Annotated in this window: 56 protein-coding genes and 2 pseudogenes (2 of these 58 cut by a window edge); 23 read left to right on the top strand and 35 right to left on the bottom strand. The window is 38.1% G+C overall.

The features are described from left to right. The 4 genes from CHB66_RS09055 to CHB66_RS09040 all read right to left on the bottom strand — a co-directional run. A protein-coding gene (locus CHB66_RS09055; RefSeq protein ID WP_076497786.1) for a cytochrome c maturation protein CcmE domain-containing protein crosses the window boundary here: on the bottom strand, window positions 1–245 show its 5' portion. It extends 172 nt beyond the left edge of the window; only the first 245 of its 417 coding nucleotides appear in the window; the start codon lies at window positions 243–245; the stop codon falls past the left edge of the window. A gap of 54 nt (window positions 246–299) precedes the next feature. Beyond that, on the bottom strand, window positions 300–545 hold the full coding sequence (locus tag CHB66_RS09050) for a CcmD family protein (protein WP_089240156.1): 246 nt from the start codon (window positions 543–545) through the stop codon (window positions 300–302). Between the two features lie 73 nt (window positions 546–618). After that, the gene (gene ccsA, locus CHB66_RS09045) at window positions 619–1,299 is read right to left on the bottom strand and encodes a cytochrome c biogenesis protein CcsA (protein WP_089240154.1); all 681 of its coding nucleotides are present in this window, start codon (window positions 1,297–1,299) and stop codon (window positions 619–621) included. Between the two features lie 254 nt (window positions 1,300–1,553). Further along, window positions 1,554–2,219, bottom strand: coding sequence for a heme exporter protein CcmB (locus CHB66_RS09040; RefSeq protein ID WP_089240152.1), 666 nt, complete (start codon window positions 2,217–2,219; stop codon window positions 1,554–1,556). A 294-nt stretch (window positions 2,220–2,513) separates the two neighbouring features. Here CHB66_RS09040 and CHB66_RS09035 point away from each other — a divergent pair, with 294 nt between their 5' ends. Together CHB66_RS09035 and CHB66_RS09030 are read left to right on the top strand one after the other, a co-directional pair. Beyond that, window positions 2,514–2,873 carry a DUF2200 domain-containing protein gene (locus tag CHB66_RS09035; protein ID WP_089240150.1) on the top strand — a complete coding sequence of 120 codons (360 nt, stop codon included), beginning with the start codon at window positions 2,514–2,516 and terminating at the stop codon, window positions 2,871–2,873. A 320-nt stretch (window positions 2,874–3,193) separates the two neighbouring features. Continuing rightward, complete coding sequence (locus CHB66_RS09030) at window positions 3,194–3,496, top strand: hypothetical protein (RefSeq protein ID WP_212668451.1); 303 nt, start codon at window positions 3,194–3,196, stop codon at window positions 3,494–3,496. Window positions 3,497–3,575: 79 nt separating this feature from the next. Here the strand turns inward: CHB66_RS09030 and CHB66_RS09025 are convergent, their stop codons facing one another. Then, the gene (locus CHB66_RS09025; RefSeq protein WP_089240146.1) at window positions 3,576–6,776 is read right to left on the bottom strand and encodes a chemotaxis protein CheB; all 3,201 of its coding nucleotides are present in this window, start codon (window positions 6,774–6,776) and stop codon (window positions 3,576–3,578) included. A 426-nt stretch (window positions 6,777–7,202) separates the two neighbouring features. Here CHB66_RS09025 and htpG point away from each other — a divergent pair, with 426 nt between their 5' ends. The 5 genes from htpG (at window position 7,203) to CHB66_RS08995 (ending at window position 13,595) form a co-directional block, all read left to right on the top strand. Then, complete coding sequence (gene htpG, locus CHB66_RS09020; protein WP_089240144.1) at window positions 7,203–9,086, top strand: molecular chaperone HtpG; 1,884 nt, start codon at window positions 7,203–7,205, stop codon at window positions 9,084–9,086. An 870-nt stretch (window positions 9,087–9,956) separates the two neighbouring features. Then, window positions 9,957–11,117, top strand: a complete 1,161-nt coding sequence (locus CHB66_RS09015) for a 6-bladed beta-propeller (RefSeq protein WP_089240142.1) — start codon at window positions 9,957–9,959, stop codon at window positions 11,115–11,117. 797 nt (window positions 11,118–11,914) lie between these two features. Next, on the top strand, window positions 11,915–12,841 hold the full coding sequence (locus tag CHB66_RS09005) for a hypothetical protein (RefSeq protein ID WP_141107382.1): 927 nt from the start codon (window positions 11,915–11,917) through the stop codon (window positions 12,839–12,841). 231 nt (window positions 12,842–13,072) lie between these two features. Further along, entirely contained in the window at window positions 13,073–13,312 is a 240-nt protein-coding gene (locus tag CHB66_RS09000; RefSeq protein WP_089240136.1) for a ribbon-helix-helix domain-containing protein, read from the top strand. Continuing rightward, the gene (locus tag CHB66_RS08995) at window positions 13,305–13,595 is read left to right on the top strand and encodes a type II toxin-antitoxin system RelE/ParE family toxin (protein ID WP_089240134.1); all 291 of its coding nucleotides are present in this window, start codon (window positions 13,305–13,307) and stop codon (window positions 13,593–13,595) included. The genes CHB66_RS09000 and CHB66_RS08995 overlap by 8 nt, the downstream gene beginning before the upstream one ends. Before the next feature lie 84 nt (window positions 13,596–13,679). Here CHB66_RS08995 and CHB66_RS08990 read toward each other — a convergent pair whose 3' ends face one another. The 11 genes and pseudogenes from CHB66_RS08990 to CHB66_RS08940 all read right to left on the bottom strand — a co-directional run bounded on the left by CHB66_RS08990 (window position 13,680) and on the right by CHB66_RS08940 (window position 22,459). After that, entirely contained in the window at window positions 13,680–14,450 is a 771-nt protein-coding gene (locus tag CHB66_RS08990; protein ID WP_089240132.1) for a Spy/CpxP family protein refolding chaperone, read from the bottom strand. Window positions 14,451–14,462: 12 nt separating this feature from the next. Beyond that, entirely contained in the window at window positions 14,463–14,789 is a 327-nt protein-coding gene (locus CHB66_RS08985; protein ID WP_089240130.1) for a hypothetical protein, read from the bottom strand. Next, window positions 14,773–15,264 (bottom strand): RNA polymerase sigma factor, encoded by a 492-nt coding sequence (locus CHB66_RS08980; RefSeq protein ID WP_089240128.1) that lies wholly within the window; start codon window positions 15,262–15,264, stop codon window positions 14,773–14,775. The genes CHB66_RS08985 and CHB66_RS08980 overlap by 17 nt, the downstream gene beginning before the upstream one ends. 227 nt (window positions 15,265–15,491) lie before the next feature. Continuing rightward, window positions 15,492–16,238: pseudogene (locus tag CHB66_RS08975) on the bottom strand (ThuA domain-containing protein). A gap of 211 nt (window positions 16,239–16,449) precedes the next feature. Beyond that, the gene (locus CHB66_RS08970) at window positions 16,450–17,214 is read right to left on the bottom strand and encodes a M15 family metallopeptidase (RefSeq protein ID WP_089240126.1); all 765 of its coding nucleotides are present in this window, start codon (window positions 17,212–17,214) and stop codon (window positions 16,450–16,452) included. Continuing rightward, window positions 17,211–17,972: an SDR family NAD(P)-dependent oxidoreductase gene (locus CHB66_RS08965; protein WP_089240124.1), complete on the bottom strand. Its 762-nt coding sequence runs from the start codon at window positions 17,970–17,972 to the stop codon at window positions 17,211–17,213. Before CHB66_RS08965 ends, CHB66_RS08970 begins: the two co-directional genes overlap by 4 nt. Window positions 17,973–18,022: 50 nt before the next feature. After that, window positions 18,023–19,252: a metallophosphoesterase gene (locus tag CHB66_RS08960; RefSeq protein ID WP_089240122.1), complete on the bottom strand. Its 1,230-nt coding sequence runs from the start codon at window positions 19,250–19,252 to the stop codon at window positions 18,023–18,025. After that, window positions 19,249–19,434, bottom strand: a pseudogene (locus CHB66_RS17280) (TonB family protein); the annotation flags it as partial. The gene CHB66_RS08960 and the pseudogene CHB66_RS17280, both read right to left, overlap by 4 nt. A 12-nt stretch (window positions 19,435–19,446) precedes the next feature. Continuing rightward, complete coding sequence (locus CHB66_RS08950; RefSeq protein ID WP_089240120.1) at window positions 19,447–19,695, bottom strand: hypothetical protein; 249 nt, start codon at window positions 19,693–19,695, stop codon at window positions 19,447–19,449. An 8-nt stretch (window positions 19,696–19,703) separates the two neighbouring features. Next, on the bottom strand, window positions 19,704–21,224 hold the full coding sequence (gene treF, locus CHB66_RS08945) for an alpha,alpha-trehalase TreF (RefSeq protein WP_089240118.1): 1,521 nt from the start codon (window positions 21,222–21,224) through the stop codon (window positions 19,704–19,706). Beyond that, window positions 21,221–22,459: an MFS transporter gene (locus CHB66_RS08940; protein WP_089240116.1), complete on the bottom strand. Its 1,239-nt coding sequence runs from the start codon at window positions 22,457–22,459 to the stop codon at window positions 21,221–21,223. Before CHB66_RS08940 ends, treF begins: the two co-directional genes overlap by 4 nt. 90 nt (window positions 22,460–22,549) lie before the next feature. Here CHB66_RS08940 and CHB66_RS08935 point away from each other — a divergent pair, with 90 nt between their 5' ends. Next, window positions 22,550–23,209, top strand: a complete 660-nt coding sequence (locus tag CHB66_RS08935; protein ID WP_089240114.1) for a SprT family zinc-dependent metalloprotease — start codon at window positions 22,550–22,552, stop codon at window positions 23,207–23,209. Here CHB66_RS08935 and scpB read toward each other — a convergent pair. From scpB to CHB66_RS08920, 4 genes are all read right to left on the bottom strand, one after another. After that, a complete protein-coding gene (gene scpB, locus CHB66_RS08930; RefSeq protein ID WP_089240112.1) occupies window positions 23,206–23,766 on the bottom strand; it encodes an SMC-Scp complex subunit ScpB in 561 nt (186 codons plus the stop codon). The two genes, CHB66_RS08935 and scpB, sit on opposite strands and share 4 nt — an antisense overlap. 1 nt (window position 23,767) lies before the next feature. Continuing rightward, entirely contained in the window at window positions 23,768–24,151 is a 384-nt protein-coding gene (locus tag CHB66_RS08925) for a TraR/DksA family transcriptional regulator (protein ID WP_089240110.1), read from the bottom strand. A gap of 116 nt (window positions 24,152–24,267) precedes the next feature. Then, on the bottom strand, window positions 24,268–24,423 hold the full coding sequence (locus CHB66_RS16965) for a hypothetical protein (protein WP_170932460.1): 156 nt from the start codon (window positions 24,421–24,423) through the stop codon (window positions 24,268–24,270). 63 nt (window positions 24,424–24,486) lie between these two features. Further along, window positions 24,487–27,828 carry a lamin tail domain-containing protein gene (locus CHB66_RS08920; protein ID WP_089240108.1) on the bottom strand — a complete coding sequence of 1,114 codons (3,342 nt, stop codon included), beginning with the start codon at window positions 27,826–27,828 and terminating at the stop codon, window positions 24,487–24,489. Between the two features lie 193 nt (window positions 27,829–28,021). Between CHB66_RS08920 and CHB66_RS08915 the strand changes: the two genes are divergently transcribed. The 3 genes from CHB66_RS08915 (at window position 28,022) to CHB66_RS08905 (ending at window position 30,826) form a co-directional block, all read left to right on the top strand. Further along, entirely contained in the window at window positions 28,022–29,011 is a 990-nt protein-coding gene (locus CHB66_RS08915) for an aspartate-semialdehyde dehydrogenase (RefSeq protein ID WP_089240106.1), read from the top strand. Window position 29,012: 1 nt separating this feature from the next. Further along, complete coding sequence (locus CHB66_RS08910; protein ID WP_089240104.1) at window positions 29,013–30,206, top strand: class I SAM-dependent methyltransferase; 1,194 nt, start codon at window positions 29,013–29,015, stop codon at window positions 30,204–30,206. 158 nt (window positions 30,207–30,364) lie between these two features. Continuing rightward, a complete protein-coding gene (locus CHB66_RS08905) occupies window positions 30,365–30,826 on the top strand; it encodes a virulence RhuM family protein (RefSeq protein ID WP_089240102.1) in 462 nt (153 codons plus the stop codon). 47 nt (window positions 30,827–30,873) lie between these two features. Here the strand turns inward: CHB66_RS08905 and pheS are convergent, their stop codons facing one another. Both pheS and CHB66_RS08895 read right to left on the bottom strand, forming a co-directional pair. Next, window positions 30,874–31,902 (bottom strand): phenylalanine--tRNA ligase subunit alpha, encoded by a 1,029-nt coding sequence (pheS, locus tag CHB66_RS08900; protein ID WP_089240100.1) that lies wholly within the window; start codon window positions 31,900–31,902, stop codon window positions 30,874–30,876. 77 nt (window positions 31,903–31,979) lie between these two features. Next, window positions 31,980–33,170, bottom strand: coding sequence for an RsmB/NOP family class I SAM-dependent RNA methyltransferase (locus CHB66_RS08895; protein ID WP_089240098.1), 1,191 nt, complete (start codon window positions 33,168–33,170; stop codon window positions 31,980–31,982). A 154-nt stretch (window positions 33,171–33,324) separates the two neighbouring features. Between CHB66_RS08895 and CHB66_RS08890 the strand changes: the two genes are divergently transcribed. The 7 genes from CHB66_RS08890 (at window position 33,325) to CHB66_RS08860 (ending at window position 38,330) form a co-directional block, all read left to right on the top strand. Further along, the gene (locus CHB66_RS08890; protein WP_089240096.1) at window positions 33,325–33,609 is read left to right on the top strand and encodes a hypothetical protein; all 285 of its coding nucleotides are present in this window, start codon (window positions 33,325–33,327) and stop codon (window positions 33,607–33,609) included. Then, on the top strand, window positions 33,610–33,978 hold the full coding sequence (locus CHB66_RS08885; RefSeq protein ID WP_089240094.1) for a magnesium citrate secondary transporter: 369 nt from the start codon (window positions 33,610–33,612) through the stop codon (window positions 33,976–33,978). Next, window positions 33,975–34,817, top strand: coding sequence for a peptide chain release factor N(5)-glutamine methyltransferase (gene prmC / locus CHB66_RS08880; protein WP_089240092.1), 843 nt, complete (start codon window positions 33,975–33,977; stop codon window positions 34,815–34,817). Before CHB66_RS08885 ends, prmC begins: the two co-directional genes overlap by 4 nt. Before the next feature lie 82 nt (window positions 34,818–34,899). Then, the gene (locus CHB66_RS08875; protein ID WP_089240090.1) at window positions 34,900–35,388 is read left to right on the top strand and encodes a hypothetical protein; all 489 of its coding nucleotides are present in this window, start codon (window positions 34,900–34,902) and stop codon (window positions 35,386–35,388) included. A gap of 110 nt (window positions 35,389–35,498) precedes the next feature. Next, on the top strand, window positions 35,499–36,329 hold the full coding sequence (locus CHB66_RS08870) for a hypothetical protein (protein ID WP_089240088.1): 831 nt from the start codon (window positions 35,499–35,501) through the stop codon (window positions 36,327–36,329). Further along, complete coding sequence (locus CHB66_RS08865; protein ID WP_089240086.1) at window positions 36,326–37,000, top strand: response regulator transcription factor; 675 nt, start codon at window positions 36,326–36,328, stop codon at window positions 36,998–37,000. The genes CHB66_RS08870 and CHB66_RS08865 overlap by 4 nt, the downstream gene beginning before the upstream one ends. Window positions 37,001–37,004: 4 nt before the next feature. After that, entirely contained in the window at window positions 37,005–38,330 is a 1,326-nt protein-coding gene (locus CHB66_RS08860; RefSeq protein WP_089240084.1) for a sensor histidine kinase, read from the top strand. Here the strand turns inward: CHB66_RS08860 and CHB66_RS08855 are convergent. Both CHB66_RS08855 and CHB66_RS08850 read right to left on the bottom strand, forming a co-directional pair. Next, entirely contained in the window at window positions 38,327–38,944 is a 618-nt protein-coding gene (locus tag CHB66_RS08855; RefSeq protein WP_089240082.1) for a thiamine pyrophosphokinase, read from the bottom strand. The two genes, CHB66_RS08860 and CHB66_RS08855, sit on opposite strands and share 4 nt — an antisense overlap. Before the next feature lie 21 nt (window positions 38,945–38,965). Continuing rightward, window positions 38,966–39,955 (bottom strand): dipeptidase, encoded by a 990-nt coding sequence (locus CHB66_RS08850; protein ID WP_089240080.1) that lies wholly within the window; start codon window positions 39,953–39,955, stop codon window positions 38,966–38,968. 115 nt (window positions 39,956–40,070) lie between these two features. Here CHB66_RS08850 and CHB66_RS08845 point away from each other — a divergent pair, with 115 nt between their 5' ends. The 3 genes from CHB66_RS08845 to CHB66_RS08835 are packed head-to-tail and all read left to right on the top strand — an operon-like array spanning window position 40,071 to window position 43,285. Continuing rightward, window positions 40,071–40,583 carry a 3-hydroxyanthranilate 3,4-dioxygenase gene (locus CHB66_RS08845; RefSeq protein WP_089240078.1) on the top strand — a complete coding sequence of 171 codons (513 nt, stop codon included), beginning with the start codon at window positions 40,071–40,073 and terminating at the stop codon, window positions 40,581–40,583. Between the two features lie 31 nt (window positions 40,584–40,614). Then, window positions 40,615–41,904 (top strand): kynureninase, encoded by a 1,290-nt coding sequence (kynU, locus tag CHB66_RS08840; RefSeq protein ID WP_089240076.1) that lies wholly within the window; start codon window positions 40,615–40,617, stop codon window positions 41,902–41,904. Window positions 41,905–41,932: 28 nt separating this feature from the next. Continuing rightward, on the top strand, window positions 41,933–43,285 hold the full coding sequence (locus CHB66_RS08835) for an FAD-dependent oxidoreductase (RefSeq protein WP_089240074.1): 1,353 nt from the start codon (window positions 41,933–41,935) through the stop codon (window positions 43,283–43,285). A gap of 56 nt (window positions 43,286–43,341) precedes the next feature. Here CHB66_RS08835 and CHB66_RS08830 read toward each other — a convergent pair whose 3' ends face one another. The 3 genes from CHB66_RS08830 to CHB66_RS08820 form a co-directional block, all read right to left on the bottom strand. After that, window positions 43,342–43,965 (bottom strand): thioredoxin family protein, encoded by a 624-nt coding sequence (locus CHB66_RS08830; protein ID WP_089240073.1) that lies wholly within the window; start codon window positions 43,963–43,965, stop codon window positions 43,342–43,344. A gap of 24 nt (window positions 43,966–43,989) precedes the next feature. Then, window positions 43,990–44,502 carry a TlpA family protein disulfide reductase gene (locus CHB66_RS08825; RefSeq protein WP_089240071.1) on the bottom strand — a complete coding sequence of 171 codons (513 nt, stop codon included), beginning with the start codon at window positions 44,500–44,502 and terminating at the stop codon, window positions 43,990–43,992. Window positions 44,503–44,954: 452 nt separating this feature from the next. Continuing rightward, window positions 44,955–46,358, bottom strand: a complete 1,404-nt coding sequence (locus CHB66_RS08820) for a hypothetical protein (protein WP_089240068.1) — start codon at window positions 46,356–46,358, stop codon at window positions 44,955–44,957. A gap of 92 nt (window positions 46,359–46,450) precedes the next feature. Here CHB66_RS08820 and rbfA point away from each other — a divergent pair, with 92 nt between their 5' ends. Both rbfA and CHB66_RS08810 read left to right on the top strand, forming a co-directional pair. Next, window positions 46,451–46,831, top strand: coding sequence for a 30S ribosome-binding factor RbfA (rbfA, locus tag CHB66_RS08815; RefSeq protein ID WP_089240066.1), 381 nt, complete (start codon window positions 46,451–46,453; stop codon window positions 46,829–46,831). Between the two features lie 11 nt (window positions 46,832–46,842). Next, window positions 46,843–48,066 (top strand): ABC transporter permease, encoded by a 1,224-nt coding sequence (locus CHB66_RS08810; RefSeq protein WP_089240064.1) that lies wholly within the window; start codon window positions 46,843–46,845, stop codon window positions 48,064–48,066. 7 nt (window positions 48,067–48,073) lie between these two features. On the opposite strand, the gene CHB66_RS08805 is transcribed toward CHB66_RS08810, so the two are convergent. From CHB66_RS08805 to CHB66_RS08770, 8 genes are all read right to left on the bottom strand, one after another. Beyond that, on the bottom strand, window positions 48,074–49,591 hold the full coding sequence (locus CHB66_RS08805; RefSeq protein WP_089240062.1) for a GH3 auxin-responsive promoter family protein: 1,518 nt from the start codon (window positions 49,589–49,591) through the stop codon (window positions 48,074–48,076). Further along, window positions 49,591–50,331 (bottom strand): LPS export ABC transporter ATP-binding protein, encoded by a 741-nt coding sequence (gene lptB, locus CHB66_RS08800; RefSeq protein ID WP_089240060.1) that lies wholly within the window; start codon window positions 50,329–50,331, stop codon window positions 49,591–49,593. The genes CHB66_RS08805 and lptB overlap by 1 nt, the downstream gene beginning before the upstream one ends. Window position 50,332: 1 nt before the next feature. After that, window positions 50,333–52,057 (bottom strand): single-stranded-DNA-specific exonuclease RecJ, encoded by a 1,725-nt coding sequence (gene recJ, locus CHB66_RS08795; protein WP_089240058.1) that lies wholly within the window; start codon window positions 52,055–52,057, stop codon window positions 50,333–50,335. 201 nt (window positions 52,058–52,258) lie between these two features. After that, on the bottom strand, window positions 52,259–52,867 hold the full coding sequence (locus CHB66_RS08790) for an HmuY family protein (protein WP_089240056.1): 609 nt from the start codon (window positions 52,865–52,867) through the stop codon (window positions 52,259–52,261). 5 nt (window positions 52,868–52,872) lie between these two features. Beyond that, window positions 52,873–55,176, bottom strand: coding sequence for a TonB-dependent receptor plug domain-containing protein (locus CHB66_RS08785; protein WP_089240054.1), 2,304 nt, complete (start codon window positions 55,174–55,176; stop codon window positions 52,873–52,875). 47 nt (window positions 55,177–55,223) lie between these two features. After that, a complete protein-coding gene (locus CHB66_RS08780; protein ID WP_089240052.1) occupies window positions 55,224–56,267 on the bottom strand; it encodes a hemin-degrading factor in 1,044 nt (347 codons plus the stop codon). A gap of 6 nt (window positions 56,268–56,273) precedes the next feature. Next, window positions 56,274–57,077, bottom strand: a complete 804-nt coding sequence (locus CHB66_RS08775) for a heme ABC transporter ATP-binding protein (RefSeq protein ID WP_089240050.1) — start codon at window positions 57,075–57,077, stop codon at window positions 56,274–56,276. 1 nt (window position 57,078) lies between these two features. Further along, a protein-coding gene (locus tag CHB66_RS08770) for a FecCD family ABC transporter permease (protein WP_089240220.1) crosses the window boundary here: on the bottom strand, window positions 57,079–57,671 show its 3' portion. The gene runs 481 nt beyond the window's last position; the window shows 593 of its 1,074 coding nt (coding positions 482–1,074); its start codon lies beyond the right edge, outside the window — the gene reads right to left on this strand; its stop codon occupies window positions 57,079–57,081.

Raw genomic sequence — 57,671 nt, 5'->3', positions numbered from 1 at the left:
CCATCATTATCTACCATCATAAAATAAAAAGAGGTCTTATCTTCATTGACTTCTATGCCCACCACTTGGCCTGAATCTGTCTTTTTCAACTGACCTACTACGTGAATAGCCTTGTCCTCTCCTCTTTCCTTCATCGCTTTGGCTGTAGCAAAGCTTTCATACGTACTCGCATCTCCCAACATGGAAACGATGATGACGATCGCAATGGCGATGATCCCCAAGCCTAGAATATGTCCTTTTTTCATTTTCTATTTATTTATTACTAGCATTTGCTTACGCAAATTTCAAGTTATTGGATACTATTTTTCTTTGATCAATTGCTCCAATCGAGCAGCTTTGCGATCTGTACTGATTACATAAACCAAGATTCCTGCAAAAACAATCCCGATCACACCTACCAACACATAAATTTTACCTTCAGACCGCATCAAGTCGGCCATCTCTATTTTTGAATTTTGATAATCCTCTTTCGTAATGGCAATTTTCTCTTGTGCGATTCCTTGTAAACTCACAAGAAGAAATAAAATGACAAACCACTTTTTCATAATATTTTCAGTTGATGATGACGCGCCTATCACCGCCAGGCTTGATGCGCTATGATATTATTTGTAATGCTAGTTAAGAGATCTGATTGATCAATTTGTCTTCGATTTTTCGTTCTACTCGTTTCAATCTTACCCTGACTACACTGAGCCAAGTCCCAAGTAGGGTCCAAGCGATGATTGCCGGATAAAATACTTTTCTCAGATTACTATCCAAATCGTAAGCATTGAACCCAGGGTTTCCACCATTACCTGGATGTAAGCTGTCTGTAAGTCTAGGCAATACAAATATCAAAGGGATAAATGCAGCAAAAGCAAAGATGTTGTAAACAGCGCCAATTCGCGCTCTTTGATGCACGTCTGTGAGTGAGTTTCTTAAAATCAAATATGCAAAATACATCAATAGGCCAATGGCAGAGGCATTTTGCTTGGGATCTCCAGACCAATAATCCCCCCAAGTATATCTCGCCCACAGCATCCCTGTTACAATTCCTAATACACCAAAGAGAATAGCAGCATTGGTGAACTCTATGGCGATGTCATCATGTCGAAGGTCGTTGCTCTTGAGGTACTTGATGCTGTAGATCACTGCTACTATCAGCATGATGATCATCCCAAACCACATAGTGACATGAAAATATAATGCCCTGATCGTCTCGTTAAGGATGGGAAGTCTTGGTACGTCTAGCAGGAGACCTGCGATGATGGTATAAGCCAGCAATGCAATAGTGAGAATTTTCCACCAGCTTGATTTCATCTTGATTTCGTTTGTGTTGATGATGGTTAATTACCGAATCCCAAACATGCTACGGCTTCTTACTACCGTAGTTTTAGGAGAATGCTTAGATTGACTGTATGCGATATTTATGATACAATTGACTTGGGCAGTTCATCGGTAAGAATTTTACATTTCAGGGGCAAAAATAAGGCATAAGTTCCTGATTCCTGTGCTTTTTGTTACTTATTTGAACAGTGCCAAAGGAATGTGGATGAAAAGATAATTTCACGATATCAACTCCTCCACAAATAAGGAAACAGAATATAAGCTGTGGCAGAAATAATGGCATTGATAGCCAATAAGGTGATGATTTTGTCTACGCTGACACTCCAATCCAATCCATCTATGGCGTTCTTGGATACCCGAATGGCCATCAGTAAAATCGGGATGATCACTGGGAAGCTTAATATAGCCATCAAAGTGGCATTGTTGCTGGCTTTGGAAGCGATACCAGACACCATGGTCAGACAAGCTGAAAAACCCAAACCACCTAGCACCAAGTTCAATACAAACAGCCCTTGATTCTGTACAGGATTCCCCAAGATGACACTAAATACCAAGTATCCCAAAAGTGCCAAAACCAATGTCAAAATCGAATTATATATGATCTTGGAAACAATGATGGCTTCAGGAGAAGCAATCATATAATAGTACAACTGCCGACCCTGATGCTCTTGTACGAAGCTTTTGGCCACTGCATTCACAGCTGAAAAAAGGATAATAATCCAATACAAAGCATTCCAAGTGGGCACTCCAATATTACCCTGCTTAGCACCTACGCTCAGATAAGTGATAAATACTGCCGAAACCACATACAACAAAATCCCATTGAGGGCATACTTCTGCCTCCACTCTAGTGTGAGTTCTTTGAGGATAAGGGTACGGATTTGTTGGAGCATATTCTTACTTTTCAAGGTCAAAGTTATGAAAATGATAGATACAAGGTGGATTTAGATAGGAAATAAGTTGGATATAAAGTTGAAATATGATGGAAATAAAGTAGACACAGCTCCAAAACTTGTTTCTTGATAAGCAATACATAATTTTCCGTACAATCATATCACCATGTAAATATCTATTTCAAGAGTTTTCTCAAAGCATATTTCACGAACCTGCCTGCTTTTTTGGAGGTTATATTTCCACTTTATTTCAAAGAATCATAAATTTAAACTTCGTGAAAAACAATGTAGATTATGATCCCTACCCCAGAACACAACGAAAGAATGGCAAAAATGACCTTCGCTTCGGTCTATCCACACTATGTCACTAAAGTAGAACGCAAAGGAAGAACGAAAGAAGAACTGCATGAAGTGATCAAATGGCTCACTGGTTTTGACGATGTAAAGATTCAGGCTTTGATAGATGAAAAAGTAACTTTCGAAGTGTTTTTTGCGCAGGCAAAGCTCCATCCCAAGGCCGAATTGATCACCGGTACCATCTGTGGTTACAAAATCCAAGAAATCGATAATCCACTCACCAAGCAAGTTAGATATCTGGATAAATTGGTCGATGAATTAGCGAAAGGAAAGAAAATGGAGAAGATATTGAGGTAATAATTAATTGATATTGATGGCTATTGGGATATTTTTCAAGAATATGATATTCATAGAGATATGGTGGAAACAAATAGAAATAAGATAGATATATAATTGAAATATATTGGGGATATTATTGGATATAAGTGGATATTGGGATATTTCTTCGGTGGTTTGAAATAAATAGAAATAGGTTGAAAATACTTTGAAATATTTGAGGCAGTCAATTCTTTTGAATTTAGTTTAAATCTATTACCTTAAAGGCTTTATTTAGTTGATCCACGAAAAGTATATTTATGGATTTCTTTAAAAAACACATTATACAAATTTACAGAGTAGTGTTATTTTTAGTTTTAGTGGCTATAGTTCTTGGCTATTTCATTGATTTTGGAGATGAAATAGATGCATTGATCAGAACCATCATGTTTTGCTTGATTGGGATTGCCTATTTGACTTTTGCTTGGGCTTATGATAATCCTGTGCTGAAACTCACCTTTCTAAGCTGTGGGGTTTACGTGATCATCATGAACTTTCTTCCTAGTTTTGAAATCAAAACCATCATAGGCATCATCTGTATTGTAATACCATTTATTCTTTTAAGGATTCTACCTAAAGAAGCTGATTCTGAACATGCAGAATAAAAGTTCATTCAAAAAAATAATCCTGATCAATTCGATGATCAGGATTTATAAAGGAAACTGTTAGTGTTTTGCAAAAAATTTAGGCTGCATCAATGCATTTGAAATAGACTTTGAAAGTCGATCCTTTACCCAATTCGCTTTCTACTTCAATATCGCCACCAGCCAGATTGATTATTTTCTTAATCAGAAATAAACCCACCCCACTGCCTTCTACATGGTCGTGAGCTCTTTTGAATCTAGCGAAAATCTCCTGTTTTTTACTTTCAGGGATTCCGAGACCGTTATCTTTGACTGACAAGACAATACATCCATCTACCAACTGTGTACTAAAACTTACCTCAGGTGCTCTGTTAGGAGAGCAATATTTTATAGCATTACTCAGGATATTTGTCAGAATACTCCTTAAATTTTTCTTGGAAAAGGGAATTTCAGAAACCTTCAAATCTAAATTAATTTTTGCATTTGAAATCACAAGCTTATCTTTCATGCTAGCCTCTATTTCCTTAAGCATAGCCTCTACATCAATATTTTCAAGAATATCTATCTCGTTCTCAATGTTGACGATATCAGTCAACTCATGGATAATAGCACCAAGATTAGTGGTAGATAGCATGATCATGTCAAGCACTTCTTTGTCCTCTTCGCAGGTGATGACTATAGACTCTTCTAGGATGGTGATCAAAGATCTCAGATTATTCAGTGGTCCTTTTAGATCATGAGAAACGGAATAAATGAAAGTATCATGATCCTGATTGATTCTTGATAATTTATCTTGTACCTTTTTCAATTCAGTGATATCATTGAAAGTGATGATCGCACCATCTTTTTGATTGTCTTGTTGCTTGATATAGGGAACTCCAGCCATTTGGTACCATTTGCCATCCAAGGTTTGAACCTCTTTTTTGATTGTCTCAGATGTAGATACCACCTTTGCTATGTCATCCATCAATGTGGAAAACCTAATATTGGTAGATATATCACTGATAAGCCTACCCAAATCGGATTCTTTGAGATTGATTTGTAAGATTGCCGAAGGAGTGAATTTGCGAAGAATAAGATCTTTGTCTACATAAAGTTGAGCATTGATGGTAGACTTAAAATAATTATTTAAGTCATCATTCAATTCGGCCAGCTCTTTGATTTTCAATTGATATTCATTGTTAACTGTTTGTAATTCCTCATTCACAGACTGAAGTTCTTCATTAGTACTTTGCATCTCTTCATTTCCAGAGATCAACTCTTCATTGTAGGACGAAATATTATCATTTGATACTTCTAACTCCTCAAATGCATCCTTTAACCTTGATTTTGTATCTGCCAACTCTAGTTTCATATCCTCAAAAAACTGAGCTGTATGCCGCTCTAATTGAAATGATTCAATATCTATGGTTCTGCCCTGATCCTCTTCATTGTCAAGATACATGACCAAGAATACATCTTGAATAGACTCCTTCCCCGAAAGAAATGGCTTAACAAGTATATTCACGAAATGAACCGAATTATTTTTAGAGAAATGTACCTGTTCCAAAATTACTTTTTGCTGGGATTTAAATGCCTTTTTTAGAGAGGTTGAGGTGGCTATTGCCAACTCTTCAGGCAACATTTCAAGTAAATTGAAATTGAATATCTTAGGTAATAGAAATTTTTCATAGTCTCCTGAGGTTTGAATTATTTCAAAATCTATGTCCACCCAAATACCAGCTTGATAGCCTGTTTCTTCCAAAAGCGCATTATTAGTGAGTTCTGTCAAATTACTTTTCGCCATACTTTTTTGAGGTGTCACACTCGGATTAGGATTTATCATATGCCTCTCTAAGCCTGGAGTGCTGTAGGTGGTGTTTCGCAGGTTTCTTACCACTTCAATACTTTTGTAAATTTTCCATTTCTTATCTATTTCAACAAAGGATTTCTTTAATTCTCCCAAACTTTCACTGGGACCTAAAAATAAATAGCCCCCGAGATTTAGGCAGAAATGAAGTGAAGTAAGTATCCTTCTTTGCAATATTGGATTAATGTAAATCAGTAAATTCCTACAGCTGATCAAGTCAATTTTTCCATAAGGTGGTTGTTTAACTATATCATGCTCAGCAAAAATGATCATCTTCCTGACATTCTCCCTGATTTTATATGTTTTCCCTTGTTTGATAAAATACTTGTCTAGTCGCTCTTGAGATACATCCCTTTCTATATATTCGGAATAGACCCCCTTTGAGGCATGCTGTAAGGCTGTTTTATCAATATCACTGGCAAATATCTTTACCTCAAGATTTTTCTTCAATTCTGTCAACTCCTCTATAATAAGAATAGCCATAGAATATGCTTCTTCTCCTGTTGCACAGCCTACAACCCAAATCTTTAAAGTATCTACTTGAAGTTTTTTCTGAATTATTTCTCTCAATGAAGACTCTTTGATGACATCAAAAGCATCCTTATCCCTGAAAAATTTGGTGACACTAATCAAAAATTCCTTCGCCAGAATATTGATTTCTTCAGGATTATTATCCAAAAATTGGCCATAATCTTTCAAAAATGAAATATTATTCTTAGTCATGCGCTTCGCAATCCTTCTAATAATTGTAGGACGCTTGTATTCCGAAAAATCAAACGGCGTGTGAGCTTGAATTTGATTCAATATTTTTAGTAATTCCACATCGTCACTTTGGGTAATTTGACGGTTGAAGCTATTTTCCAAAACTCCTTGTGATAGGTGAGCGATAATCTCTCCAGGTATCAACTCAGGAGGGCGAATAACATCCACATTTCCAGACTCAATGGCACTATTTGGCATCCCTTGAAATTTGGCACTTTCAGGATCCTGAACAATAACAAAACCTCCACTTTTCTTTATTGAATTGATACCCTTGGTTCCGTCGGCACCAGTGCCAGACAAGATGATCGCGATACTTCTATCTCCTAAATCTTGAGCCAGAGAATCAAAAAATATATCAACTGCTCGATTGGGCTCCCTAGGTTCTATATCTGTTAGATACAACCTCTTATCGTTGATAGTCATGTTTTTCCCCTTGGGTAGTAAATAAACACGGTTTGCCTTGACAAGCATATTACTTTCAGCAACTAAAATTTCCAATTTGCTGTGCTTCGATAATAGCTCAGCCATGAAGCTTTTATGATCTGGGGAAAGATGTTGAATGATTACATAGGCTACGTCATCTTCAGGAGTGTGATCAAATAGCAAATGGATAGCCTCCATTCCTCCAGCAGAGGCTCCTATAGCTATTATAAACAAATCATTTTCAGGGTACTGGGTTTTCTGAATCATTTTGTTGTCGTTAAAATTATAAAAACATTGGCTTTACGCTTTTGAAAGTCAAATCATCTTGTATTCAAAGCAGCTAACCCTAACTTTAAAAGTATTTTTGAAGTGCTGTATTGAAAAATATATAAATCTAAAATTTTTCTGATTGATAATTGAAAGTTACAATAATCCAACCAATTCCTAGACTTTTATATTTTATTTATATAATTGATTTTCATAATGTTAATTTAAAACCCGAAATATGCTTAAAAAGTTAGTAAAAAGGATTAGCCGATACATTCACTGATTTCACAATGTGTCTCAGCATACCCTTCAAATAGTTCCAAAGTATAATCTTCTGCCAAAATGACATTTTTTACCCTTTGGAACAGGCATTGATAAGGCTGTATTGTCAAAATTGTTTATCAATAATTAAAATTCAATATAGCTATGCAGGAAAAAGGAACCATCTCGATACATACCGAGAATATTTTCCCGATCATCAAAAAGTTCTTATACTCCGACAATGAGATTTTTCTCCGCGAATTGGTTTCCAATGCGGTAGATGCCACCCAAAAAATCAAAAGATTGGCCACCCTCGGCCAATATACTGGAGAACTTGGTGATACCACCGTCGAAGTGTCTTTCGACAAGGACAAAAAGACCATCACCATCTCCGATAGAGGTCTTGGGATGACTGCTGAAGAAATCAAAAAGTACATCAATCAGATCGCCTTCTCTGGTGCTACAGAATTCGTAGAGAAATTCAAAGACGCCAAAGATGCAAATGAAATCATTGGTAAGTTTGGTCTGGGTTTCTACTCTGCATTTATGGTGGCGCACACTGTAGAGATCAATTCCCTTTCTTATCAAGAAGGTGCTGAAGCTGCAAAATGGACATGCGATGGAAGTACTTCATTTGAGATTTCCGAAGGAAGTAGAACAGAAAGAGGTACAGATATTATCCTTCACATCAATGAAGAATCCGAAGAGTTTTTGGACAAGTGGAAGCTTCAGGGAATCTTGGACAAATACTGCAAATTCCTACCTGTTACGATCAAGTTCGGAACAAAGACCGAAAGTGTAGAAGATGGTGAAGATGAAGAAGGAAAGAAAAAGTGGAAATCTATCGAAGTTGACAACATCATCAATACTACTTCACCGATCTGGACCAAGTCGCCAAATGATCTGAAAGATGAAGATTACCTTGCTTTCTACAAGGAGCTTTATCCAATGAGTGAAGATCCGCTTTTCTGGATTCACCTGAATGTGGATTATCCATTCAACTTGACCGGAGTCTTGTATTTCCCAAAAGTGAAAAATGACTTCGATTTCCAGAAAAACAAGATCAAGCTTTACAGCAGACAGGTATTTATCACGGACGAAGTGAAGGACATTGTCCCTGAATTCTTGATGTTGCTACATGGGGTGATCGATTCTCCTGATATCCCATTGAACGTATCGAGAAGTTTCTTGCAGGCTGATGGAAATGTGAAAAAGATCAACAACTACATCACCAAGAAAGTTGCTGATAAGTTGGCGGAGCTTTACAAGAAGGATAGAAAAGTCTATGAAGAGAAATGGAACGATATCGGTCTATTTGTAAAGTACGGAATGATCTCTGAGGAGAAATTTGCCGAAAAAGGAAAGGATTTCGTCTTGTTGAAAAACACCAAAGGGGAATTCTACACTCTTCCTGAGTATAAAGAGAAAGTAAAAGCTATCCAAACGGACAAAAACGAGCAGACGATCTATCTATATGCTACGGATGTCAACAAGCAAGATGCTTTCATTCAGTCAGCAAACAAAAAGGATTATGATGTCTTGGTGATGGATTCTCCGATCGATAGCCACTTTATCCAACATTTGGAAGGCAAGGAAGAGAAAACGCAACTCAAGCGTGTAGATGCTGATGTGGTAGAAAAGTTGATTCAAAAGGACGATGCTTATGCGAACTTGCTTTCTGAGGAGCAATCGACAAAAGTGAAGGAAATCTTCGAAAAAGCGATCGACAACAAATCTTACAGTGTAGAAGTGGAGGGCTTAAATCCTGAGGAACTTCCGGTGACTGTGACGATGGATGAGTTTATGCGCAGAATGAAAGACATGGCTGCAACAGGCGGCGGTATGGGCTTCTACGGTTCACTACCTGATAGCTACAAAGTAGCGATCAACGGAAATCATAGCGTCATCGACAAAATCCTCAAAGCAGAAAGCGAAGAAGAACAAACCAAGCTTGCCAAGCAATCTTTCGACTTGGCACTCCTTGCCCAAGGCTTGCTAACAGGTAAGGACTTGACTGAATTTGTGAAGCGATCTGTAGGGATGATATAAGTCTGACTCTCGCGAAGTTAGGCTGAGGTGCAAAGTGCGCGGAAGTTTTTTGCACTCAGAGACACAGAGAAAATATGAGTTTTAAAAAAACCCCGGGAATATCTATTGGAGATGTTTCTGGGGTTTTTTGTCTTAATAGGGAGACTTAAAATAATGAGGTAAACTCCTAATGTTCGTGTTTTGCAAAGAGCACTTTTATAAAAATTATTGTCACAACCTTCCCCAAATTCATTCCATAACCAAATATAATATCGGGTCACTAATTGATAACAAGTCAATCTTATCTAAAAAATTAGACTTAGAGGTAGATAACTAAAGCTTTTTGCAGATTATTTCTTAATACAGTCATCCTATTTACAATAAAATAACACTTATCATCATAATATTCATTTTTAATCTATTTTGGGGATAATTTTATAACGATTTATTACTATTCCTATGTGAAAATTTTTCTAGCTGAAAATCAACTACTTATCTAAAATATTGAAATATTTTTTTAATTAAAACTTGACTTTTAATTAGAGGGGGGGGTATGTTTAGTGCAAGTTTTTGGCGCTAAAAGCTTTTTAATCAATTTGTTAATGTTTTAAATTTAAAAATTATATGAAAAAATTTCTAAGTATTTTGATCATGTCTATGCTATTTTCTTCTTTATCAAGTTATGGAGATGCGTATAGGTATAAGATGGAGAGAGAACCATGCAATAAGAATGATTCGTCTTTTTATGTTTGTAGACCCTATGACGGATATACAACTTGTAGTGTCTCTGCGCAAACCCTGTGTCCTGGGTATGGAATGGCAGAGGCAAGTATTTATTAATTTCACATAATTAGGGTTGTAAATTTACAACCCTAATTATCTCTTAGAATTATGAAAAAAACACTAATTCCTTTACTAATTGGGTTAAATTCATGTAATCTTAATACAGAGCCAGAAATCCACAAAAGCATTTATATAGATGTAAACCAAGCTTCATCAGGGGTATTATCGGAGGTTTATGAGGATATTGATTATGTGTTTTTAGACGGTTCTGGTGATTTTCCATTAGTTCGTCCTGTTAGAATAAAAGTGGATGAAGGCCTTATTGGTGTAGAAGATCGAGGAATCGAAAAATATATATTTTATTCTTTGGATGGGACACCACAGTTTCAAATTGAGGCATCAGGAGATGGCCCTGGGAGTTTTGTTCGCACAGAAGATTTCCAAATTTTAGAAGAATCGATAGTTGTAAAGGATTCATATTTGGGTAAAATGCTAACCTATAATCATAGAGGAGGGTTTGTTTCAGAGCAGAAATCTGTAGTTAAGAATAGCGACTTTTTTATAGGTGAAGACTTTATACTTCATTATTCGAAAAACGTCTTTGATCATGGTCTTTTTAATTTTTATCTGGAAAGAAGCAATGAACTTGAGAAAATGATGCCAGTAGAACCTACGGGAGAAGATGTTGCGTTCGCTGATAAAGATGGTTTTAGAAAGCATGTTTGGACCAACCAAGTTTTATTCAAAATACCATTTAGTTATCATTTTGCTATGTTTGAACCTGATGGGAAGGTTAAAGATATCTATGAGATTGATTTCGGGGAATTCTCTCTTTCGGTAAAGGATAGAAACACGATGACTCAAGAGCAAGTGAATCAATTGCTTTTGGATGGAAAAATCGTAGAGCATATATCATCTTTTTATGCCTTTAAAAATTGTTATTTTCTTTCGTTTGGAAGAGGAATCAGAGAGTCTCATCAGGTATTTCTGGATAAGGATTTCAATGTAATAAAGCACTTTAAATCTTATAAGAATGACATTGATGAATTACCAATAGCAACTATTCCATGGTTTGCTACTGTAGATCAAATAGGTTATCTTGCAAGTTCAAGAGATTTTTTGAACCAGTATTTGAAAAAGTTTGGCGGAGGGAAAGAACCTGTAAAAGGCAGCAATCTATACAATTTCATGGTCAGAAATGGAGGTAAGCTTAATGAAGATAGTTATGTATTGATTTTGCTTACGGTTAAAGATGATATTGGATCGTAAAAATTAATTATATCTAATTTTTTTTACAGATTCTTAATATCTTTTCACTTGTACATTGGTGAAGCGATCTGTTGGGATGATTTAAACATTCAACCTTTGTGGTCTTTTTCAGACCCCGAAGGTTTTTTTCTATTGATCTTTGATATTTTTCCGACCCCGAAGGTTTTTTCCATTGAACTTTGATGTCTTTATGATACCAAAGGCTTCTAACCTAAATTTCAAAACCCCGAGAATTCCAAGAATGGATATTTTCGGGGTTTTTATTTGATAAGGAGTTAAGACAAAAATTACATTCTAATTTTTTCATTGGGTACTTCTGCAGGTTGGGGTTATAAATTTGTAGAAAGCTTGGATCGTATGGAAGGCTATCCTTATATTGTTTTCAATTGTAAAGATAAAATAGGTGATGATTGTATGCATCTTACCATGAATATGAAAAACTTCAAAAACCCCGTTAATTCCATAGTTGGAGATTTTCGAGGTTTTTTCTCGTGTATGCAATAAATACGCTCAAGATGATAGTTTAATTTTCAGCAAGTTTGATGAATTGAGCTTTTCTTTGTAAAATTCGATTCATGGTCAAAAATATTCTTTTCATCTTAACCCTCTTTTCCTGCTCCGCTTCTCAAAAGGAAGACCCGCACTTTTCTTACAAGCTTTCTGAAAAGAAGTCGATTGTTCTGGATTAACTCTCATTGGTGCCAGGATATCCCTTTCCTCCTTATCAAGTATTTCAAAAAAGTGATTCCATCGTTTTTTATAATTCATTTACATTAGGGTTAGCTAGTCTTAAACTGGTGAAAGACGACTTCAGGTATGATGAAATTGGAGCCTTTGAGGAGTTTGGCGAAAGTGTAAATGGGACACCTTTTTTCTTGACTATTTCCAAAAATAATATTGGCATCTGGAATTCACAAAAAGTAAATTTCTATAACAATAAGCTGGCATTATTGAAGAAAGTAAACCTTAATGAATTGGACATCATCAAAGAATATGACTCTCCATACTTCAAAGGACCAAATAGCTTCCAAATTGGTTTGGCTTTTAATGGCATTGATAACTCTAGTGATAGGCTATATCTGTTTGCTACTGATATCCTAGATGACTCGATAGGTTTATTTTCCTATGATGTAGCGAATGAAAGACTAGAAGTTTTGCCTACTTTTTATGATAAGGCGCTTATAAAAAGTCAAAAAATCCAATATCAAGGCTTTAGCTTAGATCATCTTCCTTTTATTTTACATGAAAACAATAAACTCATAATCTCTTATTATTATCACTCTAAGATTGAAGTCTTTGATTTAAACACGCAAAGTTCACTAACTCGTGAAATCAAAACTGAAGCTTACCCTGATCGAAAAGTAATCAAACCCATATTTCCTCAAGGAATAACGATTATGGAGGCATGGGATTTAACTGATGATAGGGAAGGAGAAGTTGCTTTTGGAGAATTGCAATATTGGGAATCTTGTGGCTGTTTTTACAGAACCGTAAAAGGACCAATCAAAAGCGAAAAATTGCAGGACTTTGATGTCTATTTAGAAATATTCGATGAAAACTTCAATAAAAAAGACGAAGTAAACTTGTCAGCAATCAATCCGAATGTCAGCAATTTTACGATTCCGCTCACTGGGAAACTCTTGATCAAAGCCAAATCACAAAGCAGTGAAGATTTGATGGATTATTATTTTTTGGAAGTTGTGACACTTAAAAAGGATTCATAGTATCAAATGATACTATCAAAAAGATGAAACTGAGAGACTCAATTTATTTTTAGAAACTTTGTAAGGGGACTCTACGAGTAAACAATATCCCAAACATTACCAAGACTTGTCACCTGCGAATGCCAATAGAGATTTGAAAAATGGCGTTAGATTGAGTTGGAATGAAAAATTTGAAAATTTTACTTTACATTGGTTCGATAGTGATGTAAATTAGCATCAAATATTTTAGATATGAATAGACAAAGTATCAGTTTAACAGAACCGAATGATGAGTGGTTGAAATCACAAGTGGAAAGCAAGGAGTACAGCAGCAAAAGTGAATTGGTAAATGATTTGATCAGACAGGCAAGAAATCAACAAGCACAAATAGATTGGATTAGAAAAAAATTGGATTTGGCTGAAAAAAGCGGATTTACTGAAGATAGTATAGGTAAGATTCTTGAAGAGTCAAAATCAAGGCTAAATGGCTAGATATAGACTTAGTCAAGCGGCTAAAGAAGATTTGATCAGGATTCATCACTATGGAGTTAGAAATTTTGGGATGGTTCAAGCTGATAAGTATTTTAATTCCTTCTTTATTTGTTTTGAGGCAATAGCTGAAAGACCCTATTCATTTGAAGCGATGGATTATATAAAAGAAGGATATAGACGTTGTCTGTGTGGCTCAGATAATATTTATTTTAGAATAAATGGTGAGTTCGCAGACATAATGACCATTGTAGGAAGACAAGATATTAGTCAAATCTTAAAATAAAACATACATGAAAAAATCAAAACATTAAAAACATAATGAAAAAAGCCCTTCAAACTTACTCTGTATGAAGGGCTTTATTAATTCTTACTTTTCAAAATCAAAATTTGATCCTTCTTTCAACTTGAATATTACAACTCCATTTGAGGCCTTCTCGCCATAAAGCTTAATAGCACTATCATCTTTTAAAACAGTAATGCCCATTATATCACTTGGGTTCAATCCCTCTAATTCCTTAATTAAAGTTTCTTTTCCATTCTTAGAAATAACATATAATGGGGGCTGAGTTTTGCCTGAAAAGGAACTCTTCCCATTTAGAACAACGCTAGCCTTTCTATCTCCTTCCGCTGGTACAGTTGAGAAAATAGAAAAAGCCTCATTTAAAGCAGAGCTGCCTTTCACCGAAGTAGCACCAACACCCTGAACTCTTCCGCTATTATGCATCACCCAAGTCGATGTTGTCTTTTTGCTTATAGAAGCTAACTCTGCTGCCTGCTTTTCATTCAATTCCCCTCTTATTGCCAACAAATTACTGAATTGCTTCTTTTTGAGTTGGTTTTCCAAATTGAGGATTTTGTCCATTTGCTTTTGCGCAGCTTCTGAATTGATCTTTGGCTCTTGTAGCATTTTTTTCAGCTTTTCATTCTCTGCATCCAAATCCCACCTGAGGGTACTGAATTCGCCAGCATTCTTGCTATGAATAGCCTTGATCTTATCTGCTTGTTGATCAGAAAGCGAAATTTTGTCTCTGTTCTTCATGACCAGATCAGCGGGGAACAAAGTTCCCTGAAATAAGTCCTGACCTTGCACCATGCCAGCCAAAAGTAATAAATAAACTGTGAATAATTTTTTCATCATCGTATAATTGGTTTAGTAAGTATCTAATAAAGACGCCGTAGGCGATTCCCAAACATCCATGGAGGCTGCTTGTTCAATGACAAATTTTTGTTCCTGATTTTCCCCTTCCTCCAAGGAAATGATAATCAAATCTTGGTACAATGGCTCTTCTTTTTCCTCATGATTCCATATCCAAAATCCTAACAATACAGAAGCAGCGATCCCTAATGGAAGCAGTTTCCAAATCCTAGATGGAGTTCTTTTTTTATAAGGAGGAATAGCGATTTCACTATCTTGATGCTTGAGCTCTGCAAAAAACATTTCAAGCTCCTGATCTGCACTTTCATCTTGTCGCTTCATAGCTTTGTTTTTTTAGAATTAGTTCTTTGAGTTTTTTCTTTCCCCTATCGTAGTGTGTCCGCGCTGTCCCCAAACTCACTTCCATGACTGTAGCAGCTTTTTCCAAAGTCATTTGGTGGTAAAACACCAAAAGCAAAATCTCCTTTTGTCTGTCAGGAAGCCTTTGAATCAATTCCTCGTGAGTTGCTGCCTCAGGAATATGCTCTGCCTCCTCCAAATCAAAATCAGACCTCAGTGGGATTTCCTTGTGATTCTTTCTGAGCCACTCCAAAGCTGTAAACCTGATAACAGAAAATAGCCATGTTTTTGGGCTAGACTGTTCATGAAACTTAGCTTTTCCTTCCAACACTTTGAGATAAGATTGCTGAAGCACATCTTCTGCCAGTTGACTATCAAAATTACAGCACTGCCGAGCCCAAAGAAAGGACTCCCGATGATGTGATTTGATAAACTCTTCCAGTAGCGCTGCTGTCATATCTAAAGGTTAGTGTCTAAAAATACAAAATATATGACAGGGTGAGGAAAATAGATTTGAGATGGGAGACATGAGATTTGAGACACAAGAAGCGAGAAGCAAGAGGCAAGACAGGGTAAAAAAGTAACATCAAAGAGTCAATCCTAACCTCAAAATTGAAAATTCTGCAAAATATTTCAATCTTTCAATTTTAAAATTTTCAAATCTAAAACCTTCTAACCCTCTACTTACTCCACTGGATATCCCTTCGCAGCCCACCAGATGCCTCCAAGGATGTGTTTCATAAAGTTGTCATCTTGAAAAGCCCAATCTGTATGGCCAAGAGCAGTGTAAAACATGCGGCCTCCGTCATATTTATTGGTCCAAGAAATGGGATGAAAATCTCCCATGCCGTCTTTGGCATCATACGTTCTTTCATCAGCAGTGATTAGGACATTGACGTCTTTGTTGAAGTTTTTGAAGGCGTAGATTTCATCCGACCAAACCCAACTTTCAGGAAGATGGTAAGTCGCAGGGTGATTCCTATCGACTACATTGAGCTTTAATGTTTGCTGATGGGGATGGTTGAGAAAGTGTGCTCCAATTAGCTTGGTATACCACTCCCATTCATATTCTGTATCTGTGGCACTGTGAATTCCCACGATTCCTTTTCCGCTTTGGACAAACTTCTCTATGCTTCTTTTCTGCTCCGAGTTGAAAATCGTCCCAGTTGTACTCATCAAAATGATCACATCAAAACTTGCTAGATTTTTGTCAGAAATAAAATCTTCATCTTCCGTCGTCTAAATCTGGAAAACATTGTCCCTAGCCAATTTCTTCAAAGCTACTACCCCATCAGGAATGGATTGATGCCTGAAACCCTTTGTCTTGCTAAACACCAAAGCTTTGAATTGATTCTGAGAAAAGCTTTCCGCACTTGAAATTACGGTCAGAAATAAGGCTAGAAAGGGGATGATAGCATTTTTCAATTTCATAATAGGTTTGGTTAAAATTTCAGATTGTAGATTTTAGATTTAGACTCTCGCAAAGGTTGCCAAGGTGCTAAGGGCGCAAAGTTTTAGAAACATCTCTGGGTAGAATATATTTAATTTTCATTAAACAGTGTTCATCCGTGTTTATCTGTGGTAAATTAAAATCCGCGTATTTACCTGACTTTAGGGAGGATCCGCGGAATCTGCGTGAGACCTACTTTACCATTCCGAATTTCTCCGCAGCTTCTTTTCTCGAAAAAGCATTGAAATGCCACCACTCAGATCCGATGCCAGTGAAACCGCCATGCTTCATCACTTTCCTGAGAATTTCTCTATTTGTAATATGTTCTATTGTGATTTTTCCTTCCTTGAGCATTTGACTTTCTCTGTCGGGATATGCAGGATAGCCGAAATAATCATAACCCGTTCCCATATCTAAAGTCTCTCCTGAATCCTGATAAGCCAATGTCAAGTCCACGGCAACACCAAAATTATGCAATCCCCCAACTTTCGGATCAGCAACATAAAGTGGCTTGATGCTGTCAGGCTTATCCAAATTATCCCACAAAATCTGCTGAACAGACTGAGGACGTACGCCATCATACACTAGAAAAGTCAATTCAGGATGCTCTTCTTTGAGTTTTTCGAAAGATTTGAGAAGCATTTCAGCTACTACAGGTTGGATATAACAGCGGGTCAACTCTCCATAAACATCTTGACCAAAAAAATTATCTGAGGTAGAATATTTCAAATCCACATAAACCTCAGGAATGATTGTCTCGATATCCACCAAACCAGCATCAATCAAGCTTTGCTCTAGCTCACCAACATGTCCTTCATCCTCCTTTTCAAGCTCGACTTCTACTTGCTGGCCTAAATCCTCCAATTCTAAGTCATAGTTAGCTTCATACTTCTTCACGCAGGAACTCATAAGTAAAAAGCTAAAAACAAAGGTAGATAACTGGAACAGACTTTTCATAGGAGATTCTTTTTGACTAGCGTTGCGGAAGCTTGGGCAGTAGGTAGAATAACTATATCGGCAAGGACCACATGCTTGGGTCTACTTACAGCAAAGGCAATGGTATCTGCAATATCATCAGCCAAAAGTGGCTCGTAACCTTGGTAAACCGTCTCTGACCTTTCGGCATCACCCTTGAATCTCACCAAAGAAAATTCAGTAGCCACTAGGCCTGGATGTATCCCAATCACTCTGATGCCATGTGGATTCAAGTCCATCCTCATACCCTTGGTGATCGCATCCACGGCATGCTTGGAGCCGCAATAGACATTTCCATTGGGATATACTTCTTTGCCTGCTATGGAGCCTATGTTGACAATCGTTCCTGAATTTCGAGCGACCATCCCTGGGATGATTTCATGGGAGACGTACAGGAGACCTTTGACATTGATGTCCATCATGGCATCCCAGTCTTCAAGAGAACCACGCTGTATAGGATCTAAGCCATGGGCATTCCCGGCATTATTAACAAGAATAGCAATGTTTTTCCAATCATTAGGAAGGGAAGAAAGGTTGGATTTCACGGCATCTTTGTCTCTGACGTCAAAAGTCAAAGTAAGCAATTCTATATCAGATGGCAGTTCTGATCTCAAAGCCTCTAGCCTATCCGCCCTTCTCCCAGTAGCGATGATGTGATAACCCAAATTAGACAAGGCGATAGCTGTAGCCTTGCCAATCCCAGAAGTAGCCCCAGTGATTAGCGCAATTTTTCTTTCCATGCCCTAAGCTAAAAATATTTCTTCAGGATCGAAAAGTAAATTGCCCTTGCTTATTGTTGAAGTGGGTTTTCGGGGAAGCTATCGATGATATTACCCTCTGAGTCTATAGAGATTAGACTGAATTGCCTTCCCTCAATGGTCAATAGTGTAAAGGCATTGATAGACTGAGCTTTTTTGAGGTACCAAGTGCTCGGTACATCATGGATAGGTCTGGGTTCTGTACCCCAAGAGCCATCTCCAACATAAACTACCCCAGACTGATCTACTTGGCCAGCTCTGATCGGAAAGGTTCTCTTATACGCATGATCATGATTCTCGAAAGCAATCTTGATGTCATACTTTTCAAAAATCGGTACCCAGTTATTTCTTACCAATGATTGGGTTTTTCCATCATATTCCCTTACCGATGGATAAGCAGGCACATGGTAGATAGGAATCGTATGTAGAAAATCTTTTTTAGCTTCCAAGGTTTTTTCTAACCACTCTGTCTGTACTCCCGCAATGGGGTTGGAATGCTCGGTATCCAAAATAACCAAGCTGAGGTATGTTCCAAAATCCAATGCTTGATACCCTGGCTGTCCTGGAAATGGAAACAAGGCATAAAAATAGGGAGCGATTCTTCTTCTAAACTCATCCGTCTGTTCATAACCTTCATTTCTGCCATAATAGCCACCGACCACCTCGTGGTTCCCTATGGCTACTATACCAGGAAGAATCCTGCAGTCAGCGGTCACTAAAGTGTTCTTATAACTGTCAAAAAAATCATAAATTCTATTGATGTTTTCAGCCAGCCCATTTTCATAGGCCATATCTCCGCCTATGATGATGAAATCAGGATCGTAAGAGGCGACTACCTTATTGGTCTTTTCCAGCCATTCTTTTTTGTGCATGGAGTCACCACCAATAGCGATTTTGATCGGCTGCTCATTGATGTTTTCAGGCATAGTTCTGAAATAATAAATCTTATCTGAACCTGGAAATTTGATTTCATAAGCCGTATTTGATCGGAGCATTTGAAGGCTGACACGGTGTACTGTACGATCAGAAAATGGAAAAGGCAACACATCACTTTCCATGGCAGCCCAGTTGCTCGTACCTTTTCTCCGGATTTCCAGTGCTGATGGGGCTGCATCATCGCTATGCCAATCTACGGTCATCGTACTCGTCGGATCCTCCACCCATGTCAAATAAAAAGCGTGGGGGGCTGATTGGGATACACCCCATAAGCTAATCAGGAGAAAAGCAAAAGTTAAAACTAATTTGAGATTATTATTTTTCATGTCAGTGCAAATTTTATAGGTATCCTAAAGCGTACATTTACAGGTTTTCCTTTTACCACAGCAGGATACCATTTGTCTAATGTTTTTATAACTCGAAGTGCTTCATTATCGGTGTTTCTAGAAACCGACTTCAGAACCTCAACACCCGATAAACTCCCATCTTCATTAACGATAAAGCTAACTAAAACTGTACCTTAAATCCCCAACAACCGTTCTGTTCTAGGATACTGGATTTCTTCACTAATTTCTTTAAATATTTGTTCCATGCCTCCAATGTACATCACTTGCCTGAGTGGTTTATCCTTCCTCGTAGGGTTAGTAATGAAAGAGCCTTCGAGCTCCACATATCCTAATTTTTTCAATTCTCTATTGCTCAATAAATCTTTAGAGGTAACACAAGCACCAAAGGTAAGTAAGATCAGAATTATAAATATTTTTTTCATTCAAATCTCTAATTGTTCTTCAACCACGCTTTCATAGCTAAATATACACCATTGCTCCATCCAAAACCATCTTGAACTGGATATTCACCGCCGCCAGCATCTAGGCTAAGGTCTTCTACGTTGTACTTCTCCATCATTTTGCCGGTACGGGCAAATACATCCTCGTTCAGTTTGGTCCATCGCTCTGCCAAAGATCTGGCCAAGTCTTCCCTACCATAATTTAGCATAGCTTGAAATCCAATCCACTGTAATGGAGCCCAGCCATTGGGAGCATCCCATTGCTGACCGGAATTGATCAAAGTAGTGACTAATCCACCTGGCTTGAGAAAGTTTTTCTCTACAAAATCCAGTACTCGCTCAGCCTGCTGCTTTGTTGCAGTTTTGGCATAAAGTGGATAAAGCATGGCCAGTGATGGTCTGTCATTCTTGGTTTTGAACTTGATGTGATAATCCAGAAAAATCCCTCTTTCCTCTTCCCAACAATAGCGTTCAATACCTTCAATTCTATTTTTTCGGAAGTTTTTCATCCGATTGATGATAAATTCATCCTCTCCAAATTTCTCCATTGACTCAATGATGATACGCTCAGTTTCCGAAATCAAAACATTCAAGTCCACAGGAATCAAAGCAATGGTTTGGATAGTTTTGAGTTCTGTTGGTTCGTACAACCACCTTGAGCTGAAATCCCAACCAGATTCGCAGGCTGCTCGGATATTTCTGAAGATCTTTTCTGGATACCTACGGCTTTTTTCGGAGACTTCCACATCTTCTATGTAGGATTCTGCACGTGGTTCGTTTTCATCATCCCAATACCTATTCAGAGAAGTATCATCATCCATTCGCACTACTCTATTGTAATATTTCCCAGGTAGAGGGATTTCTTGCTCTCCTTCTATCCAATAAAGGTATTCTACCCAGAGTTCTGGCAGATAGGTTTCATAAACATTCTCATCTCCCTTAGCTTCTGCTAGCAACTCAACCATTTTACCAAAAAAAGGAGGTTGAGAACGAGAAATAAAGTAGGTACGGTTTCCATTGGGAATATGCCCCAATGTCCTAATCAAATAGGCAAAATTCTCCACCATAGATTCAATCAAATCTACCTTCCCAGATTCCTTAAGCCCTAGCATGGTGAAATAACTGTCCCAATAATATATTTCGCGGAACCTACCTCCTGGTACTACATAAGGATTTGGCAAGGGAATTAGACTGGAGCCTTCCAATTCTTCATCAGCATCTCTTTTTAGCACATCCCATTGCAGTTTCAAACGTTCCTCCAAAGTGATGTCAGCTGGATAAGCAATTTTTACAGGATCCTCTTCCTTAGGGATAATAAAGTTTTGAGCCAAAAAGCCTTTGAGATTGAGCCTTCCCGATCTTACAGACCTATAGAAATCTGTAATGATATCCTTTGGGTCTCTCTTGGGAATAGCATCTACAAAAGTCTTAGAGTCGGGAAAAAGCCCACTGCCCTGAACCAATTCAAAAAGTCCTGGATATATATATTCTGGTTGTTCGTAATATTTCATGCTATTTGCATTTTGACTTGTCTATTTAATAATATCAACACCAAACATAGGGCTAATATGGGAATCAATGAAAAATAAAAAGCATTGGTTCCACCATATGACTCAAAGATATGACCAGTCACAATCGAGCCAGTAGTACCCCCCAAGGCAGAAAACACAACTATGAGTCCCGACATGGAGCTTTGCATATACCGAGGTAGTGCGCTGAGGACTACCGAGTTGATTGTAGGATAAATAGGCGCTAGAAAAACTCCTAAGATGGGAAAAAGGTAAACCACAAAGGGTGCATTGAACCATGTGATGGCTTCTGTAAGTTCAGGCTGATTTGCTGTCAGTGGTAAGGTCAGCGTAACACATACACCCACCAAAACTGTACATGCTAGTGTAAATGTCAACCAATGAATCTTCCTTAAGACAAACCCAGCAAGAAGTCTCCCAATCGCTAAAGCCCCCGCCAATATTGCTCCTGCTTGGATACCCATACTAGCCGGTACTTGTAGTACATCTTGATAGAAGGTTGGAGTCCATGTCATGAAACTCTGTTCTATCAAAACAAATAAAAACGCAGATGCTGCAAATACCAAAACCAATGGCTTAATCACCAAGCGCAACATGTCAAGAAACTCCTCTTTGGCATTTGTATCCTCTCTTTTGGATTCAGATTCATTAATCTGGGCGAAGAATAATAAGGCAGCTGCCAATAATGTCATCGCACCCAAATACCAATAAATGTTCAACCAAGTTCTTGAGCTTGGGTCTGCATCATTGACAAAGAGACTGAAAAACACATTTCCTAACAAAACCCCCACCATAAAAAAACCCTCTATAGTACTCATCAAGCTACTATGTTCCTTCGTGTTTTCAGTCACCAAGCCAATGGTGGCAAACACCGATACTTTGATCACCGCAAAGGAAATTCCCACTACAGCAAATAACATCTTAAAATACCAAAATTCATCAGCCACTACAGGCATCATAAAACACAATCCCGCTACTGCAAACAAAGCAATTAGCATTCCTTTTCTAATGCCGACTTTTGGCAAAAAAGAAGCTACGATGAAAGAAAATATAGCAATAGGCAAGTCCTTGAAGCCTTCTAAGACAGAGGCTTCCGCCTTTGTCACATCAAAAGTGCGTTGTACCTGAAGAATCACTGCACCTACTGAGTTGAGCAGGACAGCGAAGACCATATAATTGAAAATTAGTGAAAGTCTTACCAGTAATTTTGAATTCATACAATAGGGTTAATTGAGATGCTAAGTTTCAATTTGAGAAAATAATTGGGATTTTGAAATCATTTGAAAAAATAAGATAAAAAGGTGTCCATGATTTCAAGTAGCTTGATTATATTTCGCTTGATGAATAAGGATCAAAAATTCTACGAGGCATTTAAAAAACACCTCCCTGAAGGAGCTGTCAACTATTGCTTTGACCTTTGGAAAGCTGATCCTTTTAATTTTTATATTACAAGAGAGAGGCAGACCAAATTGGGAGATTTCAGATATCGAAATAATCAAAAAGTCCAAACCATCACCATCAATCACAATCTCAATCCCTATCAATTTCTGATCACTTATGTGCATGAAGTCGCCCACTATAGGGCCTTCAATAAGTATGGAACTAAAATCAAGCCGCATGGCATAGAATGGAAGCGTGCATTTCAAGAGCTACTGGATCCACTACTAGACCCGCATATTTTTCCCAGAGATATTCTTATCCCTCTCAAGAGATACATCATCAACCCTAAGGCTAGTACGGGAGCCGACCCTTGGCTGATGATGGAATTGAGGAAATTTGATGAAGAAATCAAGAATATGGATCTACAATTTCTTCAACAAATCAAAGTCGGATCTCAATTTGAGATTAGTGGAAGGGTTTTTGAAAAACTGGAAGTTAAACGAACAAGAGTACTTTGCCTAGAAATAAATTCTGGTAGAAAGTTTTTGATCTCAGGCCATGCCGAGGTGAAGTTGAAAAAAGATTAATCTTTGGCCTCACCAATTTGGTTTTCTTCAGCAGTGAAGTCTTTTGGTTGTGGTAAGTCAGAAATAGAATTAATACCAAAATATTCCATGAACTTTTCACTTGTTCCATAAAGAATTGGTCTACCAATGCTATCTGATTTTCCTTTGATAGTAATCAATTCCTTTTCTAGCAATTTTTGAATAGAATAATCACAACTCACTCCTCTGATTTGCTCAACTTCAGTCTTTGTGACTGGTTGCTTATAAGCGATGATGGAAAGAGTTTCAAGCTGTGCTGTAGAAAGTCTTTTTTGTGATTGGTGTTTGAGCAGGATTGAAATGCTGCTTTGATAAGCTGGCTTGGTCAAGAATTGATAGCCTCCGGCAATTTGTTCTATTGCAAACGAAAAATCATCAGCTTCATATTTTGACTGCAATTCAGTGATTGCAGTCAAAATATGTTCTGTTGGAACTTCTGTTTCAAACATTTCAGTTAAGCATTTTTGAATCTCCTCTACAGCAATGGGCGAAGGAGAACAAAATACCAAAGCTTCAATATGTCTGTGTAAAAAGTCCAAATTATTTTTTAGCCAATTTAGCCTCTATAGAATGCATGGTGTGAGGGACAGCTTTCAATCTTTCTTTGGAAATCAATTTTCCCGTATCAATGCAAACACCATAAGTTCCATTCTTGATTCTTACCAAAGCATTTTCAAGGTTGATGATAAATTTCTGCTGTCTTCCTGCCAACTGACTGAGACTTTCTCTTTCTAAAGTATCTGCTCCATCTTCCAATAGCTTGGACGTAGAAGCTGTATTATCCGTACCACTATCGTTACTCTTGCTTAGTGTCTGCTTTAATGAATTCAACTCTTCTTTAGCAACACTTAGTTTTTGTAGGATGATCTCTTCAAACTCCTTCAATTCATCAGGAGAATAAGCTGTTTTTTCTTCTATGCTCATAGCTTTCTAATTTATTAGTGGTATACTAGATTAACCCACCCCGGGTTTTAAAAGCCCCTAAAATACAGCTAGGTTTTGGATTTCCAAAAATAAAAAAACCGCCAATTTGGCGGTTCTTAATTCACTGACAGATTCTGTAATCTCTTTTCCAATAACTTCTCATCCATAATCAGATGATACTTCATCCGTAAGTATCTCTGTATCAATTTGATGGTCTTTCCTTTTTCGAGAAAATAGGTTCTCAGGGTTTGGGCGATTAGGTCGTGGTTCATTTTAGGTAGGTTTTTACGGTTAGAGCAATGAAAATAAGGATAATATTCCATTGATAAAAATTTTCACCTGATTTTTGTGCCGACAATAACAGTTTTCTTTGTTTGAGATACATTTCCATCTAGATCAAATACATCCGCAATTAAGATGTAATAGCCTGTCCTTACTTTCCTCCCAGAGGAATCTGTTCCATCCCAAATATAAAATCCTGAAGTCCCCCAAATCTCATTTTGACAGATCTCTCTGACTAGTGAGCCATTTGTAGCAAAAATCCTCAGCGTAGCTAACAATCCAGGCTGATCCACTTGATAGCTGATGGTGGTAATATTCTGCTCTCCAGCTGCATCTGGGACAAATACCTTTGGATTAATTTCAATTCCAAACCTATCTGAACCTTCAAAGGTATTCGAGTTTTTGAACCCCGGGCTGGCATATCCTACCGCCGCTGAGGCTGATTGCCAATTGTCCGCCTGATCTACTGGAGCAGTTGCGCTCAAACGCTCTAAAGAAACTCCTCTCGGTTCGCGTAGTAAGCGGTGATGCATTCGCTCGTTGTAGGAGAATATCTCAGGAAATTGCTCCTCAGGATCTAACCAAACCACATTCCCTTGCGACTGCGGGTAGCTTGGAAGTGTGCTGAGCTCAATGAATTTTGCCTTATCTCCTTTTGGATATTCACTCTTAAGCCTTTCTGAGTCAGTTGTAAAAACCAAAAAACTAAAGGGCTCTATGATTAAATCAACTGTAGACACAACACGTCGGTTGGCGATTTCACCATCACTATTAAGATTAGCTAGCTTCCAGTCTTTGAGATTGATAAATTTATTGGATTGGTTATACATCTCAACAAATTTCGGGCCTCCAGTCCTGGCATTGAATAACACCTCATTGATTACAATATCCCCAGCTTCCGGATCTGATGGAATGGTAAAGAAGAAAGTTTCCTGATCTGCTTTGATTTCATTTCCAACACAATCTCTTAGCCCAGTGATTTTCCCTTCATACTTGATGCCTTCTTTTAGCTCAGCATCAAAAGATAAAAGTATTGTCAATTGATCTGGGCTCAATTCAACACTTCTTAAATCAAGATTTGGCGAAAATTCAATATTCAAAACTTGTAGAATTGGACTCAGTATTTTAGAAAAAGTAACTGTTACCTGGTTATAATCAATTACTCTTGCGTTGATTATCTCTGGTGCTGTAAGATCAGGGGATTCATCAAATACCGCATTCACTAGACCAGGGGTACCTCTTGCTGGACTTGTAGATGATTTAAGATTACTACTGATATTACAATCTATAAAGGGATTAACTATTTCTAAGCTGTAGCCGCCAGAAGCAAACGCACTCCCTCCAAAACTAGCTGTGGTATAATTCAAACTGTCAATGATTTGATCAGTAGCATCCCAAAGCTTTAATTGGTCGGCACTATTAAGTAAAGTAGGCCAATTGGTTAAACCTATGACTCTACCATAAGGAGCATATTCAGCTACTCTAGTCCTCGGGCAAAGAATCACATACTCATTTGGAAGCAGGATTTCATTTGGAATAGTAGTAGTCCTTCTTGAATTAGCCAGTTGAAACCCTCCCAGATTGACAGCTATGCCACTTCTGTTGTACAGTTCTACATACTCTACATTGGGAAGAGTGTTTCCTGCTCTTGGAGCTGGCATGATTTCATTGATTATGATGGACTTAAAACCAACCTGAGGAGGTAATTCAAAAGTAAAATCAAAACTGAGTAGCCCTGAAAAATTGCCTGCAAGATCTGCTATTTGGTTGGCAGTGACACGATAAGTTTGACCTTCAATGAAATTAAATCCCCACTTAAGTAATACAGCTGCCCCACTTTCCTGCAATTGGGCTTGAATAGGCTGTTGATTCTCGATGGTGTAATTACTCAATATACCAGCATAAATAGGGTCTAGGGGCTCTGATAATAGAAGCATAATCTCTTGACTGCTTACTATCAGAACTTGGGTCAACTCAGGAGCGGTAGCGTCCCATACAAAGTCCCTGTAACTGCCATGCAATAGTTTCCCCCTTACTGTCCAACGCGGTGGAATAGCCAATGTATAATTGATATTTTCTTCAAATACTTCTCCTGGAATTAATACTATTTGATTATTGTCTTGATCTTGTTCGGTCGAAAAAGTAATCTCAGATTCAAGTAGCTTAAAATCAGAAATCGAAAAGGAATTTTGATTTAAGGACTCTTGATGATTCATCACGAGTCTTGATTCGGATATGGCGAAAAATTCTGATACCCCATCTTCGTAGACTAATAGAATTTCTGAAGGCTCTCCCATCAGTTGATTTTTGTTTTGAACGGCCTCTGCTTCTACTTTGATTTCTTCCTCTAGGCGAAGAACTTGAGACAATTCTAAGGTCAATGAAAAGCCATCTTCCGAAAGGGTTAAGCCAGAAGGCACAGCTCCATTGATACGGAATTTGTTAGCTTGACTGACGGATGATGCCTCGTAAAATTGAGAAAAGCTGAGCTCAATCAATTCAGGACTTCTGATCAAAATATCCCCCATCCTGATCAATCGATGATCCAGTTCAATCCCAATTTCTGCTGTCAATTGTCCATCCTGAGCTTCTAAGTCAACCAATTGTAAATTTAATATTCCAGATAGAACCTCCGATTCAAATTCAATAACTGCTTCATAATCCACAGGAAAATAAAGCCCACTTACCTTTGGACTAGAAAAGCTAATTTGAGTTTGTTCAAAAGGTATAATTGGTCGATCAAATGACAAGTACAGTTCGAATGGATTGAGTAATCTAGCTTCTACGACTTTGATGGGGTCTACCTGCTCTTCAACTTCATAAAAACCAAAATCATCCAAAAAAAATCTAGCGGCAGAGCCTACTCCAGGCCCATATTTGACTTCAATCTTAATAAAGACCCTATTGTTCCAATATTCTACGGGTACACCCAGTTCATAGAGTTTATAGTCCGTATGCTGATTAGGAAAAGTGTTGTTGTCCCCAATTTGTACTGCTTGTCCATAATTCCCAATTTCCTTACCAAAAGAAATAAAAACAGTAGCAGGTCTATTTCCAGAACCATTTTGACGAGTTTTTGCAAAAAGAGCGATTTTGGGGGCATCAAATCCACTAAGGTCATAGCTAGTATGAATTTCTCCATCAAAAGTAGAAATAGGTTGTACACCTAACGCTCTTGAGCCATTTCTCCCTTCCCCATTAGCTTGAAAAACACGTGCAGCGGTACTTCTAACCTCGTTAGCAGACCAAAATGGCAAAAACTCTTCAGGATGGTTTACAATCTCAAAATTGCTTTCAAAGTCCTGAACCTGGGCAAAAATCTCAGCTGAAAGCAAACAGCCGAAACCTAGTATGGAAAAAGCAAAGAAACTCCATACATTTTGGAATATCCTCATGCCTTTAAATTAAAAATCAACCAATAAATAAACGGTAATTGAAACGGCTAATTGTGAAATGTTTTAAAAACGGCAAAACTCTGGACATTTATTTGATGTTTAGCTAATTGTCAAGGCAAAAACCCTTCATTTTGAAAATTCTTGCCTTACATTTGCCATTCATTTCATAAAAATCAATTCAAAAACTTTAAAAATGAAACTAGCCGTTGTAGGAGCTACCGGATTGGTAGGCTCAGAAATCCTAGAAGTGCTGGCAGAGCACGATTTCCAATTTGATGAATTACTCTTGGTCGCAAGTGAAAGATCCGCAGGGAAAAAGATGACTTTTAAGGGTAAGGAATACTCGATAATTGGACTTAAACAGGCAGTTTCTGAGAAGCCTGACATCGCTATTTTTTCGGCAGGAGGAGACACTTCCAAAGAATGGGCACCACAATTTGCAGCAGCTGGCTCTATTGTCATTGACAATTCCTCGGCCTGGAGAATGGACCCAAGTAAAAAATTGGTTGTACCAGAAATCAATGCTAAAGATCTTCGAATCGACGATAGAATCATAGCAAATCCAAACTGTTCCACCATCCAAATGGTCTTGGCACTTGAGCCATTGAGAGCAAAATATGGCATCAAAAGAATCGTGGTGTCTACTTATCAGTCTGTAACAGGAACTGGTAAAGCAGCCGTGGACCAAATGATGTCCGAGCGCGCTGGAGAAAAAGCCGAAATGGTCTATCCACATAAAATTGACTTGAATGTACTTCCTCACATTGATGTATTCCAGCCAAACGGATACACCAAAGAGGAAATGAAGATGATCAACGAGACCAAAAAAATCTTCAACGATAACAGTATCCAAGTCACGGCAACGACAGTAAGAATCCCGACAATGGGAGGTCACTCGGAAGCTGTCAATGTGGAATTCCACAAAGATTTTGACCTTGATGAAGTTAGAAATTTATTAGCATCTGCTCCTGGAATAATCGTACAAGATGATCCAGCTAACAATGTATATCCAATGCCATTGACAGCGCATAAAAAAGATGAAGTGTTTGTTGGTAGATTGAGAAGAGATGAATCTCAAGCAAACACTTTGAATATGTGGATTGTAGCAGATAACTTGAGAAAAGGCGCTGCTACCAATGCGGTGCAGATTGCAGAATATTTAGTAGAACACAACTTGGTATAATTTGGATTTAAGCCAATTCGATACTGAAACCTTTAAACAATTTGTGCAGGATCATCTTCATGAAGATCCTGCACAATTGCTTTTAAAATACGCTGGAAAGACCGAATTTGATCTCAAATTTGCAATACAACAAATCCATGCAAGGCAAAAAGCCAAAAACAAAATCCCCTCTTGGGCTGTAAACCCAAATTTACTTTTTCCTCCATCCATATCCATGGAACAGGCTTCCTCAGAAGATACAGCTCTTTTTAAGGCTGAATTGGTAAAAGGAAAATCCATGATCGACTTAACCGGAGGTCTGGGAATTGACACTTATTATTTGGCGCAGAATTTCGAAAAAGCAATCTACTGCGAAAGACAGGAAGATCTAGCTAAACTTTCTGAACATAACTTCAAGCAACTCTCTGACAATAAATTCACAGTCATCCATGGCGATAGCTTGGATTTCCTTTCCAAAAGTCAAGAAAATTTCGACCTGATTTATGCAGACCCTGCGCGTCGTGGCGGACAAAACCAAAAGCTTTACAAATTGGCGGATTGTGAACCTGATGTCGTACAGCATTGGGGTTTGTTAACATCTAAAGCTAAAACCATTCTGATCAAAGCCTCTCCAATGCTTGACATCAAGCAAGCACTGATTGAGATTCCAGAAATCCAACAAGTGTGGGTCATCTCTGTCCGCAATGAAGTCAAGGAAGTGCTCCTCAAATGGCAGCAAGAATCCAAAGTAGACGACCGAAAAATCATTGCTGTCGATCTACACCCCGATGGAAAAAGAGAATTCTCTTTCACTTTTGAAGCGGAAGAAGAAGCAGAAAGTGTTTTTGGCGCGGCGGGGAGCTATCTTATCGAACCCACGTCAAGTATCCTCAAAGCGGGTGCTTTTAAGCTATTTGGACAGCAATTTGGATTGAAAAAACTACACCCTAATAGTCATATTTTTACTTGTGATGCATTGCCAGCCAAACAGATTCCTGGACGAATTTTTAAAATTTTACAAGAAGTCCAAAACCCCAAAAAGGAATTGAAACAGCTAGTTCCATCTGGAAAAATCAATATCATCACGAGAAATTATATACTCTCTCCAGACGATTTTAAGAAAAAATATAAACTCAAAGACGGTGGTACACAATTCTTGATTGGGACCAAATCCGGGGAAAAGTATGCATTGTATTTGGCGGAATTAGCTAGATAAATCATCGAAAATAATTTGAGACTTTAGCACAAAAATATTTTATATTCCCGCTAAATTAAGTTTATGATATTGCCTTTTTTCTCTTAAAAACACGTATTTTAGAGTTTAGTAAGCTTTTTTATTGATGGAAATTAGTGCCATTTTAATCAAAATCTACAATGACAGACCTCGCTTCAGAAAATAATTTCATTCTTTACACAGCTCCGAGTGGAGAGGTGTCGCTTAAAGTTTTGATACAAAATGACACCATTTGGCTTACACAAAAATCAATGGGATTGATTTTTGAAACGTCTCCACAAAATATCACTATTCACCTCAAAAATATATTTCAAAGCAGGGAATTAGATGAAGAATCAACTTGTAAAGAATTTTTACAGGTTCAAATAGAGGGTGGCAGAGAAGTATCAAGAAAATACAAAATGTATAATCTTGATGCAATTATTTCTGTAGGCTACCGGGTAAATTCTGCTAAAGCTACCCAATTCAGAATCTGGGCGACTAAAACATTGCGAGAATATATCATCAAGGGATTTGTGCTTGATGATAACCGATTGAAGCAAGGGGAAACACTTTTTCGACAAAGAAATCAAAAGACTGAAAAAATAAGAGCTTGGATTTAATAAAACCCAAGCTCTCGAATTATTTATACTTTTTATTCAATAACAAATTACAGCATCGGCCTAAACTGCTTCAAAAATCTGACATCATTCTCAGTGAAGAGTCTTAAATCTTTGATTTGATACTTGAGCATCGCGATTCGCTCGATTCCCATACCAAAAGCAAATCCTGTGTATTTTTTGGAATCAATACCGCAGTTTTCAAGGACGTTTGGATCTACCATCCCAGAGCCACCGATTTCTACCCATCCTGTACCTTTGCAGACATTGCAGCCAGAACCACCACAGAGTTGGCAGGAGATGTCAATCTCCGCACTTGGCTCGGTAAATGGGAAATAAGAAGGTCTGAATCGTACTTTGGTCTCTTTGCCAAACATTTCCTTCGCAAAATGATATAGTGTATTCTTCAAATCAGCAAATCCCACATTTTCATCCACATAAAGCCCTTCCACTTGATGGAAGATACAGTGTGCTCTTGCTGAGATCGCTTCATTTCTGTAAACCCTTCCTGGCGAAAGTGTCCGAATAGGTGGTTTTTGATTTTCCATCACCCTCACCTGCACAGAGGAAGTATGTGTTCTCAAAGCGATGTCTGGATTTTTCTCAATGAAAAAAGTGTCCTGCATTTCTCTTGCAGGGTGATTTTCAGGAAAATTCAGAGCTGTGAAATTATGCCAATCATCTTCGATTTCAGGTCCTTCGGAAAGGTTGAAGCCAATTCTTTCAAAAATCTCGATGATCCGCTGACGTGTAGCTGTCAAAGGATGAATCCCTCCAACGCCCACATTTGTTGGCGGAAGTGTCAGGTCAATATCTTGAGATTTAGATTGCTTTTGGCTGTTGTTTACCTTATCGATCAATTCTTGGAATTTCTCTTCAGCAAGAACTTTCACCTCATTGATCAACTGACCGTAAGCTTTCTTTTCTTCATTAGGGATATTTCTCATTTCAGCAAAAAGCTCCCCAACGACACTTTTTTTACTGATATATTTCATTCTGTAAGCCTCCAGCTCATCTGCGTTTTGAGCATCTGTGGCGGCTATTTCAGATTTTATTGCGTCTATTTTCTCTTGTTGCATCGGATCAAGAATTTTGGAAATCACAAATCTAAAAGATTCTGATTGAAAGGCAGATTAATTATGGAATAAAAAGGTGCTTAAGCTTTCTTTTTGAGTTTGGCAATATAAAATCCATCAAAACCACTTTCTTGAGCCAGCACTTTTTGATCTTCAATCAATTCAAAAGGCTTTCCCTTTTCTGAAGCAAGGAATTTGGCTACTTGATCTTGATTTTCGCTTGGCAAGATACTACAAGTCGCATAAACCATAATTCCACCGGGCTTCAGCATTGCAGAATAGTTTTGAAGGATCTCTTGTTGTATTTGTTGTACTTTAGCTACTGATTCTGGAGAGATTTTCCATTTGGTATCTGGATTTCTTCTCAACACACCTAGACCTGTACAAGGCACATCTAAAAGTAGTCTATCTGCTGATTCCTTTAGTCTTTTGATGGTTTTATTTCCTTCTATTGGTCTAGGCTCGATGATGCTTACGCCATTTCTTCTTGCCCTTAGTTTTGTATTCTGCAACTTCCAGCCTTCCACATCCATAGAGATGATTCGGCCTTTGTTTTCCATCAGTGCTGCCAGATGTAGGGATTTACCACCTGCCCCAGCACAAGCATCAATCACTCGCATTCCAGGCTCTACTTCTAATGCCTGCGCTACAAGTTGGGAAGAAGCATCTTGTACTTCAAAAAGCCCCTCTTTGAATGCTACATTTTTGAATATATTCTGCCTTCTCCCAAGGACAAGCGCATCCTTGTACCCTTTAGGCGCATAGGTTTCTATATCATCTTGTGCTAATCTATTCATCAAATCCTCTCGGCTGATTTTAAGAGTATTTACCCGCAAAACGACGTCAGCTTGAGTATTGAGGGTTGTGAGCTCTTCCTCCCATTTTTCTCCAAGAAGCTCCTCACCCATTTTATCCAACCATTCTGGAATCGATTGCAAAGTAGCCCTGTCTGTGATTCTTTTGTACTTTCGCTCGACTACCTCAGCATTGATTCCTTTAAATTCTCTCCACTCTGGAAGCTCTTTTCCTTGCAATAACCAATAAGTTCCAAAAAGATGATAAGTGTCCGAAGATGGACTGACAGCATTGATCAATTTCCACCAGCGAACCATGTCATAGACAGACTCTGCGATAAAACCGCGATCTCTTGCTCCCCATTTCGGGTTAGATTTCAAAGTACGCTCGATAACTTTGTCAGCATATTTATTATTTTTGAATATTTCGTCAATCGCAGTGACTACACCATTGACTGTACTGGTATGGAGTTTCATAATTCTGATTTTGAACTTGCAAAGATAGGAAGAATTGAAAGGAATAGGGTTAAATTCAATAATTCCAAAAAACTGCGGGGATCTGGATTGATCTTTGTGACCATTCTGATGGATTAGATCAGTACTTTTAAATCAAAAAACTTAATTTTGAATCATGGGAGAGAAAAAATGCCCTCACTGTGGGGAATGGTCCAAATGGACTACTGATGTCAACGATACCTGTGAACATTGCGGAAAGCCTTTAGGCGGTCGTGATTTAGAATATAAGGAAAGACGAGAAAGAGACACCAAAGCTAATGAAGAGCAGTGGATTTTCTATATCAAAGAAACGGATTCTGATTTTGTCAAAGGAATGAAAAAAGTCGGAAACTTTTTTTACACCATCTACATGGCCATTATTACCTTTTTGGCTTGGGTCGTGGCTGCACTTCCGGGATAAATGTCAGTCATTCGTAACCCGCTTTTCCTTTTATGTTGTCTATTGTTTTGGGTCAATCAAGCCATAGAGCGCCTCTGGGGTATATTTATCCCTTGGATTCATGCTTATTTGGATGATCTGCTGGCTATGCCTGTCATCTTTGGAATTACCCTTCAAATCTTCCGATGGATTCATCCATTGAAAAGTAGATTTGTATTTTCCAAAGTACAATTGCTTATCGGTTGGGCATATTTTTCTGTAATATTTGAAGTATTCCTACCTAGAAGATCTGATATTTACACAGCAGATCCATGGGATGTCTTGTGCTATGCAATTGGCACCCTTTTATTTTACAAATTGATCAATTATCCAATTTCAGATCCTAAATGAAAACTTTGAGACAATTATATCAGCGCTGTGTGGAGCAGCTTGGAAGCTTCTATGATAATCAAGAAGCAGAAAGTCTCAGTATGTGGCTGCTAGAGGAATTGTTGTCAGTGAAGCGATTTGATATACTGAAGGATATTGAAATAAAACACCTCCCCGATAATTTCGATGAAGTCTTACAACAATTACAACAAAAAAAACCAATCCAATATATTTTTCAAAAGGCTCCATTCTATAGGAGAGATTTTTTTGTCAATGAACATGTCTTGATTCCAAGAAATGAAACCGAAGAACTGGTTCATTTGATCATTCAAGAAAACAAACAACTCAATCTACGAATTTTAGATATCGGAACTGGCTCGGGTTGTATTCCTATAAGTTTGGCTTTGGAGATTCATTCCTCCAAGGTCATTGCCCTAGACATCAGTGAGCTTGCTCTTGAAGTAGCTCAAAGCAATGCCAATACACTTGAAGCTAATATTGAATTCTACAAAATAGATATACTAACTGAAGATATACCTGTAAGGGATTTGGATATCATCGTCAGTAATCCTCCTTATGTATGTGAATCAGAGAAAAAACTGATGCATGACAATGTGCTCCAATACGAGCCACATTTGGCTTTGTTCGTTACTGATCAGGATCCACTTCAATTTTACAGAGTAATTGCTGACAAGGCCAAATCAAACCTAAAATCTGGTGGCAAGCTATATTTTGAAATCAACGAAGCCCATGGAAAAGCTACCAAGGAATTATTAGAAAGCTTAGGCTATCATAATGTAGTAGTACATCAAGACCTCAACGGGAAAGAACGAATTGTGAAAGCGATAGTGAAAAATTAAAACTTTTGAGAAAAAACACTTATCTTCATTTTCACTTCATTTACAGTGATTTACTTTGAAGTGTAAATTAAAAGTATTAGTCATGAAAACGACAGCAATCATCCTATCTTTCTTTTTCATTATAGGATTGGCAAACGCCCAATCTGAAAAGAAAGTAGAAACTAAACCAACCAAGACCGAACTTCCTGAAAAAGCAGAAAAAGGTTCTGAAATAAGCGAAATGGCTACTACTATCGAAGGTGGTAAAGAAAAAGGACTTAGCATCTCAAGTGCTGCAAGAAGAAGTACTTTGATGCGTGAAAGAGCTACGAAAGGGGCTGAGAATGCAGAGACTGGAAGAGAAAGAGCCGAAATGGGAGCTACAAATTCCGAAAAGGGTAAAGAAATCTCCAATCAAGCAAGAGCAGGTCAAATGAGACCAGACAAGCCAGTCAATGGTGCAAGACCTAATATCACTGTACCACAAGCTAGGCCAAATCTCCCTATAGTACGACCAGGGAAACCAGAAAAACCTAGTGGTAGACCAGCGACACCTCCTGGTAGGCCAGGTGGGGTTCCTGGTGGAATTTAAAGTAAAATTAATTGACCATCCTTATATTAATTCTAACAGGTGCCTTTTTATAATTGGCACCTGTTTTTATATTTAAAAAATTATATTGACTAGCATATCAATCCCTTTTTATGAAAACCCACTTGTTAGTATTCTTACTCGTTGTCTTTTCTTATAGCGTACCTTCATTGGCACAAGAAAGAGATTCCTCTGAGCAAGAAACTAAAAAAGAGGTATATGATTTTATTCTTTTAAGCTCAAGGTATCAAAATGCTTTCAATTTTTTGGGTCGGGACTTTGGAGTAGATATTGGCCTGATTTCAACAGATTTAATGTATTATTTTAATTCTGGAATTTACTTTAATGTTTCAGCAATCAAGTTTCTACAAGAGGGGCTGCCTTGGCAATATGGTGGCACATTAGGTTACAATAAAGAATTGGGTACTAAAACTGATATCAATTTGAGTTATTCACAATTTTTGATTGACGGACAAAGCGAAATTACAGGCATACAGGACTTAGGTTTTGCACAAGCTACTTTTGGATGGGAGTGGGGTCTCCTATACAGCAACATTCAATTTCAGACTCTTTTCAATGAAAGAACTGATTTTTTTATCAATTCAAGCCATTCTAGGTATTTCGAATTTGATCAAAAACTATTTAAAAAAATCACCCTATCCTTTGAGCCTAAATTCACTTTGATGGCAGGTACATCTGAGTTTTATAGAATGGGAGGGTTTGATCTGACTAATGATAACATTTCTGATTTTCAAAAATTCCAGTTACTAAATTGGGAAGCTATGATCCCCATTACTTTTGGAATCGGCTACTGGGACTTAGAGTTTCAGGCGAAGTATATCAACCCACTTAATCTTCCAAGTTTTGATGAGTCAAACAACAGATTCATTTTTGGTTTTCAATTATCCTATGCTATTCCAATCAAAAAAACCAAATCAAAATGAGAGTATTACTGGTAGAAGACGAAAACTCCCTAGGAAAAGAAATTAAAAAATTCTTGGAAGGGGAAAGCTTCCTATGTGATTGGGCTACATCTTTTGCTGAAGCCTCAGAAGACATTGCTATCAATCCTTATGACTTCATCTTATTGGATCTTGGACTTCCAGATGGTGATGGATTAGATTTGATGGAGGAGATTCAAGAGAATCAGAAAGAAAGCTCTATAATCATCCTTACAGCAAGATCAGAAATCAATGATAAAGTTGAAGGCTTGGAACGTGGTGCTGATGATTACCTTTCCAAGCCTTTTTCTCTTCTTGAATTAAAAGCTAGAATGCAGGCTATTTCTAGAAGAAAAGGGGGATGGAATTCCAACTCCTTAGAAATTGGCAACTTTCATCTTGACCTAAATGCAAAGACGATCCAATTTGAAAATCAGGACATTCCACTAACAGCAAAAGAATATAAACTCCTCCATTTTATGTCGATCAACAAAGGAAGAGTACTCAACCGCTTCCAGCTTGCTGAACATTTATGGGGGGACCATTTGGATGATGACCACCAATCCAACTATATTGATGTGCATATCAAAAACATCAGAAAGAAATTAGGAGAATTTGCTCCTACAGACTGGCTACAAACTGTAAGGGGTTTGGGCTACAAAATTCAAAAATAAAGCTATGCGGCTGTCAGCAAAACTGCTTATTTATAACTTATTAGCAAAAGGACTTATCCTTTTGATTTTTATTTCAGCCGCACCTTTTGTTCTCAAATATTTCGCTGTCAAAAACACCGACAACCAACTTCGTGAAAAAAGAGATGAGGTAATCTCCATCATTGTTGAAGATGGGATGGAGAAATTTATTTCTTCTGAAAATCCAGAAATTGGATTTGGGTCTTATAACATCCTGAAAGAAGAATATATCCTACTAGAGCTTTGGGAACAAGGCTTGAAAGTGGATACAATTTTTGTAGAAGATAGAATCCTAGAACGAGAAACAGTCACTTATCGCGTATATTCTAATACTTTCGAATACGGAGGAGATACCTATATCCTAGAAATTGGCCGAAGTTTAGAGACTATCAAAGCTATAGAAAGAATTATCTATAATATCTTGATAGGAACTTTAGTAATTTTCTTAGCCTTGACATTTTTCTTGGATACGGCCTTCACTGAAAAAATTTTACAGCCCTTCAAGAAAATCATCAATCAAAAAATCTCTCAAATCAACGAGCCACAACAATTCTCCTATCAGCTAATCAAAACGAATACTGAGGAATTCAAACTTTTGGACAACGCGATTTCTGATATGATGCGAAGAATACAAAAAGCTTTCAACCAAGAACGGATTTTTATTTCTCATGCATCTCATGAATTAAAAACTCCTATTTCTGTCCTTCAAAGTAAGGTAGAAGCGCTTTTTTCTCGAGAAGAAATTGGCGATTTGGAAATGGAAAAATTGCTGGATATGCAGATGACCATTCAGCAAATGAAAAAAACAGTTAATGCATTACTTTTAATTTCCAAAGTTAACAATGCCCAATATATCAAAACCGAGACGGTTCAAATCAACCTTCTGATTGAAGAGCTCCTAGAGGAATGGGAGGATTATGCTGATGATAAAGAAATTGTCTTGGCTTTGGAAAAAAATGATCCTTTCTCCTTTGAATCATCCAATGAATCATTGTGCCGAATGATGATCCAAAATGCCTTCATCAATGCACTTAAATACACTCCAAAAGGAGGCAAGATTAGCGTCATTAGTACTTCAACAAATTCACATCATCAGGTAATCATCAAAGATACTGGACCTGGAATCAGCGATGACTTACTGGAACAAGTGAAAGATGGCATTGTATTCTTAAAAGATGCTGAAAAAGATAAGTCTGGATTTGGGCTGCAAATCATGTTCAAGGTTGCACTCTATCTGGACGTCATGGTAGATATCAAGAGTAGTACAGATGGCACAGCGATTACTTTTACTTGTCCGATTCAGCAAGACTAGTCTTCCGCAACAAACTCACCAATCCAGAAAACCTGATTTGATTTTAAAGTCAACAACCCTTCTTCGACTTCGATAAAGGTGGCATAAGAAATTTGATGGATTTGGTTTTGATCTTCTGCAATAACTTCCACAAAAGTCCCCTCAGGCGCATGAATTTGGATTGAACAAGTAGTAAACCACTTTTTGAACTGGCCATTTTTCACAGGAAAGTACCGAAGCGGAGCATCCCAAACCACCAAATCAATAAACTCCAGTTTTTGCTCTAATGTGAATACTTTCTGGTGCGGAAAACCAATAATATTGACCGCTTCATGCTTGGTAGCAACCAAATATTGAAGTGCCTCTTCTAAATAAGCTTCCTCTGTGACTCCAATAAATTTGACTGGATACTGTGCTTCCAGTAGCTTGTAATTCTCTTGCTGAAAATTCAAATCAGCTAAAATAAGATCGATCTTAATCCCCCAAGAAATCACTTTATTAACTTCCTCCTGAGCAACCACCACCGTAGGTGACCATTCCAAAAGAGGCGCTAAATTTTCATATTCCAAGCCCTTAGTGCTCAATATCAATAGCGCTGGTTCCTGTTGTTCTTTGACAAAATGATGTGAAGACATACTAAAATAATTTAGAAACGATCAAACCCATGTTTTTAGAAAAAATGATTGAGCATTTTGATATGCAAGCTTTTGTAATTGTCCAGAAGTAAGGTTGTCAGCCAACTTCTCCAATAAAGCTGGATACCTGCTGGCATCTTCTACAATAGGAAAATAAAATGGATGCCTACTCTTATCTGGGAAATCCTTGGTGTAAAAAAAATCAGCCCCAAAGCAGATTTGATCTTCAAAACCGCTTTCAAATGCATAGAGAATATGATCCAAAATCCGAGTAGGCTCGTCATTATCCAAAAATGCTCTTAAAAAATTCACTCCTATAATTCCCCCTCTCATCATAACTTCCTGAGCAAATTCATCACTTAAATTACGCTTATGTTCCCAAATCCCCCTGAAGTTAGAATGACTAGCAATTACAGGAATCTCTAAACCTCCTTTGTCGATGTGATTTAAGATTCCTTCAGCCAAAGAATCGGAAGTATGTGAAAGATCAATCGCTATCTTCTTGCCATCAATATAGTCCAAAAGCTTCTTCCCATCTGCTTTTAGTCCAATGCCCTCTGTGTAATTGCCGCCACCAAATCTATTTTCCGTATGATGGGTCAAACTGATGTAAGCAATCCTTCCAGTTTCCTTTATCAAAGCATCAAGATTGTCGAAAGCAGCTTGAATCGGAGCCTTTTCTGAAGCCAATCCGGCAGCATTTTCTATGGCCGCAACGACTGATAATCTGTCTTGCTCAGTTATACGCTGAAGGAACTCAACATTTGCAAGACATAGATCTTCCTTAAAATCTTCTAGCAATTGTTTGAATTTTTGTCCTTGTAATTTAGCCATCTCCATACTTCCAGAATATACATCAGTATAAATCGCAAGTATCTGCATTTTCACATTCCCTTGTTTCAAGAATGGTAAAGCACAAGCAATATCATCAGTGCGATCAGCCCTAGCATCAGGGACTTTTGCTAGGTAAGAAAGTAAATCACAGTGAGTATCAATGATGGGAAGCTTCATGGGAATATATCGTTTGACAATTCAAAGAAACTCAAAAAATGAGAGTTTTTTTATACTTTTAGACTTCTTTTGAGTTAGTAAGATAGAATTATAGCAAATCACAAACCACGACATCATGTCAATAACTAAACCTATTAATTTCACCAAGTGGATCGAAGACAATAGACACCTTCTTAAACCACCCATCGGTAATCAGCAAATATTCAAAGACAATGAAGATTTTATCGTCATGGTGGTAGGTGGGCCAAATGCTAGGAAAGATTACCATTACAACGAAGGGGAGGAGTTTTTCTATCAAATTGAAGGTGACATCACTCTAAAGGTCATTGAGGATGGCAAGCCTATTGATGTATCAATCAAAGAGGGAGAGATTTTTCTGTTACCTCCTCGCACTCCCCATAGTCCAAGAAGACCTGCAAATACCATTGGACTGGTATTTGAGCGATATAGAAGAAAAGGAGAAAAAGATGGTTTCATTTGGCATTGTGAAAACTGTGGCGAAAAACTCTACGAAGAATATGCCGAAGTGACTGACATTGTCAATCAACTCCCTCCTATCATGGAGCGCTTTTGGTCCAATCCTGCCAATACAACTTGTAAAAGCTGTGGCACTGTTATGACCAAATAAAATCTCAATTAAAATTAATCCTTTTCTCTTTATGAGTACTCCTTTAAAATTTGAATTTAGTCAATCCTTTGCTGCTAGTATGGATAAGGCAGACCCTATCAGATCATTTCGCGATAAATTCATCTTTCCAAAAGTTGATGGAAAAGAGGCAATTTACTTTTGTGGCAACTCCTTAGGACTTCAGCCTAAATCAACACAAAACTATATCCAAAAAGAATTAGAAAACTGGGCAGAAAAGGCTGTAGATGGTCACTTTCATGGTGAAGATGCTTGGTATCATATCCGCAAAAAATCAAAACCAGCACTCGCTACTTTAGTAGGAGCACATGAACATGAGGTAGTGGCTATGAATAACCTCACGTCGAACCTGCACTTCTTGATGGTCTCTTTTTATCAACCAACAGATAATAGGTTTAAGATCATCACAGAAGCTGGGGCATTTCCTTCGGATATGTACATGCTAGAGACACAAGTCAAATTTAGAGGCTTAAACCCTGATGAAGTTATTATAGAACTTTCACCTAGAGCAGGTGAGCATACGCTTAGAACCGAAGATATAGTAGCAGCCATTCAGGAGGCAGGAGATAGCCTTGCGCTAGTTATGATGGCTGGCTTGCAATATTACACTGGTCAGGTATTCGATATGAAGACCATCACCTCAGCGGCCCACCAAGTTGGAGCAAAAGCAGGTTTTGATTTGGCACATGCTGCTGGCAATGTAAAATTAAACCTTCATGATTGGGGTGTGGACTTTGCTACTTGGTGCAGCTACAAATATATGAACTCAGGTCCAGGAAATATTTCAGGCATATTCGTCCACGAGAGACACGCAGAAAAACCAGACTTGGTTCGTTTTGCTGGTTGGTGGGGACATGATGAAGAGGAGCGGTTCAAAATGGAAAAAGGGTTCAAACCCATGTTTGGAGCCGATGGTTGGCAGCTTGCCAATTCCAATGTCCTTGCTTTGGCAGCACATCAGGCAAGCTTGGATATTTTTCAAGAAGCTGGAATAGATCGGCTAAGAGCTAAAAGTGAAAAACTAACCGCTTACTTAGAATTTTTGATTCAAGAAATCAGCGGAGATAGTGGTGTATTAGAAATAATTACGCCCAATCATAAGGATGAAAGAGGCTGTCAGTTATCTTTGCTGGTTCATAAAGGAGGAAAAGCTGTCTTTGATGAATTTTATCGCAATGGAATCGTTGGAGATTGGAGGCATCCCAATGTCATTCGCATAGCTCCAACACCTTTGTACAATAGCTTCATGGATATCTACCAATTTGCGGAGATCCTGAAACAATCCCTTCAAAAATTCGCTTAAACTTTAAGTGGGATCTGAATAAGATACAATGAAAAAAAATGAAATAAGCATCCTTGGTGCTGGGCTGATAGGTTCACTTTTGAGTATTTATCTCAAGAAACGTGGGTTGGATGTAACCATATATGAAAAAAGAGCTGACAATAGAAAATCCTTGTACAAAGAAGAAGGACGATCGATCAATATGGCTCTTAGCGACCGCGGATGGAAAGCGCTTGAAAAAATCGGTTTGAAAGAAAAAGTCATGCCATTGGCCATTCCCATGTACGGCAGAAAGGTTCATGACGAGCATGGTAATACTACTTTTATTCCTTATGGAAAAGATAATCAGGCCATTTACTCAATTTCAAGAGGGAATTTCAATAGAATATTGATAGACGAAGCGGAAAAAGTCGGCGTAAAGCTAGAGTTTTCTCATAAGTGCGAAGACGTCAATCTTCAAAAACATAGCATCAAATTCCTCAACGGCGAATCAAAGCAGGAAGTAGAATCTGAGGTAATTATCGGTGCGGATGGAGCATACAGTTCTTTGCGCATGGCTATGCAAAAACAAGTTAGATTCAATTACCGTCAGGAATACATTTCGCATGGATATAAGGAGTTAACGATTCCTGCTTCTGAAACCGGGGAGTTTGCCATGGACCCTAACGCACTCCACATATGGCCTAGGGGAAAATTTATGCTCATTGCCTTACCCAACCCTGATAAATCGTTTACTTGCACACTCTTTTTACCCTTTGAAGGAACCAAAGTTTGTTTTGATAAAATCAATGATAAAAAAGACATAGAAGGAGTCTTCAAGACTTATTTTGATGACGCCTTCCAATTGATGCCAAATTTGGTGGATGAATTCCAAAATAATCCTACATCAGCTCTCATAAATATTGAATGCTATCCTTGGGTACAAAACAAAGCCTTATTAATTGGTGATGCGTCTCATGCCATGGTTCCTTTCTATGGACAAGGTATGAATTGTGGATTCGAAGATGTCTTTATCTTAGACGGCTTAATAGACAAACTTGGGACCAATGTTTGGGATTTGGTTTTCGCTAAGTTCCAAAAAATCAGGAAACCTGATACAGATGCTATCTGTCAGCTAGCCTTGGAGAATTTTGTGGAAATGAGAGACTCTGTAGCCGACCCAAAGTTTATGCTCAGAAAAAAAATTGAAGCCAAACTTCACGACCTTTATCCAAAAGATTGGATCCCGCTATACACCATGGTTACTTTCTCTAACATACCTTACTCCGAAGCTTATGCGCAAGGTAAACTTCAAGAGAAAATCATGGATCGCGTGATGGCTAATCCATTGATTACTCAAAACTGGGATAAACTAGACTACGAGGATATCATAGATCAATTAGATGCTGCAAAAACTGTATAATAAAAGGGCTGATTCGAATTCAAATCAGCCCTTTTATTAATAGAGTATTTGGTTTTTTACTCAGCTTTGGTCCATTTAATTGTACATCCAATAGCTTTTGTTGTTTCTACTGCTATTTTATTTCCTGATAATAAGGCATCCATCGCATCCTCTACATACCTTTCGGTAACAGCAGAAGCATCTTGGTAATTATTGTCAATAGCACCTATGTATTTTACTATAAAATCATCACCTTCTTTGTTGAGCAAATAAACGTGAGGCGTTCTAGAACCGCCATAGGCTTTGATCACGTCTTGAGATTTATCATATACATAAGGGAATGGAAAAGCTTTGTCCTTTGCTCTTTCCTGCATTTTTTCAAAGCTATCACCTGGACTTACCTTGTCATCGTTAGAGTTGATAGCGATCACTGGATATCCTTTAGCGGCGTATTTATTATGCAAATCTATCATTCTGTCTTCATAAGCAACTACGTAAGGACATGTGTTGCAAGAGAAAATAACTATAGCTCCTTTGGCTCCATTGATTCCTGATAAAGATACCCAAGAATCGTCCACGCTTTTAAGATTAAAATCTGTGGCTTTATCTCCGATTTGATATCCCTCAGTTTGCGCTTTGACCAATGGTGATAGGGCAAATATGAGCATTAGTGCAAATAATGTTTTTGTTATCTTTTTCATGATTTAAGTGTTTATGGTTTATAGTTATTTTATGCCTGCTATTAGCGCTCTAAGCTCTGATTCATTGACTTCTCCTTCATGGAAAAGCTTACTACCATCAGCCTTGATAAAGAGTGTAGCTGGGATTGCACCAGACCAATCTTCGCTGACTTTATCGATCCATTTATTATAATCAATATCATTTAGCAAATATACCGGTGACTTTACTTTCCTTGTTTCTATGAAGTTTGTCACTCTTTCTGGTTTACGGCCATCATCCATAGAAATAAAAATAAGCTCGATTTCAGGGTATTCAGCGGCCACTTTTTCAAAATATGGCATTTCCTTCACGCAAGGTGCACACCAAGTAGCCCAGAAATTGAAAACACGCAGCTTTTCAGAATCTTTATTCATCATAAGTTCAAATTCCTCAAACGTAATGATTTTGAAAGTCTCGGTAATTGGCTTTTCCCTTTGAACGAACGAGGATAAATTTGCTATTAAGAATAGGGTGAAAGCAGTTTTTAATGAAGTTGAAAATTTAATTTTGAATTGCATATTTGTATTATTTCAACTATGATATAGATATTTTAAATCCATAATTCTTGATTTTGATTACGGGTATCACTAATCCTGTTTTAGAAGAATTAGCAAACAAAATTTTCTTCTATTTGAAATGCTAATTTTTGCCTATTATTAAGCTACGTTTGAGCAATAAAATTGTTTGACCACTCATCAAAAACCCGTATTCCGAACCGTATTTAATGATGGAAAAAAGCAAGCTTTTTTTATCCACATTTATCCACAGTTATCCACACAAGCATAAAAAATTGGCTTTAGTCACTGTATATCAATTACTTATGTAAAGTTTTGATTTATGGATTTTGTGGATAATATACTGTAAATGAGCTTTTTTACTTTTTATAAAAAATTTGTAGAAGTGGATAAAGGAGAGAAACAAAATTTTATTCCAATCAGGTATTTCTTGGATTTGTCTAATTTCAATAGGGTCACTTCCTTAAGCGATATAGACCTTCTTCCTCTATTTGATATAAATCAGACAACAATGGAATCCTTACCAATAAATCTGCAAATAACCCCTCTTGATCGATGATCAACTCGGGTTGTTCAATCAAAAACTGTTGATAGACTGAAGCCATATCTGCAAAATCATCAAAGTCATTTAAGATCCTTTTAGAAAGCTTTTGATTGAGGTAAGGTGTTGCTAAAGTTGCATGCTTGTAATAAGCTATGTCATCTCCTAAAACTACAATTGATTTACCTTTTGAAATTTCGTGCTTGTTTTCTATTTCAATAATATAAGACGTAAATTGTCCAGACTGCATACCAAAAACTAACCATAAATATCCAGAGGCTGGCACTCCAAGAAAAAGAATAAAAGAGAATATAGCCAAGGCCTTCTTATTACTCAAATAGATAAAAATCTGTGTAATAAAATAGGTCAATGCAGGTAAAATAATAATAAACTGATATGGAGTCTGTCTATTTGTAAGTAAGATGGAGAGTATGGCAAAAATCAAATAAAGAAATATTAGTTGTCTTTGCTTTTGCTGATTGACTGTAATCATTTTAAAGAGGAGTCCAACTAAATATCCTACCATCGCCAATATCAGAGGCAGTGCAAAAGCAAGGAGAATATACAAAAGACTTACATGGGTATATACGTCAATAATTCTACTAGCAAACAAGTATTCAAGGACAAACTCAGGTAAGGAGTCTATCCAAAAATAATAAAGTGCACATAGAAATATTGGTAAAAAATATCCGAATAAGGAGAGAATAAACTGCCTGAAAGTAAATCCACTGATAGCAATCCCCGCAACTACCAAGAATGGCAGAAATACAATCAAGGGAAAATGAAAAAGTACTGCAACTCCTCCAAACATGCCTGCCAATAAAACAGAATCCGATCCTTCTTTCTGAAGTACAGTTTGCGCATAAAGCTGTCCCAACGCCATTATCAAAAAAGTACCCCCCATCAAAGACGGAGACAAGGTCAACAAATCAAAAGAAAGATGAAATAGAACCACCATCACTGCTGCGGGTATGTAGGTGTTTTCTTCAAATGACTTATACCGAATAAATAGCGCATTGATATAGGCTATTTGGAAAATAATCAATAGAGCAGCTAGCAACTTATACATAACTAGACTTCTTCCAAAAATCAAATGAATCACCCAATACGCTCCCACTGATAGAGGTCCTGTATCATCTACTACATCTTTGTACATATGTAGACCTTCACTTAATCTTTCCCCAGCAAGCATCCAAATCAATTCTGGCTGGATCATTGGGGCCTTCAAAAGAAAATAATAAATACTGCTATATACCATCAAAAGGATGAGGATGCCAATCAGTCTGAAAGGGTCATTGATCTTAAAAAAACGTAGCAAAATATATTAATATTGAGAGGTGGGACAATCGTAACTCACGAAATTAAAGGTAACTCATTTAATTCACTAAATTTGTACCAACAATTATTGATATGGAAAGTAAAAGACAACAGAAATACTCCAAACTCATACAAAAGGAATTAGGAGAGATTTTTCAAAAAGAAGCCAAACACTTGGTAGGCAATGCTATGGTCACTGTAGTGAGGGTATTGATGAGCCCAGACTTGAGTGTGGCCAAAATCAACCTCAGCTTTTTATTAGCCAACAATGAAGTTCTTTTTGAAAAAGTTAATGAAAATAAAAAGGAGATTAGAAAGCATCTTGGCTTGAGAATTGGCAAAAGTGTGAGAATAGTGCCAGAACTAGCATTTTTCATGGATGAATCTGCATCTTATGCACAGCATATGGATAAAATCATCTCATCTTTGGACATCCCAGAAGCCTCTGATGAAGAGGAGGAAGAAGAAGATTAATTGCTTTACTTTTGAACCTCTCATTTTTCATAGCGTCCAGGTACTTCCGAAGTAAGAAAAAACGGAATTTCATCACCATTCTGTCTCGGATTTCGATGATCGGTGTAGCAGTAGGTACTATGGCTTTGGTGATTGTATTGTCAGTATTCAATGGTCTGGAAGATTTGGTCAGAAGTCTCTATGCCTCTTTTGATGCTGAACTAAAAATCGAAGCTTCACAAGGTAAATCTTTCCAAGTGAATGAAGCTTGGCTCGATCAAATAAGAAATATGGAAGGAGTCGCTGTATTGACAGAGGTGATAGAGGACAACGCGCTTTTCAAGTACAGGGACTACCAACACTTAGCTAAAATCAAAGGTGTCAGTGAAAATTACCTAGATCAAGGTAGATTCCAAGAGGGTTATGTATGGGGGGATTTGAGCCTTGGAACTAGTAATCAACCACAAGCTATTATTGGGCGAGGAGTAGGTTTTTTTCTATCCATTGATTTAGATAATGAATTCGAACTCTTACAAGTTTTCTACCCTAAGGCACCTAGAAATGCTGGAACCTTAGATCCAAGACAACTTTATTCCAGAGAAGTCATCAAACCAACTGCATTTTTCAGCATTGAGAAAGAGTTTGATGACAATTACATCATTGCCCCAATTAGTTTTGTCCAAGGCCTTTTGAATTATGGAAATAAACGGACTTCTTTAGAAGTAAAAGTCCAAGATGGAACCAAAATATCCACAGTAAAAAAGCGACTCAAAACGCTCCTAGGAGAAGAATTCACAGTAAAGGACACAGACGAACAGCACGCCAGTTTGCTCAGAACGATCAAGATAGAAAAGCTTTTTGTATTCATTACACTAAGCTTTATCCTAGCCGTAGCTTCATTCAATATATTCTTTTCACTTTCTATGATGGCTATTGAAAAGAAAAAAGATACCGCAGTTCTCTTTGCTATGGGTGCAACAGAGAAACTTATCCGACAGATCTACATCAAGCAAGGTGCAATAATAGCTTTTTCTGGCGCCATTATCGGTTTAGTGTTAGGCTATATGGTTTGTTGGATTCAGGACAGCTATGGTTTGGTTACCTTAGGCATTAGCTCTTCAGTGATAGATAGCTACCCAGTCAAAATGATTTGGACTGATTTTTTATGGACGAGCATTGCAGTAATCACAATTACATTTTTGGCCTCCTACAGACCTGCTGTGATTGCCGCCAAGGTCAAGCTGACAGAATTTTAAATAATCATCAAATCAATTTTAAAACTTCGTCCAAATACTCTCTGGTATTTGAAAGCCTAGGAACTTTATTTTGACCACCCAGCTTCCCGCGAGAACGCATCCAAGACTCAAAAATCCCTTCTGATACAAGATGTACTTTAGGCTTTGTTAACGCCAAGTCTTTGTATCTCTTGGCATCATAATCAGAATTAATCCTGCGAAGTGTGTCGTCTAAATGTTGAGCAAATAGCTCCTTGTCGTTGGGCATTTTTTTAAATTCCACAACCCATTCATGTGCTCCCTTAGACTTAGAGTCTCCAAAGTAAACTGGCGCAGCCGTGAAGTTAGTTATCGTTGCGCCTGTAGCATCAGCTGCTTCCTGGACTGCTTTCTCAGCATTCTCTACGATCACCTCTTCTCCAAATGCATTGATAAAATGTTTGGTCCTACCCGAAATCTTGATTCTGTATGGTTCTATGCTAGTAAACTTAACTGTGTCACCAATTTTATATCGCCACAAACCCGCATTTGTTGTAATCAATATGGCATAGTTTCTACCTAATTCTACTTCATTGAGAGGAATAACTCTGGGTTTTTCACTTTCCCATTCATCCATAGGGATGAATTCATAAAAGATACCGTAGTCTAGCATAAGAAGCATTTCATCAGAATTTTTTTGATCTTGAATACCAAAGAATCCCTCCGAAGCATTGTAGGTCTCCATATAGCGCATTTTGTCAGAAGGGATCATCTCTTTGAAAAGACTTCTATATGGACCAAACGCAACTGCTCCATGAAAAAACACCTCAAGGTTTGGCCAAACTTCTAGAATATTATTTGCGTTTTTTAATTCCATGATGCGTTGAAGCAGGACAATAGTCCAAGTCGGAACACCTGAAATACTGGTGACGTTTTCATCCATTACCTCACGTGCCATTTTATCAATTTTGGCCTCCCATTCATCCATCAAGGCCGTTTCCAAACTTGGAGTGCGAGCCATCTGAACCCAAATCGGCAAGTTGTGGGTAATCACCGCTGAAATATCACCGACCTTACTTTTGGATCTTGAAGCAAGGGGATTTTCTGACAAACTTCCTCCGATCGTCAGCGCCTTTCCTGAAAATAACTTGCTGTCTGGGTAATTATTGACGTAGAGGGATATCATATCTTTCCCTCCTTTGAAGTGGCATTCTTCTAAAGCTTCTTGAGACACAGGAATATACTTACTCCTACTAGAAGTCGTTCCGGAAGATTTGGAAAACCACTCAATCTCCGTTGGCCAGATGATATTCTGCCTCCCTTTCATAGTCTCTTCAATGTAGGGCTTCATCTGTTCGTAATCATGAATAGGAACTTGCCTAGCAAAATCAGTATATGTTGCTATATCAGCAAATCCATACTTCTTCCCAAACTCCGTTCTTCTTGCTTCTTGGATGAGTTCAAAAAGTATCTCATTTTGTATGGCTATAGGGTTTTCCTTAAAATTTTCGATTTGACCTATACGGTTTTTGAAAATCCAGGTCATAAAAGTGTTGACTACCTCCATCAGTTAAAGATTTTTCGTTTGAGTTCAAAATGCTGACCTAGATATACTCTTCTCACTTGTTCATCTGCTGCCAAATCTTCTGCTGTACCTGCCTTGAGCAGCTTTCCTTCAAACATCAAATAGGCCCTATCAGTGATTGAAAGTGTCTCGTTCACGTTGTGGTCAGTGATCAAGATACCTATGTTTTTGTTTTTGAGCTTGGCTACAATCGTTTGGATTTCCTCTACCGCGATGGGGTCAACTCCAGCGAATGGCTCATCCAATAACACAAATTTTGGATCAACAGCAAGTGCTCTAGCAATCTCAGTTCTTCTACGCTCACCACCGGAAAGAACCATGCCAAGATTCTTTCGCACATGAGTCAATGAAAATTCCTCCAGCAGACTTTCTACTTTTTCCTTGCGCTCAGCCTTTGGCATTTTCTTCATCTCTAAGACTGCCATGATATTTTCCTCGACAGAAAGCTTCCTGAATACACTTGCCTCTTGTGCCAAATAGCCTATTCCCAATTGTGCACGCTTGTACATTGGTAGGGCGGTGATATTCTGATCATCCAAGAAAATCTGACCTTCATTGGGCTGAATCAACCCAACTATCATGTAAAAAGAAGTGGTTTTACCAGCACCATTGGGTCCGAGCAAACCAACGATTTCTCCCTGTTTGACCTCCACAGATATATTATTTACTACCCTACGGCCTTTGTAAATTTTGACAAGATTATCTGCTTTTAAAATCTTCATATCAATCGAATTTGATGTCTTTGATGTACAGTTGCAAGCTACTATTATTGCGGAAGGTATTTTCTCTTATTTCAAAAGCTAAATCAAACCGCATTTTTCTTTTTAGCATTTTATAAACGATCTCATCTTCATATTTAGTCCGATCAGCCATCCCAAAAGCTATACATACTGGCCTTGTTACCTGACCATCCTGTACTACATTGAAACGAAGGTGCTTGTCTTTGAGTATCCTCACATCTTCTGCATAAACTTGATTCGCATAAAAGATCGGCTCAGGGTTCCCAGGGCCAAATGGCGCCATCTGTTTTAGAATATTGTAAAACTTGTAATTGATCTGATCCAAAAGAATCTCATCGTCCACTTCCAAGACAGGCATCATGTGGACATCTTGGATCCTCGAACTTACGACTGCCTCAAACTTTTCTTGAAAAGCTACCACTTTATCCACTGACATGGTCAAGCCAGCGGCATACTTATGACCACCAAACTGCTCCAGCAGATCACTACATTCACTAATGGCCTCATAAATATCAAAATCATACACTGATCTAGCGGAACCTGTAGCTTTATTATTTGACTCAGTGAGGATGATAGTGGGTCGATAATATTTTTCTATACATCTTGAGGCTACAATACCAATAACCCCTTTATGCCAGTCTTCTTTAAATAAGACTGTGGATTTCATCTCTCTTATGGCATTCCGCTCTTCAATCATCAGCAAGGCTTCCTTGGTAATGTTTTCATCGAAGTTTTTCCTAGCAGCATTGACAGTATCTACAGCTTCTGCTTGTCTCAAAGCATCATCGAGATCTTTGGCTATCAACAATTCTACGGACGCCTTTGCATGCTCTAGACGTCCAGAAGCATTGATTCTAGGGCCAATTTTGAAAACTATATCAGAAATCTCTATTTCTTTCTCAATCTTACTTTTCAAAATCAAAGCCTTGATTCCTGGTCTTGGATTATTATTGAGTCTTTCGATTCCATAAAATGCTAGAATCCTATTCTCTCCAGTGATTGGTACAATATCCGCTGCAATACTGATAGCTAATAAGTCCAAATAGGACATCACTATAGCCGCATCTCTGCCTGTGTGCTGCGCATAGGCTTGAACCAGCTTGAACCCCACACCACAACCACTTAACTCTTTGTAGGGATAGTTACAGTCTTTCCTTTTAGGATCCAGAATAGCTACTGCTGGTGGTAGCTCCTCACCTGGTGTATGATGATCACAGATGATAAAATCCACACCGAGTTCTTTCCCCAATTTTACTTTTTCTATGGCCTTGATACCACAATCCAGAGAAATCACCAATTTGAAATTATTGCTTGCAGCATAGCGAACACCCTTTTCAGAAATACCATAACCTTCCTTGTATCTATCAGGAATATAAAATTCCAAATGTTGATAAAATTGGCTCAAGTAGCCATAGACCAAGGCCACCGAGGTAGTCCCATCCACATCATAATCCCCATAGATAAGAATCTTTTCTTCTCCCTGAATAGCTTGGATTAGTCTATCGATGGCTTTATCCATATCCTGCATCAAAAATGGGTCATGCAACTTATCCAAATCAGGTCTAAAGTAATCCTTAGCCTTTTGAAAAGTATTGATAGCTCGGTTGACCAACATATTGGCTAAGGTTGTGTTGACATTGATCTCTTTACTAAGAGTTGTCACACTCCCCTCTTCTGCTTTCTCTCTGATCTTCCAGTTGTACTCCATGTGGCTAAATTACTAAACTGCTTGGCTATTTTGGTAAGCCTTCTGAATAATTTTGATTTCCGATCTATTTGAATCAAAAAGAAAAGCATCGATCAATACAAAATAAAAAAAGAAGCTCTAACAAGCTTCCTTTCTAAGAATCAAAAAACCATACATTATAAGATGACTGATAGCATTGTTTGATTACCCTATTTTGACAATTTAAAACTTGGATGTACCATTTGACTGAAGTACATACTGGAAAGTGTAGTATCCACTAGGGGTTGTTCTTGGATCGATTTGCTCTACAGGTGGATTTCCTCGGTAGTAACTCAGAATTTCAATCTTAACATAATTGTCAGCTGCTGTCTTTACCAAAATCACCCTTCCAGGAATTGGGGTAACGGTGAAAGTTGCAGAATTGTAATTGTACCAACCATTCCCACTTCCTGTAGGGATCGCAAAACTGTTTGCAGAATCTGTATTGAATGTGGCAGAAGCAGGAACTTCGGTAATTTCTTCAAATACTCCATTTACAACCGCCGCTGTTACATTTTTAGAGTTATTGACCCGAATCGTGGTTCCTTTGAAAGCAATATCCCAGTCCTCGTTTTCTTCCACTAATTCATTGAGCTCTAAACTGAAATACTGGAATGAGCGTGCCTGTATTACTTCACCTGTATTTCTGTCAATTTCGTCATTTGGTGCAGCTAGGTCTTCTACCAGCGTCACCTCCAAGGGGGTCAATGGTGCTAATTCTTCAGCATTGTCACAAGAGATCAAGAATGCTGCAATAAAGCTTGCAAAGATTAGTTTTTGGATAGTGTTCATTTGAATTATCTGTTTATAAGTTTAAGTATTGGTATTTTCATTCCTATGAAAAGCACTCTCCCTGGGTTATTTGGTTGTGCTGGAGTAGCTGTATTGAGTAGATTAGTTCCACCAACTTCCAAGAAAAGACCTTTTTCAAAAGTCTTGGACGCTGTCAAGTTATAGCTTACCCAAGCAGGAGCATACTCTCGATCATCATCCAAAATCAAATTCCCATTAATATCCCCGAAGCCAAATCGACCTCGGTAGATAGCTCTAAATGCTAAGTCTACACCGCTGTAGTTTTCTCGGTAATTCACCTTGAAATTCCCGCTATGACGACTTCTATTGAAAAGCCCACCATAGTCCGCTCGTGTGACTCTTCGCGTTTGGTTCTGCGCATTTCTCTTGAATATTTCCCCGTTGTCAATTCGATCTATTACATCCAAGTCCCTGGCATCTAAAAATGCGTAACCTGCACTCAAGGATAGGTTTTCGAGTAGCTTCACTTGAACATCCATCTCTACCCCTTGTGTAATCACACTTCTGATGTTGAAATAGGAAAAGGCATTTTGGCCTGTGACCAATTGTGCGATTGGTGCTGTTTCTATCAGGTTGTTGATGGCGTTTCGGTAAGCATTGACGTGAATTTGGGTTTTGCTAGTAGGCTTCCATCGAAAACCTGTATTGATTGCTCTAGAGGTTTCAGCATTCAATTGCCCAATGGTCTCGGGATTGATCAATACTTGCGCAATAAGTCCTTGCTCTTGAAGCCTAGCAATTCCATCGGCAGCTAGGTTTGCCCCAAACACATAGTATCCAGCAGCTGCATTATTGAAGTTCAATAGCAATTGTCTGAAATCAGGAGCCTTGAAGCCAGCTCCAATGGAAGCTTGCCAACTCAATTTTTCAGAAATTTGATATTGGCCAGATATTTTTGGGCTTAACCTATTGCCAAATTGACTATGAAAATCAGCTCTAAGTCCTGTGACAATATTGGTCTTTGGTGTAGGATCCCAGAGATGCTGTAGGAAAAAATATCCGGCATCAAATCTATTGAGCGCATCATATCTAGTAGCCTCTACGGTTTCAATCACCTGTCCGAGTCCTAATGTGATCAGGTTTTTAGAATTGGCCATGAAATCTGTCTGCAATTCAGTTCTATGAAAAAACTGATTGAACTCCTGAAAATCAAAGGCTTCTCCATTGCTTCTAAAGTTTGTCTCTGATCGGGTACCAAACCACGAACTCATGCCTCTCAAGGTGATCGTCCAATCAGCATTAGGTTTGAATCTCAAAGTAGGATTGAAATTGATATCTCTCCTCTGATTACCTAGATCCAGAAGTTGTGCACCCGCTGCGCTACCTGTCTCTAGTATGCCATCTGATACTTCCTGATATGCCCTCCCAAAAAGGCTAACTTTGAATTTTTCAGAAAGCTCACCAGATACTTTCAATTGAGCAGTGGAGGCTCGATATGGATTTTGTGTTTGGCCTACTACCTCTGGTCTAAGGTCAAAACCATCAGTCTGAAAATGATCTAAGAATAGCTGTGTATTCCATTTTCTATTTCCCAGTCCCATTTCTAAATATGGATTCCAAGAATTGAAAGACCTATGCCTCAATCCAAGATTCAAATTTGATTGATTTTGGTATGACTTGGTGATGATATTGATCACTCCTCCCATGGCTTCACTTCCATAGATGGCGCTGGATGGGCCTCGCAGAATCTCAATGCGATCTATATTAGAAACAGAAATTCTATCCAAATCAAAGGTCCCTGCCGTTCTCCCAATCAAAGGTTCACCGTCTAATAGGATCAAAATGTAATCCGAATCCATACCTTGCATTTGAAGACCAGAACCATGATTAGATGTGATCTGAAGCCCTGTTTGCTCCCTAAGAATTTCAGACAATCGAATACCTCCCGTCTCTTGAACCTGCTTACTACTCAATACTGTCACGGGCATTGGCAGTTGCTCTACACTTCGCTCTGTTCTCGTCGCAGATACCACTACCTCTTGAAGATTCCCTGATTTCTCTTGCAAGATGATTTCTTCTCTACTGACCCACTCCTCCCAACTCAATTGCAAACTTTCGAAACCCATCGCAAAGACAGTCACTTTTTCTGTCTTATTGCCTTGAGGTATTTTACCTAGTTCATCAACAAGCATTGCCTTTTGCCCCTCAAGTTTGACAAGGGCATGAGGTATTATATTCCCATTGGTGTCCAATATCCTTTTTTCAGCATCGAAGGGAGCTGCCAAGGAAATTTCTGAGAGTAATAATAAAAAGATCAGTTTAATTTTATTTAGATTAAATCTAATCATACTGGAAAATTTTTTTGCCGGGAATTATGCTCCCGGCTTTTATTGATTTAAAGGCTATCTATTAGATTTTTCCATGCTGTGAGTTGAGGAATTCCGGGCTTTCTCAACCCAAAAAACTGAGCGATCATTTCACCACCTTGATCAAATAATTCAAGTGAAGAAACCAAGCCATCGGTTGTTTGCTTATGAACTACAAAAGCATGGGCAATCTGGTCTTCATTGAGGTGCATATTGAATTGCGGATCTAGCACATTGAGCCAATTCCCCATTTGCCTTATAGTCCTTATTTTTCCTTGATGGATCTGTATGTTGCCTTTGTTACCAGCAAAAATCATAATCGGCATTTGCTCAGCAGAGGCTGTTTCTACTATTTTCCTTGCAGACAAACGATCTACTTCGTAGGCCCACTTATTATCAATCCACTTGACAGCGTCCAGTCTATGAACTTTATATTTTCTCAACATTCCAAAGAAATCGTGCGTATCCTCCATGTTTTCCCAATCTTTGGTAAATGCGTCCATATCGATATGCTCAGCATAGATAGGCTTTACAAAGTTTTCAATGTCCAAGTTAGCATCTTGATCAGCTGATTTATATTGATCGATTAGCTCCTGGAAAACATCAACTTTAGACTCCTCTTGAAGGTACACTTTCAAAATGGCCATTCCTTCTTTATCAAAAAACTGAAAACTTCTCATCGTTCCCCTTGGAGTCTCATTGACTACAGCAAATCCAAATTTCCATGCAGAGAAGAAAATACGCTGTTCTATTGGTCCAATTACCGTTGCAATTAGATGCGGAGCATTTCCTTCAATATTGATTTTTTGAAAATTCCCCTTATGCTCCAATACACAGCCATTACTTCTGCAAAGCGACATGACTTTACCTAGTTTTTTGAATTCTACAAGGAGTGAAGTCCACTCAGGATTCAAGCGTATGACTGAATCTCCAACTTGAGTAGCAAGCAATTCTGCTTCTGATACACCCAATACTTCCGCTGCATCTCTTATTCTAAGATTTGGCTGCTCAGTCTTCAATTTTTCCCAAGCGCTTTTAAGCGCAGTTTCCTGATTCAAAGTTGTCGTTTCCATAATTTATTATTGTGCTTGTATTAATCTGTGATTGATATGATGAAGAGGTAGGCTGTGAACCAACAAACCCAAACCATCATCATATTTCTTTACTTTTATCGGATAGTCAAACAAGTATTCAAGGTTTGGACTGGTAAAGACCATTGAAACTTCTCCTTGAAAAGCTACATCACCATCTTTCATCATGATCACTTGATCTGCATAATTGCCCACCAAACTCAAGTCATGTAGCACAGAGAGCACGCCAATGTTTCTTTTCTTGAGGTCATTGAGTAAGTCCAACACCAAATGTTGTAAAGAGACGTCCATGCTAGAAATTGGCTCATCTAAAAGGAGAAATCTTGGAAATGCCTGCTTTTTCCAAATTTGTATCAAAACTCTCCCCAATTGTACTCGTTGCTTTTCTCCACCTGAAAGTAAATTGTAAGATCGGTCTCGAAGATGCCATATTTGAAGTTTTTGCATGACCTCAGTGATTTCCTCTTGTCCAATTTCACTCGGGGCATTGAGCGTGCCTAATTCTAATACCTCCCAAGCTGAAAAAGGGAATGAAACAGAACTATGCTGTGGCATTACTGCACGAATTCTAGCGAGCTGTTGACTCGAATAGGTCTTTATAGACTTGCCGTTATATAAAACCTCGCCTCTACTACAGCCTACATCTCCTGAGAGTATTTTAAATAGTGTGGATTTCCCTGCTCCATTCGGGCCTATGATCGCCGTGAATTTTCCCGGCTCCAACTTGATATCTATATCGCCGATGATAGGCTTATCACTGATGCAGAAGTGTATGTTTTTCCCTTGTAGCATGTTAGTATTTTACTTTCTTGAAATTGACAATCAAATAAATAAAAAATGGTGCCCCCAAAAGTGCTGTGATGATTCCAATTGGGAGTTCAGCAGGCCGGACAAGATTTCTAGCCAACAAATCTGCTGCTGACAATAAGATAGCCCCAAGCAAAAATGAACCAGGCAAAACCAATCTATGATCCGCACCAAAACCCAATCTAATCAAGTGTGGAACTACCAATCCGACAAACCCAATTGTACCACTCATAGAAACAGCAGTACCCACTATCAAAGCAGAAGACAAAAACAGCACATACTTGACATATTGGATATTGACACCCATGTGGTAGGCTTCACGCTCACCCAATGCCATGGCATTGAGCTGGGGATACAATCTTAAGATCATGGCCAATGCTGGCAAAATCAATACACTAGCAATTCCCAACTTGGACCAATTACTCCCTCCTAAATCTCCTAAACTCCAGAAAGTAAAATTTCGCAATGCGGCATCATCTGCATAAAAGAGAACTAGACCTATTAATGCTCCCATAAGAGCATTGATTGCAACACCTGCTAAGATCAAGACTGAGATATCTGTCTTCCCAGAATAACTCG

It is taken from the genome of Belliella buryatensis, from assembly GCF_900188245.1.
In the GTDB taxonomy this organism is placed as follows: domain Bacteria; phylum Bacteroidota; class Bacteroidia; order Cytophagales; family Cyclobacteriaceae; genus Belliella; species Belliella buryatensis.
The sequence above is the reverse complement of the archived record's forward strand: the minus strand, read 5'-3'. Positions and strand labels throughout refer to the sequence as shown.

Bases quoted from the DNA above. Each gene is read 5' to 3' on its own strand.
- CHB66_RS09050 (WP_089240156.1), bottom strand. From the start codon at position 545: ATGAAAAAGTGGTTTGTCATTTTATTTCTTCTTGTGAGTTTACAAGGA.
- ccsA (WP_089240154.1), bottom strand. From the start codon at position 1,299: ATGAAATCAAGCTGGTGGAAAATTCTCACTATTGCATTGCTGGCTTAT.
- CHB66_RS09040 (WP_089240152.1), bottom strand. From the start codon at position 2,219: ATGCTCCAACAAATCCGTACCCTTATCCTCAAAGAACTCACACTAGAG.
- CHB66_RS09035 (WP_089240150.1), top strand. From the start codon at position 2,514: ATGATCCCTACCCCAGAACACAACGAAAGAATGGCAAAAATGACCTTC.
- CHB66_RS09025 (WP_089240146.1), bottom strand. From the start codon at position 6,776: ATGATTCAGAAAACCCAGTACCCTGAAAATGATTTGTTTATAATAGCT.
- htpG (WP_089240144.1), top strand. From the start codon at position 7,203: ATGCAGGAAAAAGGAACCATCTCGATACATACCGAGAATATTTTCCCG.
- CHB66_RS09015 (WP_089240142.1), top strand. From the start codon at position 9,957: ATGAAAAAAACACTAATTCCTTTACTAATTGGGTTAAATTCATGTAAT.
- CHB66_RS09000 (WP_089240136.1), top strand. From the start codon at position 13,073: ATGAATAGACAAAGTATCAGTTTAACAGAACCGAATGATGAGTGGTTG.
- CHB66_RS08995 (WP_089240134.1), top strand. From the start codon at position 13,305: ATGGCTAGATATAGACTTAGTCAAGCGGCTAAAGAAGATTTGATCAGG.
- CHB66_RS08990 (WP_089240132.1), bottom strand. From the start codon at position 14,450: ATGATGAAAAAATTATTCACAGTTTATTTATTACTTTTGGCTGGCATG.
- CHB66_RS08985 (WP_089240130.1), bottom strand. From the start codon at position 14,789: ATGAAGCGACAAGATGAAAGTGCAGATCAGGAGCTTGAAATGTTTTTT.
- CHB66_RS08980 (WP_089240128.1), bottom strand. From the start codon at position 15,264: ATGACAGCAGCGCTACTGGAAGAGTTTATCAAATCACATCATCGGGAG.
- CHB66_RS08970 (WP_089240126.1), bottom strand. From the start codon at position 17,214: ATGAAAAGTCTGTTCCAGTTATCTACCTTTGTTTTTAGCTTTTTACTT.
- CHB66_RS08965 (WP_089240124.1), bottom strand. From the start codon at position 17,972: ATGGAAAGAAAAATTGCGCTAATCACTGGGGCTACTTCTGGGATTGGC.
- CHB66_RS08960 (WP_089240122.1), bottom strand. From the start codon at position 19,252: ATGAAAAATAATAATCTCAAATTAGTTTTAACTTTTGCTTTTCTCCTG.
- CHB66_RS08950 (WP_089240120.1), bottom strand. From the start codon at position 19,695: ATGAAAAAAATATTTATAATTCTGATCTTACTTACCTTTGGTGCTTGT.
- treF (WP_089240118.1), bottom strand. From the start codon at position 21,224: ATGAAATATTACGAACAACCAGAATATATATATCCAGGACTTTTTGAA.
- CHB66_RS08940 (WP_089240116.1), bottom strand. From the start codon at position 22,459: ATGAATTCAAAATTACTGGTAAGACTTTCACTAATTTTCAATTATATG.
- CHB66_RS08935 (WP_089240114.1), top strand. From the start codon at position 22,550: ATGATTTCAAGTAGCTTGATTATATTTCGCTTGATGAATAAGGATCAA.
- CHB66_RS08925 (WP_089240110.1), bottom strand. From the start codon at position 24,151: ATGAGCATAGAAGAAAAAACAGCTTATTCTCCTGATGAATTGAAGGAG.
- CHB66_RS16965 (WP_170932460.1), bottom strand. From the start codon at position 24,423: ATGAACCACGACCTAATCGCCCAAACCCTGAGAACCTATTTTCTCGAA.
- CHB66_RS08920 (WP_089240108.1), bottom strand. From the start codon at position 27,828: ATGAGGATATTCCAAAATGTATGGAGTTTCTTTGCTTTTTCCATACTA.
- CHB66_RS08915 (WP_089240106.1), top strand. From the start codon at position 28,022: ATGAAACTAGCCGTTGTAGGAGCTACCGGATTGGTAGGCTCAGAAATC.
- CHB66_RS08905 (WP_089240102.1), top strand. From the start codon at position 30,365: ATGACAGACCTCGCTTCAGAAAATAATTTCATTCTTTACACAGCTCCG.
- pheS (WP_089240100.1), bottom strand. From the start codon at position 31,902: ATGCAACAAGAGAAAATAGACGCAATAAAATCTGAAATAGCCGCCACA.
- CHB66_RS08895 (WP_089240098.1), bottom strand. From the start codon at position 33,170: ATGAAACTCCATACCAGTACAGTCAATGGTGTAGTCACTGCGATTGAC.
- CHB66_RS08890 (WP_089240096.1), top strand. From the start codon at position 33,325: ATGGGAGAGAAAAAATGCCCTCACTGTGGGGAATGGTCCAAATGGACT.
- CHB66_RS08885 (WP_089240094.1), top strand. From the start codon at position 33,610: ATGTCAGTCATTCGTAACCCGCTTTTCCTTTTATGTTGTCTATTGTTT.
- prmC (WP_089240092.1), top strand. From the start codon at position 33,975: ATGAAAACTTTGAGACAATTATATCAGCGCTGTGTGGAGCAGCTTGGA.
- CHB66_RS08875 (WP_089240090.1), top strand. From the start codon at position 34,900: ATGAAAACGACAGCAATCATCCTATCTTTCTTTTTCATTATAGGATTG.
- CHB66_RS08870 (WP_089240088.1), top strand. From the start codon at position 35,499: ATGAAAACCCACTTGTTAGTATTCTTACTCGTTGTCTTTTCTTATAGC.
- CHB66_RS08865 (WP_089240086.1), top strand. From the start codon at position 36,326: ATGAGAGTATTACTGGTAGAAGACGAAAACTCCCTAGGAAAAGAAATT.
- CHB66_RS08860 (WP_089240084.1), top strand. From the start codon at position 37,005: ATGCGGCTGTCAGCAAAACTGCTTATTTATAACTTATTAGCAAAAGGA.
- CHB66_RS08855 (WP_089240082.1), bottom strand. From the start codon at position 38,944: ATGTCTTCACATCATTTTGTCAAAGAACAACAGGAACCAGCGCTATTG.
- CHB66_RS08850 (WP_089240080.1), bottom strand. From the start codon at position 39,955: ATGAAGCTTCCCATCATTGATACTCACTGTGATTTACTTTCTTACCTA.
- CHB66_RS08845 (WP_089240078.1), top strand. From the start codon at position 40,071: ATGTCAATAACTAAACCTATTAATTTCACCAAGTGGATCGAAGACAAT.
- kynU (WP_089240076.1), top strand. From the start codon at position 40,615: ATGAGTACTCCTTTAAAATTTGAATTTAGTCAATCCTTTGCTGCTAGT.
- CHB66_RS08835 (WP_089240074.1), top strand. From the start codon at position 41,933: ATGAAAAAAAATGAAATAAGCATCCTTGGTGCTGGGCTGATAGGTTCA.
- CHB66_RS08830 (WP_089240073.1), bottom strand. From the start codon at position 43,965: ATGAAAAAGATAACAAAAACATTATTTGCACTAATGCTCATATTTGCC.
- CHB66_RS08825 (WP_089240071.1), bottom strand. From the start codon at position 44,502: ATGCAATTCAAAATTAAATTTTCAACTTCATTAAAAACTGCTTTCACC.
- rbfA (WP_089240066.1), top strand. From the start codon at position 46,451: ATGGAAAGTAAAAGACAACAGAAATACTCCAAACTCATACAAAAGGAA.
- CHB66_RS08805 (WP_089240062.1), bottom strand. From the start codon at position 49,591: ATGGAGGTAGTCAACACTTTTATGACCTGGATTTTCAAAAACCGTATA.
- lptB (WP_089240060.1), bottom strand. From the start codon at position 50,331: ATGAAGATTTTAAAAGCAGATAATCTTGTCAAAATTTACAAAGGCCGT.
- recJ (WP_089240058.1), bottom strand. From the start codon at position 52,057: ATGGAGTACAACTGGAAGATCAGAGAGAAAGCAGAAGAGGGGAGTGTG.
- CHB66_RS08790 (WP_089240056.1), bottom strand. From the start codon at position 52,867: ATGAACACTATCCAAAAACTAATCTTTGCAAGCTTTATTGCAGCATTC.
- CHB66_RS08785 (WP_089240054.1), bottom strand. From the start codon at position 55,176: ATGATTAGATTTAATCTAAATAAAATTAAACTGATCTTTTTATTATTA.
- CHB66_RS08780 (WP_089240052.1), bottom strand. From the start codon at position 56,267: ATGGAAACGACAACTTTGAATCAGGAAACTGCGCTTAAAAGCGCTTGG.
- CHB66_RS08775 (WP_089240050.1), bottom strand. From the start codon at position 57,077: ATGCTACAAGGGAAAAACATACACTTCTGCATCAGTGATAAGCCTATC.